Below are 57,671 nucleotides of genomic sequence, written 5' to 3' on the forward strand. Positions count from 1 at the left end.
CCCACGTCAAAGGGCTGACGTATCTGCATCCGTCAATCCCCAAAGAGATGCGCGGTACCTACAAAGCGCTTGGGCATCCGACGATGGTCGCGTACCTGAAGCACTTAGGGATCACCGCCCTGGAGCTGTTGCCCGTGGCGCATTTTGCCAGCGAGCCGCGGCTGCAGCGTCTTGGGTTAAGCAACTACTGGGGCTACAACCCGCTGGCGATGTTCGCCCTCGACCCGCGCTACGCGGTGCATCCGGAGAAGGCGCGGGATGAGTTTCGCGATGCGGTGAAGGCGCTTCACGCGGCGGGTATCGAGGTCATTCTGGACGTGGTGTTGAACCACAGTGCAGAAAGCGATCTTGATGGCCCGACGCTCTCACAGCGCGGAATCGATAACCGTAGCTATTATTGGATCAGGGACGACGGCGATTACGAGAACTGGACCGGGTGCGGTAACACCCTCAACCTCAGTCATCCGGCCGTTACGCATTACGCGTACGCGTGCCTGAAATACTGGGTTGAGACGTTCCACGTGGACGGTTTTCGTTTCGACCTGGCGCCGGTAATGGGGCGCACCCCGGCGTTCAGCCAGCAGGCGCCGCTGTTTGAGGCCATCAAAAACTGTCCGGTGCTTTCAAAGGTGAAGCTGATTGCGGAGCCCTGGGACATCGGCGAGGGCGGTTATCAGGTGGGGAACTTCCCGCCGCTGTTTGCCGAGTGGAACGACCACTTCCGCGATGCCGTCCGCCGCTTCTGGCTGACGCGCGATCTGTCGCTGGGGGAGTTTGCCGGTCGCTTTGCCGGCTCCAGCGATCTCTTTAAGCGTGACGGCAAACGTCCGTCGGCCACCATTAATCTGGTGACGGCGCACGACGGTTTTACGCTGCGCGACTGCGTTTGTTTCAATCAGAAACACAATGAGGCAAACGGCGAAGAGAATCGCGATGGGACTAACAACAACCATAGCTTTAACCATGGTATAGAAGGGTTAGGCGGAAGTCTGGATGTGATCGAGCGGCGACGCGCCAGCGTTCATGCGCTGCTGACGACGCTTTTGTTGTCGCAGGGCACGCCGATGCTGCTGGCGGGCGATGAGCACGGTCACAGCCAGCACGGCAACAACAACGCCTATTGCCAGGACAACACCCTGACCTGGCTCAACTGGGAAGAAGCGAACAGCGGGTTGACCCATTTCACCGCGGCGCTGATCCATCTTCGCCAGCGCATCCCCGCGCTCACCGCCGACTGCTGGTGGGAAGAGGGCGACGGAAACGTTCGCTGGCTGAATAAAGACGCGCAACCGTTAAGCGCGCAAGAGTGGCAACACGGCATACCCTGTCTGCAAATCCTGCTTTCGGATGCGTGGCTGGTGACGCTGAACGCGACGGATGACGTCGCAGAGATTGTTTTACCTGACGGGGAATGGCGAGCCATTCCTCCCTTTGCCGGAGCGGATAATCCGGTTGTTATGGCTGTCTGGCACGGGCCTGCGCACGGAGTGTGCGTATTCCAAAGATGATAAAAAAGGAGTTAGTCATGGTTAGATTAGAGAAGAACGATCCGTTAATGTTGGCGCGCCAGCTACCATTAAAAACAGTTGCCCTGATCCTCGCGGGCGGGCGTGGTACCCGTCTGAAAGATTTGACCATCAAGCGCGCCAAACCGGCCGTTCACTTTGGTGGTAAGTTCCGTATTATCGATTTTGCACTGTCCAACTGCCTGAACTCAGGCATTCGCCGTATTGGCGTCATTACCCAGTATCAGTCGCACACGCTGGTGCAGCACATTCAGCGCGGCTGGTCATTCTTCAGCGAAGAGATGAACGAGTTTGTCGATCTGCTCCCGGCGCAGCAGCGCGTTCACGGGGAGAACTGGTACCGCGGCACGGCGGATGCCGTGACCCAGAACCTCGACATCATTCGCCGCTACAACGCGGAATACATCGTTATCCTCGCCGGGGACCACATCTACAAGCAAGATTACTCCCACATGCTGATCGACCACGTCGAAAAAGGTGCGCGCTGCACCGTGGCGTGTCTGCCGGTGCCTGTTGCAGAAGCAACCGCGTTTGGCGTGATGCATGTAGATGGCGATGACAAGATTATCGACTTTGTCGAAAAACCGGCGAATCCGCCAACCATGCCGGGAGACGACACCAAATCGCTCGCCAGCATGGGGATCTATGTCTTTGATGCCGATTATCTTTATGAGCTGCTGGAAGAAGACGACAAAGACGAAAACTCCAGCCACGACTTCGGTAAAGACATCATCCCGAAAATTACCAAAGCTGGCATGGCGTATGCACATCCTTTCCCATTGTCCTGCGTGCAGTCCGATCCAAATGCGGAACCTTACTGGCGCGACGTCGGCACGCTGGAAGCCTACTGGAAAGCTAACCTCGATTTGGCGTCCGTGACGCCTGAACTGGATATGTACGACCAGAACTGGCCGATTCGCACCCATATGGAATCGCTGCCGCCGGCGAAGTTCGTCCAGGATCGCTCCGGCAGCCACGGTATGACGCTGAACTCGCTGGTCTCTGGCGGGTGCATTATCTCCGGTTCGGTGGTGGTGCAGTCCGTGCTGTTCCCGCGCGTGCGTATAAACTCATTCTGTAATATCGATTCGGCAGTCCTGCTGCCGGATGTCTGGGTAGGGCGCTCATGTCGTCTGCGTCGCTGCGTTATCGACCGTGCCTGCGTCATTCCCGAAGGGATGGTGATTGGGGAAAACGCGGAAGAAGATGCACGTCGTTTCTACCGATCGGAAGAGGGGATCGTGTTAGTAACACGGGAAATGTTGCGGAAGCTGCAAATCAAACAGGAGCGATGATGCAGGTTTTACACGTATGTTCTGAGATGTTCCCGTTGTTAAAAACGGGCGGACTGGCGGATGTTCTTGGTGCATTACCGGCGGCGCAAATTGCCGGAGGGGTGGATACCCGCGTGTTGTTACCCGCTTTTCCGGATATCCGGCGTGGTATTCCCGATGCGAAGGTTGTTACCCGCCGCGAGACCTTCGCGGGACGTATCACCCTGCTGTTTGGACATTACAATGGCGTAGGGATTTACCTGATTGATGCGCCGCATTTATACGACCGACCCGGCAGCCCGTATCACGATACCAACCTGTACGCCTATACCGATAACGTGCTGCGCTTTGCCCTGCTCGGCTGGGTGGGGGCGGAGATGGCCGTCGGGCTGGATCCGTTCTGGCGTCCGAACGTGGTGCACGCGCACGACTGGCATGCGGGGCTGGCTCCTGCGTATCTGGCGGCGAAAGGACACCCGGCGAAATCGGTGTTTACGGTGCACAACCTGGCGTATCAGGGCATGTATTACGCGCATCATATGAATGACATCGATCTGCCATGGTCGTTCTTTAACATGCACGGACTGGAGTTTAACGGACAGATTTCGTTCCTGAAGGCCGGTCTGTACTACGCCGACCACATCACGGCGGTCAGCCCAACCTACGCGCGGGAAATTACCCAGCCGGAGTTCGGTTACGGTATGGAAGGGCTACTGCAACAGCGCCACCGTGAAGGTCGTCTGTCGGGCATTCTGAACGGCGTGGATGAACAGATCTGGAATCCGGAAACGGACCTCCTGCTGGCAGCGCGCTATGGTCGCGACTCCGTGGAGGACAAAGCGGAGAACAAGCGTCAGCTACAGATTGCGATGGGGCTGAAGGTCAACGACAAGGTACCGCTGTTTGCGGTGGTCAGCCGCCTGACCAGCCAGAAAGGGCTGGATCTGGTGCTGGAAGCGCTGCCGGGATTACTGGAGCAGGGTGGGCAGCTTGCGCTGCTCGGCGCGGGCGACCCGGTATTGCAGGAAGGTTTCCTCGCGGCCGCGGCGGAACATCCGGGGCAGGTGGGCGTGCAGATTGGCTATCACGAAGCGTTCTCGCACCGCATCATGGGCGGCGCAGACGTGATTCTGGTGCCGAGCCGTTTCGAGCCCTGCGGCCTGACGCAGCTCTATGGTCTGAAATACGGCACGCTGCCGCTGGTACGCCGCACGGGCGGGCTGGCGGATACGGTGTCTGACAGCTCCCTGGAAAACCTGGCGGATGGTATCGCCAGCGGGTTTGTTTTCGAGGACAGTAATGCCTGGTCGCTGCTTCGGGCGATCCGGCGTGCTTTCGTCTTGTGGTCCCGTCCATCCCTGTGGCGTTACGTACAACGTCAGGCGATGTCCATGGACTTTGGCTGGCACGTTGCGGCGCAGTCCTACCGCGACCTTTATCAACGCTTGATGTAACGAGGCGAAGTTACTGATATGAATGCTCCATTTAGCTACTCTTCCCCCACGCTCAGCGTTGAGGCGTTGAAACACTCCATCGCCTATAAGCTGATGTTTACCATTGGGAAAGATCCCGTTATTGCCAACAAACATGAGTGGCTGAACGCCACGCTGTTTGCGGTGCGTGACCGTATGGTCGAACGCTGGCTGCGCTCCAACCGCGCCCAGCTCTCGCAGGAGACGCGACAGGTGTATTACCTGTCGATGGAGTTTTTGATTGGTCGCACCCTCTCCAATGCGCTGTTATCGCTCGGGATTTATGACGACGTCAAAAACGCGCTGGAAGAGATGGGGCTGGACTTAGAAGAGCTGATTGACGAAGAGAACGACCCGGGGCTGGGTAACGGTGGTCTCGGGCGTCTTGCCGCCTGCTTCCTCGATTCACTGGCGACGCTGGCGCTGCCGGGACGCGGGTACGGTATTCGCTACGACTACGGCATGTTCAAGCAGAACATCGTTGATGGGCGTCAGAAAGAGTCGCCGGACTACTGGCTGGAGTACGGTAACCCGTGGGAGTTCAAGCGCCACAACACGCGCTACAAGGTGCGTTTTGGCGGGCGTATTCAGCAGGAAGGGAAAAAATCCCGCTGGGTGGAAACCGAAGAGATCCTCGCCGTGGCCTATGACCAGATTATCCCCGGCTACGACACCGATGCGACCAACACGCTGCGCCTGTGGAACGCGCAGGCCAGTAGCGAGATCAACCTCGGTAAATTCAATCAGGGTGACTACTTCGCGGCGGTGGAAGATAAAAACCACTCTGAGAACGTGTCCCGCGTCCTGTATCCGGATGACTCGACCTACTCGGGCCGCGAGCTGCGTCTGCGTCAGGAGTATTTCCTCGTCTCGGCAACGATTCAGGATATCCTTAGCCGTCACTATCAGCTGCACAAAACCTATGCGAATCTGGCGGAGAAAACGGCGATTCACCTCAACGATACCCATCCGGTGCTGTCGATCCCTGAGCTGATGCGCCTGCTGATTGACGAGCATAAGTTCAGCTGGGATGACGCGTTTGAAGTAACCTGCCAGGTGTTCTCGTACACCAACCATACGCTGATGAGTGAAGCGCTGGAGACGTGGCCTGTGGATATGCTCGGCAAAATTCTGCCGCGCCACCTGCAAATCATCTTCGAGATCAACGACTACTTCCTCAAGACCTTGCAGGAGCAGTACCCGAACGATACCGGTCTGCTGAGCCGCGCCTCGATCATTGATGAATCCAACGGGCGTCGCGTACGCATGGCCTGGCTGGCGGTGGTGATCAGCCATAAGGTTAACGGGGTTTCAGAGCTGCATTCGAACCTGATGGTGCAGTCGCTGTTTGCAGACTTTGCGAAGATCTTCCCGACGCGTTTCTGCAACGTGACCAACGGCGTCACCCCGCGCCGCTGGCTGGCGCTGGCGAACCAGCCGCTGTCTGACGTGCTGGACGAAAATATCGGCCGCACCTGGCGCACCGATTTGAGCCAGCTGAGCGAGCTTGAGCAACACATTGATTTTCCGACGGTGAACAAAGCCGTACGGGAAGCCAAGCTGCTGAACAAGAAACGGCTGTCAGTCTGGCTGGCGATGCATCTCAACGTGGTGGCGAACCCGAAAGCGCTGTTCGACGTGCAGATCAAACGTATCCACGAGTACAAGCGTCAGCTGATGAACGTCCTGCACGTCATCACTCACTACAACCGCATTAAGGCTGACCCGACGGCGGAGTGGGTGCCGCGCGTGAAAATTTTTGCCGGTAAGGCGGCCTCCGCGTACTACATGGCGAAGCACATCATTCATCTTATCAACGATGTGGCGAAGGTAGTGAACCAGGATCCGGACATTGGTGACAAGCTGAAAGTGGTGTTTATCCCGAACTACAGCGTAAGCCTGGCGCAGCTGATTATTCCGGCGGCGGATCTCTCAGAGCAGATTTCCACGGCGGGGACGGAAGCATCCGGCACCAGCAACATGAAGTTTGCCCTGAACGGCGCGCTGACCATCGGCACGCTGGACGGCGCAAATGTCGAAATGCTGGAGCATGTGGGCGCGGAGAATATCTTTATCTTCGGGAATACGGCGGAAGAGGTGGAGGCGCTTCGCAAGCAGGGCTACTCGCCGCGTGAGTATTATGAAGAGGATGAAGAGTTACGCCAGGTGCTGACGCAAATCGCCACCGGGGTGTTTAACCCTGAGGAGCCTGGGCGCTATCGTGACCTGGTGGACTCGCTGATTAACTTTGGCGATCACTATCAGGTGCTGGCGGATTACCGCAGCTACGTGGATTGTCAGGATAAGGTGGACGAACTGTACCGTCAGCAGGAGAAGTGGACCAGCGCCGCGATGCATAACATCGCCAACATGGGATACTTCTCGTCAGACAGGACCATCAAAGAGTATGCCGAGAATATCTGGCATATTGATCCGGTGAGGTTGTAAAACAAAGCCGGGTGGCGGCTCCGCCTTACCCGGCCTACTCGATCCTGTAGGCCCGGTAAGCGCAGCGCCACCGGGCATTTTTTGTCACCCTCAGGACGCCAGTGACAATTCACGCTTTCCCGCATGTTGTTGCAACCACTGCGCCACGCGAGACTGCTGCTCGGCATTCAGCCACATCCCTTCTTTAGTACGACGCCAGATGGCATCGTCCAGACGGCGCACCCATTCGTGTTCCACCAGGTAGCGCAGTTCCGCTTCGTACAGCTCATGGCCAAAATGCTCGCCCAGATCGGCAATCTCTTTTGCGTCGCCGAGGAACAGTTCGGTATTGCTGCCGTAGGTGCGGGCGTAGTGGCGCGCCATTCCTTCGGTAATGAACGGGAAGCGGCGACGCAGCTTCGCGGCGTAATCGTCGCGGTTATTGCCGATATCGCCGCCAGGCAGCACGGCGCCTTTCGTCCACGCCGGGCCGATGCCTTTGTAATACGGCGCCAGTTTCTCCAGCGCGTGCTCCGCCAGTTTACGGTAGGTGGTAAGCTTACCGCCAAACACCGACAGCAGCGGCGCCTGACCGTCTACGTCATGAATATCAAGCGTATAGTCACGGGTGATGGCCTGCGGTGAGTCAGACTCGTCATCACACAGCGGACGCACGCCGGAGTAGGTCCAGACCACGTCATCGCGCGCCAGCTGTTTTTTAAAGTGTGCGTTGTACACTTTCAGCAGGTAGCTGACTTCGCTCTCTTCAATCTCAACGTTTTTCGGATCGCCCTTGTACTCCACGTCAGTGGTGCCGATGATGGAGAACTCGTCCATCCACGGGATCACAAACACGATGCGCTTGTCTTCGTTTTGCAGGATATAAGCCTGCTTCTGGGTATGCACGCGCGGCACCACAATGTGGCTGCCCTTGATCAGGCGGATGCCGTACGGAGAAGGCAGGTGCATACCGTCATCGAAGAACTGTTTTACCCACGGGCCGGTGGCATTCACCAGGCCGCGCGCTTTCCAGCTAAACTTCTCACCGGTATCTACGTCTTCCGCTTCCACAATCCACAGGCCGTTTTCGCGGCGCGCGGCGGTCGCGCGGGTACGGGTTTTCACCTCGCCGCCTTTCTTCTCGACCATCTGCGCGTTAGCCAGCACCAGACGCGCATCGTCCACCCAGCAGTCAGAATATTCGAAACCGCGCACGATTTCAGGCTTAAGGACCGATTCTGAGCCAAAACGCAAACCGGTCGAACCCGGCAGGCTGGTGCGTTTACCCAGATGATCGTACATGAACAGGCCGATGCGGATCATCCACGCCGGACGCAGGTGCGGGCGGTGAGGCAGGCGGAAGCGCATCGGGATCGCCAGATGCGGAGCCATTTTCAGCAGCACTTCGCGTTCGGCCAGCGCTTCGCTGACCAGGCGGAATTCGTAGTGTTCCAGGTAGCGCAGGCCTCCGTGGATCAGCTTGGAGCTGGCGGACGACGTCGCGCAGGCGAGATCGTTAGCTTCCAGCATCAGCACGGATAAACCGCGTCCTGCGGCATCAACCGCAATACCGGCACCGTTGATGCCCCCGCCTATCACAATCAGATCTTTGGTTTCCATAACACCCTCATGCACTTTCGTTAAAGCTCAAAAATGTTCGATATCGCTCATAATAGCAAAGGAACGCGCTTTTGGTAACATCAAAAAAACAATTTAGAGTGATATGGATAACATAATGGCGTTTACCCGCCGCCAGGACGTACACTACGGGGTAAAATGGTGCGGTCTGATGCCCTCACCCCAGCCCTCTCCCACGGGGAGAGGGTGATCCGTTTCCCTCTCCCTCCGGGAGAGGGTAGGGTGAGGGGAAAACCGCACCACGCCTGAATATAAGATGAGAACACCATGGATCAGTTTGAATGTATTAACGTAGAAGAAGCCCATCAGAAGATGCACCAGAAAACCGCGGTGCTGGTGGATATCCGCGATCCGCAGAGCTTTGCGATGGGCCACACGCCGGGCGCGTTCCATCTCACCAACGACACGCTGGGCGCGTTTATGCGCGATAACGACTTCGACACGCCGGTGATGGTGATGTGCTATCACGGCAACAGCAGTAAAGGCGCGGCGCAGTATCTGCTCCAGCAGGGTTACGACGCGGTATACAGCGTCGACGGCGGCTTTGATGCATGGCATCGTCATTTCCCGGCAGAAGTTGAATACGCGTTTGAGCGCTGATCCCGCTATACTGTCCCCTTTTGTGTGGAAATAAGCGACCGCTGCCCATGTTGATGATCACCTCTTTTAGCAACCCGCGCGTCGCCCAGGCGTTTGTCGACTATATGGCGACGCAGGGCATTATCCTGACTATTCAGCAGCATACACAGACGGATGTCTGGCTGGCAGACGAAAGCCAGGCTGGGCGCGTGAACGCCGAGCTGGCGCGTTTCCTGGAAAACCCGGGCGACCCGCGTTATCTGGCAGCAAGCTGGCAATCCGGCCAGACCGACAGTGGCCTGCACTATCAACGTTTTCCGTTTCTCGCCACCCTCCGCGAGCGCGCAGGACCGTTTACGCTGCTTTTGATGGCAGCCTGCATCATCGTCTTCATTATTATGAGCGTGGTGGGCGACCAGAGCGTGATGATTGCCCTCGCATGGCCGTACGATCCCTCCCTGCAATTTGACGTCTGGCGCTACTTCACGCATGCGCTGATGCACTTCTCGGTGATGCATATCCTCTTTAACCTGCTGTGGTGGTGGTATCTCGGCGGAGCAGTGGAGAAGCGGCTCGGCAGCGGCAAGTTGATTGTGATCACCCTTATCAGCGCCCTGTTAAGCGGCTATGTGCAGCATAAATTCAGCGGTCCGTGGTTTGGCGGGTTATCCGGCGTAGTGTACGCCCTGATGGGTTACGCCTGGCTCAGAGGCGAGCGCGACCCGGAAAGCGGCATCTATTTACAACGTGGATTAATAACCTTTGCGTTAATATGGCTTATTGCCGGATGGTTTGATCTGTTTGGTATGTCTATCGCCAATGGTGCGCACGTTACCGGCCTGGCGGTCGGGCTGGCGATGGCGCTGGCCGATACGCTCCATGCGCGAAAACGAACATAATTCCCAGGGATATTTCATGAAACAAACACAACGTCATGACGCCATTATCGAACTGGTAAAAAAACAGGGATACGTCAGTACTGAAGAGCTGGTGGAGCAGTTTGCCGTCAGCCCGCAAACCATCCGTCGTGACCTCAACGACCTGGCCGATCAGAACCGTATTCTGCGCCATCACGGCGGCGCGGCGCTGCCGTCCAGCTCGGTGAACACCTCATGGCATGATCGTAAGGCGACGCAAACGGCAGAGAAAGAGCGTATCGCCCGTAAAGTGGCGAGCCAGATCCCGAACGGCGCGACGCTGTTTATTGATATCGGCACCACGCCGGAAGCGGTCGCCCATGCGCTGCTGAATCACGAGAACCTCCGCGTGGTGACCAACAACCTGAACGTGGCCAACACGTTGATGCAGAAAGACGATTTCCGCATCATCCTCGCGGGCGGCGAACTGCGCAGCCGCGACGGGGGCATTATCGGCGAAGCGACGCTCGATTTTATCTCTCAGTTCCGCCTCGATTTCGGCATTCTGGGGATCAGCGGCATCGACACCGACGGCTCGCTGCTGGAGTTTGATTACCACGAGGTGCGCACCAAGCGCGCGATTATTGAGAACTCGCGCCACGTGATGCTGGTGGTGGATCACTCGAAATTTGGCCGCAATGCGATGGTCAACATGGGCAGCATTAGCATGGTGAATGCGGTCTACACCGACGAGATGCCGCCGGCGGGCGTGTTGCAGGTGATTAAGGATAACAATTTGCAGCTGGAGTTGTGCTAGCGGTTGTGTCGGGTGGCGCTGCGCTTACCCGACCTACAAATTGTTCTCCCTCTCCCTGTAGGAGAGGGCCGGGGTGAGGGCATCAGGCCGCACAAAACTAAACTCCGTACCCCATCATCTTCAACAACTGCTGCGCATGCTGCACTGCGTCCTGACGGTGCGCCACGCCCAGCTTCTGATACAGATTGCGAATGTGCGTTTTGATGGTGGTTGCCGCCACCGCCAGCTCACCGGCTATCTGCTCGTTGCTGTAGCCTGAATAGATCAGCCCCAGCACCTGCCATTCACGCTGTGTGAGCGGGCTGGTGCGGATAAGCTCCGGTACTTCCGGATGGTTCAGCAGACGTTCAACAAAGTTCTCATCGAAGTGCGCAAACTTGTGGCGATGGTGCTGGTTGATCTCGCGCAGAATGCGCTGGGCGCGATGCTGGTCGAGTTCCGGCAGCGTGTTGAGCTGAATCAGCTGGCGCAACTGCTGGGCCATCACTTCACCCTCAATCACAAAGTGGCTTATAAACCCGGTGCGGTTCGCCAGCTGCAACGCTTCCAGCAGCACGCGCTGGGCATCGTTTTTACGTCCCGCCTGCCAGTAAAGCTGGTTTAACAGCAGCAGGTTGCGGTTTAAATCGCTCATCAGGCGCAGGCTACGGGCGTTTTCGTTTAACTCTTCCAGCACGATTTCGGCAGGCTCGAAGTCACCCAGCAGGATCTGCACGCGGGCAATATTGCGCCACTGGCTTTGCAGGAAGTGGTTATTGGCAAATTCTGGTTTAGGCGTGTGACGCAGCCAGTTGGCGGCGGACTTTTTATCGCCGGTCATCTGCCAGTATATCACCCGGACCTTATCGGCGTTGGAGACCCAGTCGCTATGGTACTGCCCGTTGCCGAGCAGGTTTTCCAGGCGGTTAAGGTGGTTGCGGGCATTATCCAGGTCGCCGCGCGCCAGCGAGCACTGCACCAGCAGGGCCAGGCACTGGAGTTGCTGCTGCGGCTGGAAGCTCGAAAGCACATTCAGGCCCTGGCGGGCGCAGCTTTCTGCTTCATCCAGACGCGACCATGCCCAGAGCAGCTGAGCGCGAATACGCAACAGGAACTCGTGCATCGGCAGCTGTTCCAGATGCTGTTCACGGATCAGCTGGAACGCTTTCTCCTGGTTTTCCCAGGCGGCCTGCAGGAACCCCTGAGCAAATAAAATCTCGCTTTGCTGGATCAGGCTCCAGAGGGCGTAATGCCAGACATCGTGGCGGCGGGCCATCTGTTCGGTTTGCTGCATGAGCGAAAGCGAACGCGTGAGGTCGCCCTTACAGTGCAGCACTTCGCCGTGTACCGAGGTGGCCACAATACGGCTGTAGAAATTCGCCAGCGGCAGCTCATCCAGCGCGACCATCGCCAGCCGTTCGGCTTCTTCCGGGTCGCCGTCGTTAATCGCCACCTGCGCACGCAGGGCGTTAAATTCGCCGTGCAGGGTGGCATCCATCTCGCTTTCCATCTCCTGCTCGGCGCGCGCCAGCAGGGTGTTCACTTCGCTGTAGCGATGCTGGCTCTGCATCAGCCAGGCCTGGAGCAGCACCAGACGCGGATTCTCCAGCAGGCTCTCCCACGGCAGCGCTTTTAACGACTCTTCCAGCAGCGTCAGTTCGCTGTGGTTGAACAGTCCCCACGCGTGGTTGAGCAGAATATCGCGCAGCATACCGGCATCTCCGGCGGCCAGCGCATGGTGGATAGCCTCGCTCGGGAAACCTTGCGCCATCCAGCTTTCGGCGGCGGCGCGGTGAATTTCTGGCAGCTCTGCGGCCATCTCCCACTGGCAACGCTGGCGCAGGAAGCTGCCAAACAGCGGATGGTAGCTAAACCATTCGCCGGGATCGTCCATTCGCGTCAGGAACAAACCCTGACGTTCAATCTCTTCGAGCTGAAGCTGCCCGTTTTCAATACCGGTGACGCGCACAATCAGCGCATCGTTCATCGAACGTAGCAGGGAGCTTTTCAGCAGGAAATGGCGGGTAGTGAGGTCTACGCTGTTGAGTACCTCATCCACCAGATAATCCGACAGGTGGCTGGCGTTGATGCCCGCCAGGCGGCGCGCGGACTGGTGCGTTGGGCTATTGTTTTGCCGCGCGGAAAGGGCAATCAGCTGAAGCGCCGTGGCCCAGCCTGCAACGTCATCACACAGGCGGCTGCTTTCAGACGCCTCAATCGGAGAAGTCAGACGGCAGTCAAAGAACTGTTTCGCTTCCTGATGGGTAAAGGCCAGCTGCTGACTGCCAATTTCCAGTAGCTGATCGCGCACCCGCAGGTTGGCAATGCCCAGCTGCGGAAGGTTGCGCGACAGGACGACCAGCGTCAGGTTTTCCGGCTGATGGCGCAGGAAGAACCGCATGGACTCGTGAATAACCGGGTTGGTGATCAGATGATAATCATCAATCACCACATACAGCGGGCGATGCCATTCGGCCAGTTCGATAAACAGCTGGGAGAACAGAGAGGACAGGCTGGCGTACTGGCGCTTTTGCACCATCACCTCGCTGGTGACGCAGTGTCCGTTGGTTGCCTGCTGAATTGCGGCAATTAAATAGCTGGCAAAACGCTCCTGCTGGTTATCACCTTCATCCAGAGAGTACCAGCCAAGATCGCTTTTACCTGCCGCCCATTGCGAAATGAGCGTTGTTTTTCCATAACCCGCAGGACTCGTAACCAGCGCCAGTCGGAAATTATGCGCACCGGAAAGTTTAGCCAGCAGGCGCTCGCGGACCACAGTATGGTCAAGACGAACCGGGCGACTTAATTTGGACGGAATCAACATAGTTTTCACTTCACTGTGGGGAACGAGAGAATTTATTTTTTTTGCGCTTCGTAATTAATATCTATAAGTTCGGCCAATAGAGGAACTATTGCAAGTTATGTCTGGGTTTGGAGGCTCTGAATTTGCACTCTGTCACAAAACATTCTCATCATTGGTGGAACTTTTCATAAATGGCTGGATGCCGCGCTGTTACTGGCTTGTCTGCATGGCGCGCGGTTGCGCTGAAACTGGTTTCAGAAAGAGATAATGACGGTGAAGTTAATTAACTTTAGGGAAAGTTGCTCTGGCTTAATAGTGTTGCTGGAAAGCCGCTGTACGTGAGAAATATTATTCTACGTAAGTAATCATTTCAGCGATGATTAATTTCCTCCGAAACTGCATTTCATTTCTTTGACGCTCTTCCGGGATCGCTTTTTCAGCGAAGCGCACACTTACACAGTGGCCTCGATCACACTTTTATGCTCATCCCCGCTACTCCTCCCTGCCTAATCCCCGACAGGAGGAGGAAGAGGCGCAATGAGCCAGGCACACTAGCGCCAAATGTGTTTTCTCTCTACAGGATGCCGATTCCCTATGTCACAGCCTACTTTCAACAAAGCTCAATTCCAGGCTGCCCTGACGCGTCAGTGGCAGCGTTTTGGCCTTCATGCTGCAAACGAGATGACGCCTCACCAGTGGTGGCAGGCGGTGAGCGGGGCGCTCGCAGAGCAGCTGGACGCTCAGCCCGCGACGAAGCCTGTGAAAGGCCAGCGTCACGTCAACTACATTTCGATGGAGTTCCTGATTGGCCGTCTGACGGGTAACAATCTGCTGAACCTTGGCTGGTATCAGGACGTCGGCGATGTGCTGAAAGAACACGACATCAACCTGACCGATCTGCTGGAAGAAGAGATTGATCCGGCGCTGGGTAACGGCGGTCTGGGACGTCTGGCAGCCTGCTTCCTGGATTCCATGGCAACCGTGGGCCAGTCGGCCATTGGCTATGGTCTGAACTACCAGTACGGTCTGTTCCGCCAGTCGTTCGCTGACGGCCACCAGATGGAAGCGCCGGACGACTGGCATCGTAATACTTATCCGTGGTTCCGCCACAACGCACAGCTGGATGTGCAGGTCGGGATTGGCGGGAAAATCACGAAGCAGGGGCTCTGGGAACCAGCGTTCACCATTACCGGTGAAGCCTGGGATCTGCCGGTGCTCGGCTACCGTAACGGCGTGGCGCAGCCGCTGCGTCTGTGGCAGGCGAAGCACGCGCATCCATTTAACCTGACTAAATTCAATGACGGTGATTTCCTGCGCGCCGAGCAGCAGGGTATCGACGCCGAGAAGCTGACCAAAGTGCTCTACCCGAACGACAACCATCTGGCGGGTAAAAAGCTGCGCCTGATGCAGCAATACTTCCAGTGCGCCTGCTCCGTGGCGGACATTCTGCGCCGCCACCACCTGGCGGGCCGCAAGCTGGCGCAGCTGCCGGACTTCGAAGTTATTCAGCTCAACGACACGCACCCAACCATTGCCATCCCGGAACTTCTGCGCGTGCTGATCGACGAGCATCAGCTGAGCTGGGACGACGCCTGGGCCATCACCAGCCGCACCTTCGCCTACACCAACCACACCCTGATGCCGGAAGCGCTGGAGTGCTGGGATGAGAAGCTGGTGAAAACGCTGCTGCCGCGCCATATGCAGCTCATCAATAAAATTAACGACCAGTTTAACGTGCTGGTGGAGAAAACCTGGCCGGGCGACAAAGCCGTCTGGGCGAAGCTGGCCGTGGTACACAACAAACAGGTGCGCATGGCGAACATGTGCGTGGTAAGCGGCTTTGCGGTGAACGGCGTGGCCGCGCTGCACTCTGATCTGGTGGTGAAAGATCTCTTCCCGGAATACCACCAGCTGTGGCCGACCAAATTCCACAACGTGACCAACGGCATTACGCCGCGTCGCTGGATCAAACAGTGCAACCCGCTGCTGGCCGGCCTGCTGGACAAGACCCTGAAGAAAGAGTGGGCCAACGATCTGGACCAGCTCATCAACCTGGAAAAATACGCTGACGACGCGAAGTTCCGCGAGCAGTACCGCGCCATTAAGCTGGAGAACAAGGTACGTCTGGCCGAGTTCGTGAAAATGCGTACCGGAATTGAAATTAACCCAAATGCGATTTTCGATATCCAGATCAAACGCCTGCACGAGTACAAACGTCAGCACCTGAACCTGCTGCACATTCTGGCGCTGTACAAAGAGATCCGCGAGAACCCTCAGGCCGACCGCGTCCCGCGCGTGTTCCTGTTCGGTGCGAAAGCGGCGCCGGGCTACTACCTGGCGAAAAACATTATCCTTGCCATTAATAAAGTGGCGGCGGCGGTCAACAACGATCCGAAAGTGGGCGACAAGCTGAAGGTGGTGTTCCTGCCGGACTACTGCGTCTCTGCGGCTGAAATGCTGATCCCGGCGGCGGATATTTCCGAGCAGATCTCTACCGCCGGTAAAGAAGCGTCCGGCACCGGCAACATGAAGCTGGCCCTGAACGGCGCGCTGACCGTCGGCACGCTGGACGGTGCGAACGTCGAAATTGCCGAGAAGGTCGGCGAAGAGAACATCTTTATCTTCGGCCATACTGTTGAAGAAGTGAAAGCCATCAAAGCCAAAGGGTATGACCCGGTGAAATGGCGTAAAAAAGACAAAGTGCTGGATGCGGTGTTGAAAGAGCTGGAAAGCGGGAAGTACAGCGACGGCGACAAGCACGCGTTTGACCAGATGCTGCACAGCATGGACAAACAGGGCGGCGACCCGTACCTGGTAATGGCGGACTTTACCGCTTACGTTGAAGCGCAGAAGCAGGTCGACGTGCTGTATCGCGACCAGGATGCCTGGACTCGCGCATGTATCCTGAACACCGCGCGCTGCGGTATGTTCAGCTCTGACCGCTCAATCCGTGATTATCAGGCTCGTATCTGGCAGGCAAAACGCTAAGGAAGCGCGATGGAGAGTAAACGTCTGGACAGTGCCGCGCAGGCGGCGGGAATTAGCCTCAGTTACATCAATGCGCACGGCAAACCGCAGTCTATTGGTGCGGACACCAAAAGACGTTTGCTGGATGCCATGCACAAAACCGACGCGAAAGCGTCGGGAGCGCCGGTGCCGAACGTGAAGGTCTTTACCGCGGGCAAAAAGATGCCGCTGGCGGTGGAAGGACGCGGCGAGTTCAGCTGGCTGCTCACCACCGAAGAGGGGCATCAGCATAAAGGCCATGCCACCGGCGGCAAAACCCTCACCCTTCCGGCGAAGCTGCCGGAGGGCTATCACAGCCTGACGCTCACCCAGAATGACAGCCGCTTCCACTGTCGGGTGATCGTCGCGCCGAAGCGCTGCTATGAGCCGCAGGCGCTACTCGAAGGCAAAAAGCTGTGGGGCGCCTGTGTGCAGCTTTACACCTTGCGTTCAGACAGCAACTGGGGCATTGGCGATTTTGGCGACCTGAAAAAGATGCTGGCATCTGTTGGTGAGCGCGGCGGGGCATTTATCGGTCTCAACCCGATCCACGCCCTCTATCCGGCGAATCCGGAAAGCGCCAGCCCGTACAGCCCGTCTTCCCGCCGCTGGCTGAACGTGATCTACATCGACGTTAACGCGTTAGACGATTTCAAAAACAGCAAAGAGGCGCAGGCGTGGTGGAAGCTGGACACCACCCAACAGATGCTGAAACAGGCCCGCGATGCGGACTGGGTCGATTATGCCTCCGTGACCGCGCTGAAAATGGCGGCGCTGCGTCTGGCCTGGAAGGGCTTTGCGAAGCGTGACGACGAGCAGATGGCAGCCTTCCGCCAGTTTGTGATGCAGGAAGGCGAGAGCCTTTACTGGCAGGCGGCGTTTGATGCGCTGCATGCGTATCAGGTCCAGGAGGATGAGATGCGCTGGGGCTGGCCGGTGTGGCCGGAAGCGTATCAGTCCGTGGATACCCCGGAAGTGAAGGCGTTTTGTGAGACGCATGCCGACGAGGTGGATTTCTATCTCTGGTTGCAGTGGCTGGCGTACAGCCAGTTTGCTGCCTGCTGGCAGGTGAGTCAGGGCTATAACATGCCGATCGGTCTGTATCGCGATCTGGCCGTCGGCGTGGCGGAAGGCGGGGCGGAGACCTGGTGTGACCGTGAACTTTACTGTCTGAAAGCCTCCGTCGGTGCGCCGCCGGATATTCTGGGCCCGCTTGGTCAGAACTGGGGCTTGCCGCCGATGGATCCGCACGTGATGGCGGCGCGTGCCTACGAGCCGTTTATCGATCTGCTGCGCGCTAACATGCAGAACTGCGGCGCGTTGCGTATCGACCATGTGATGTCTGTGCTGCGTCTGTGGTGGATCCCGTACGGTGAAACGGCCGATCACGGGGCGTACGTGCAGTATCCGGTGGACGATCTGCTCTCAATCCTCGCGCTGGAGAGTAAACGTCATCAGTGCATGGTGATTGGCGAAGATCTCGGTACCGTGCCGGTTGAGATTGTCAGCAAGCTCCGCGACAGCGGGGTTTACTCCTACAAAGTGCTCTATTTTGAAAACGACCATGAGAAAACCTTCCGCGCGCCGAAAGCGTACCCTGAACAGTCAATGGCAGTCGCGACGACGCATGATCTTCCTACGCTCAGAGGCTACTGGGAAAGCGGCGACCTGACGCTCGGCAAAACGCTGGGTCTCTACCCGGATGAAGAGGTTCTGCGTGGGTTGTATCAGGATCGCGAGCTGGCGAAACAGGGGCTGCTGGATGCGCTGCATAAGCATGGCTGTCTGCCGAAGCGCGCCGGGCATAAGGCGGCGCTGATGTCGATGACGCCAACGCTTAACCGTGGCTTACAGCGCTATATTGCCGACAGCAACAGCGCGTTGCTCGGTCTGCAACCGGAAGACTGGATTGATATGGCGGAGCCGGTAAACATACCCGGTACCAGCTATCAGTACAAAAACTGGCGTCGCAAGCTGTCCACTACGCTTGAAGCGATGTTCGCCGATGACGGGGTGAACAGGCTGATTAAGGATTTGGATAAACGGCGAAAAGCAGCCGCGAAGAAATAATAAAAAACCCGCCAGTGGCGGGTTTTTTATTATCAGGTCGTGCTCATGTAGGTCGGGTAAGGCGTAGCCGCCTCCCGACTCATGGCATTAAATCACCATATTCAACAGCAGCACCCCGACCAGACCGCACACCGAAATAATGGTTTCCAGCGCGGACCAGGACTTGATGGTTTCACCGATGGTCAGGTTGAAGTACTCCTTGAACAGCCAGAAGCCCGGATCGTTCACGTGGGAGAAAATCACGCTGCCCGAACCGACCGCGATAACCATCAGCTCAGGGCTTACGCCCGTGGTCGCAATCAGCGGCGCAACGATACCACCCGCGGTAATCGCCGCAACGGTTGCAGAGCCCAGCGCGATACGCAGCACCGCGGCAATAGACCATGCCATCAGGAGCGGCGATACGTTGGTTTCATGCATCATGGCAGCAATGTATTTATCCACGCCGCTGTCGACCAGCACCTGCTTAAACGCGCCGCCACCGCCGATGATCAGCAGCATCATAGCAATGATTTTGATGGAAGAGGTCAGCGTGTCGTTGATCTGATCCATGGAACGACCACGGTTAAGACCGAAGGTGAACATGGCGATCAGGACCGCAATCAGCGTTGCCATCACCGGGTCGCCCAGGAACTCCGCAACGGACAGGAACGCGTGACCTTTCGGCAGAACCATCTCTGCTACGGCACGCATTGCCATCAGGATCACCGGCACCAGAGAGGTCCAGACGCTGACGCCAAAGCCAGGCATCTCTGCATCTGTGAAGGTTTTGGCGCTGTACAGGCCTTCCGGGATGGGCTTATCAATGCCTTTCAGGAAGCGCGCATAAACAGGACCGGCCAGGATAACCGTTGGGATCGCCAGAATCGTACCGAACAGCAGGGTTTTACCCATGTCGGCGTGGAAGATGGTGGCGATAGCCGTTGGACCCGGATGCGGCGGCAGGAAGCCGTGGGTGACGGACAGCGCCGCAGCCATCGGTACGCCTACGAACAGCAGCGGGATGTTGGCGGCAGCGGCGATGGTGAACACCAGCGGCAGCATCAGGACGAAGCCCACTTCATAGAACAGTGCGAAACCGACGGTAAAACCGGTTAACACCACCGCCCACTGGATGTGCTGCTTGCCAAATTTATCGATAAGGGTAGTGGCAATACGCTGCGCGCCACCGCAGTCCGCGAGCATTTTACCGAGCATGGCGCCGAAGCCCATGATCAGCGCCAGGCTGCCGAGCGTACCGCCGACACCGGCTTTAATAGAGCTGATAACTTTAACCAGCGGCATTCCCTGCATCAGACCGACTGCAAGTGCCACCAGAACCAGAGCGATAAATCCGTTCATTTTGAAGCGGATCATCAAGAGCAGTAATAACACAACACCGATAGCGACGATGACTAATGGCATGATTGACCTGGCCTTTGAATTGTTATGGGTAACGTCATTGTTTCAACGACAAATTCCGGTTGTCCCAACTGGGAACAGAGTATTAACGGCACTCATACTGATGCCTGCGAAAACGATAAGTTTAGTCGGCTGTTATAAGGGTGTTGAGTGCCCATGGGAATGATACGGGTAACATGACGTGATTGAGAATCACCCAGGGAGGCAAAATTTGAATTATGAGACGCAGGTCAACATATAGAGGGGGAGGCAAGAAAAAGCAGGCCCGGTAAGCGCAGCGCCACCGGGCAATACAGACGGGCACTGAATTAGTAGTAAGAGTGCTCGCCGCGCTGGTGTTCGGTCAGATCGCGCACGCCTTTCAGTTCCGGGAATTCGTTCAGCAGCTGCTTCTCGATCCCTTCTTTCAGGGTTACATCGACCATGGAGCAGCCGTTACAGCCGCCGCCGAATTGCAGGATCGCCAGACCATCTTCGGTGATTTCCATCAGGGAAACACGTCCACCGTGCCCGGCCAGCTGCGGGTTGATCTGCGATTGCAGCAGATATTCCACACGCTCCATCAGCGGGGCATCGTCAGAGACTTTACGCATCTTCGCGTTTGGCGCCTTCAGCGTCAGCTGAGAACCCAGCTGGTCGGTGACGAAATCAATCTCCGCATCTTCAAGATACGGCGCGCTCAGCTCATCAACGTATGCGGTGAGCTGTTCAAATTTAAGGGCAGTGTCAGTTGCTTCCACAGCATCCGGAGGACAATAAGAGACACCACATTCTGCATTCGGAGTGCCTGGATTGATCACAAACACGCGGATCTGCGTCCCTTCTTCCTGATTTGCCAGCAGTTTGGCAAAGTGCGCTTGTGCAGAATCGGAAATACGGATCATAGCTTTGGCCTAATAGTTGACTAAATTACCTGGGTATAATCATACGCCCATTGAAGAAGGGCTACAAGGTACGGCACAGACACCATACCTGAACTGACGCGGCGCCGCTTTGCAAAAGCAGTCGGGAAAGTTCAGCCACGGTACTGCCCGTGGTGACGACATCATCCACAATCGCGATATGGAGACCGTTGACCGGCAATTCAAGGCGAAAGGCGTTTTTCAGGTTTCTTTTGCGCGACCGGGCGTTGAGCCGGTGCTGAACGGCAGTGGCATGAATACGTTTCAGCGCAGAGGCGGGGTACCGGCAACCCAGCCAGCGGGCGAGCGGACGGCACAGCAGGTCGCTCTGATTGTATCCCCGCCGCCAGTGCCGACGCTGAAAGAGTGGCACGTTCACGAGCGTGTCGACCGACGGTAGCCCACGCGTTCTTCGCGCCTGCAATACCGCCAGTAATAACAGGCGTGCCAGTGGCTGCGCCAGCGCGAACTGGCTGGAAAACTTAAACTGATGAACCAGACGACTCAGCGGCAAAACGTAATCATCCACCGCCACCAGCGCGCTCCACGGCGGCGCTTTTTTCAGGCATCGACCACAGGGGAGCGTCTGGCTTACGGCAGGCAAGCCGCATTGCGGACAGCCCTTCAGGTAACCCAGCGCTCCCGTGCAAACGGAACAGACGCCCCACGCGCTCAGCGCAAGTGGCATTCGGCATAGCCAGCACAAGCCCGGCACTGTTAGCATACGCAACCTCCATGTGAAAAAAGAGAACGTTAACTGATGAAGACGCTGTGGTGGCAGACCGTTGGAACGGGAAATTGTCATCTTGTGCTGCTGCACGGATGGGGACTGAACGCCGAAGTGTGGCGTTGCATAAGTGAGGAACTGGCCTCGCAATTTTCGGTACACCTGGTGGATCTGCCGGGGTATGGCCGTAGCCACGGCTACGGCGCGATGACGCTCGAGGACATGGCGGAGCAGGTTCTGGAAGCGGCGCCGCAAAAAGCCGTCTGGCTCGGCTGGAGCCTGGGCGGGCTGGTGGCAAGCCAGATTGCGCTGCGCCATCCTGAGCGGGTGCAGGCGCTGATCACCGTTGCCTCATCACCCTGTTTCAGCGCCCGCGAGGCGTGGCCGGGCATCAAACCCGAGGTGCTGGCCGGGTTCCAGCACCAGTTGAGCGAAGATTTCCAGCGGACGGTGGAGCGTTTCCTTGCGTTGCAGACGATGGGAACAGAAACCGCCCGTCAGGACGCGCGAATGCTGAAGCAGACGGTGCTTTCCCTGCCGATGCCGGAGGTTGAGGTGCTGAACGGTGGACTGGAGATCCTGAAAACGGCCGATCTGCGTGAGCCGCTGGCGTCACTGACGGTGCCGCATCTGCGTATTTATGGCTATCTGGATGGGCTGGTCCCGCGCAAGGTGGTTCCGCTGCTGGATGCGCTGTGGCTGGAGAGTGAATCAATGGTGGTTGCCAAAGCGGCACATGCGCCGTTCATCTCTCATCCTGCTGAGTTTTGTTCGGTGCTGACCGGTTTTATCAGCGAAGCGTCCACCACTCCCTGAGGCAGGCTTTACCTTCCGGACAACTTTTACAACTGCCGGACAGACAACTGTCCGGCTCTTCCTGAATGCGCACGGCTTTCCCCATCGCCTCCAGCCTTTCCAGCATGGCATCGATCATCGGCTGCGGCGTATGCAGGCTGAGGCTGAGCTGCTTCGCCTCCATTCGTCCCTGTAACGCCAGTAGGTCACGGACCTGAATCAACGATGCCATCTTTTTTCCCCTCAGTGACAGTCGCCCGCAGGGCTACTACAGCAGGTCGTTGGGGTTTTGCGCGTTGCCAGCAGGTTAACGTCAACGCGGCTACGCGCCCGGCGCAGCAGGCCAATCACCATCACGTTAAACAGGATCACCGCGAGGATACAGACCAGGCTGTAGCGCGGATGCTGGCTGTAATTGACGGCCTGATAAAACACGGTCGCCAGCGAGTAGGCAATGTTCAGCCCCCACAGAATGGAGAAGCCCATCCATCCGCGGCTGGACTCACGGGCAATGGCGCCCATGACCGAGATGCACGGAATATAGAGCAGGACGAAGATCAGGTAGCTGTAGGCCGCCGACGCGCTGCCAAATTTCTGGCCCATCACGCTCATTGCTCCGGTCGCCATTACGCCGTCGCCTTTGCTGGCTTCAATCGGGTTCGCCAGCACGCTCAGGCTGAAGGTGTCTTTCAGGCTCTGCCAGGTCTCTTCTACTGCACCCAGAAGTTCGTCACCGAGGCTGAACTCAGCCGGGTTGAACTCCTCTTCCTGGATGTTTTCCGCGGTGTAGAGCGTGTTCAGGGTGCCGACAACCACCTCTTTTGCCATCGCGCCAGTGAACAGGCCCACGGTTGCCTGCCAGTTGTCTTCCTGTACGCCAATCGGTTTGAAGACCGGCGTAATGATCCGGCTGACGGAGGCAAGGGCAGAGTCATTAATGTTGTCCGCTGCCTGGCCGCTCAGGGTGAAGCTGTTCAGGGCGCTCAGGAAAATGCTGACCACTACAATCACCTTACCGGCGCGCAGAACAAAGCCCTTCAGGCGCTGCCAGGTTTGAATAATCAGGCTTTTCAGATGCGGAACGTGATAAACCGGCAGTTCCATCACGAACGGCGACGCTTCGCCACGCATGATGGTGTGCTTCAGCATCAGGCCGGTGAGAATAGCCATCACGATACCCAGCACATACAGGGAGAAGACGGCCAGCGCCCCTTCCTGACCAAAGAACGCCGCGGCAAAGACCGCGAAGATCGCCAGACGTGCGCCGCAGGACATGAACGGCGCCATCATGATGGTCATCAGGCGTTCGCGCGGTGCGTCCAGCGTACGCGCGCCCATGACTGACGGCACGTTACAGCCAAAACCGACAATCAGCGGCACGAAGGATTTCCCCGGCAGCCCCAGCGCCTGCATCAGGCGGTCCATCACGAAGGCGGCGCGTGCCATGTAACCGGAATCCTCAAGGAAGGAGAGGAACAGGTACATCATGCCGATCTGCGGTACCAGCGGCAGGACGGTGTTGATCCCGCCGCCGATCCCCTGCGCAAGGAAGATGGTCAACCATTCCGGGAAGTGGAGGGTGTAGCCCAGCCACTGAATACCGTGCACGAAGATAGCGACAGAGCCGCCATCAAAGATGGGTTGTAATGCACCGCCGATGTTTATAGCGAGCAGGAACATTACGTACATCACCAGTAAAAAGATTGGCAAACCGAGGAAGCGGTTGAGCACAATCTTATCCACGGCGGCGGTGAAGCGGCTGGGTTCAGCGGTTAATGCATTGCTGACCACGTCACAGATAGCGGCGATGGCCTGATAGCGCGCATCCGCAATATGCAGGGCCGGGTCGTCGAGCTCGTCGCTCAGGCGAGCCTGTGCAACGCTCAGTTTATCCGCCGCATCGCCTGCGTAGGCGCGGCTGTAGATATCGCCTTCCAGCATTTGCAGGCCAAGCCACAGGCGCTGTCTGGCGGGCATGGTGTTGTCCATCTCCTGCGCCAGCTGCCCGGCCTCGCGCAGCAGCGGCTGGGCGTAGTGCACCAGTTCGACGTCGGCATTGCCCGTGTGGCGGTCAATTGCCAGCTTCAGGGCGTCAATGCCGCGCGCGCGGGTAGAAACCAGCGGAACCACCGGGCAGCCCAGACGGGCGGAGAGGGCGTCGACGTCGATGCGCAGCTTTTGCTTCTCGGCGATGTCGAGCATGTTAAGCGCTACGATGCAGGGGATCCCCAGCTCCAGCAGCTGTAGCGTGAGGTACAGATTTCGTTCGAGATTGGAGGCATCCACCACATTGATGAGCAGATCCGCGTCGCCGCTCAGAATATAGTGGCAGGCAATTTGCTCATCGAGAGAGGTCTGAGATGAAATTGTGGTGAGTGAATAGGTCCCCGGTAAATCAACCAGCGTGACCTGATTATCTGTCGTGGTGAACTGGCCTTCTTTGCGTTCAACCGTTACGCCTGCCCAATTTCCCACACGCTGGCGTGCGCCGGTTAACTGATTAAATAAGGTTGTCTTGCCGGAATTAGGATTGCCAATTAAGCCAATAGTTAATTTTTTCATTGTTTTAGACTCACTGAAACCGCTGGCTTGTTAACGGGATAAAGATTCAACTTCAATTAATGCGAGGTCTTTTTTACGCAGAACCAGATTAACGCGTCGGGTTTCGATATGAACAGGATCGCCCAACGGCGCCACGCGCACCACCTGGAATGATGAGCCGGGTAGCATGCCCAGTGACAGTAGCTTCTGCCGATAGGCCGGGCTTATCTCACGGGTAAAACCGATAATTTTCCACGCACTTTCTGGAGTGAATTGCATAGCGCCTGATTCCACGAGAGGTTAAATAATCAACACTGCGATGATAATGAGAATAGTTTTTATCAGCAATAATAAAAATGTGACGGGATGTTGTTAATCGTATTAATTTGCGGTCTGCTTGACCTTGCTCAATATTTGCGGGAATACCCGGGAAGGAATAAAAAGCGTATTTGTTAATGGAGTGATAAATAGCGGTTTAAATATGGATATGCAATCGGTTTCATATTTTACGATATAATTTTTCCCCTCACCCCGGCCCTCTCCCCAAAAGGGCGAGGGTGTTCAAGTTCCCTCTCCCCTTTGGGGAGAGGGTTAGGGTGAGGGGCATTTACAGGATTAGCGTTTCTTACCCATCGCCGCTGCCAGAGCATCCATCATCGCGCTGTTGCCTGCTGGCTGTGCGTCACGTCCGCGTGGCTTCGCGGCTTTCGCTGCCGGACGCTGCTGTTCACGGCCACCGCCATTACCGCCACGGCGCGCGTTAGTGTCGCCCGGCTGCTCGTCCAGACGCATGGTCAGGGCGATACGCTTACGCTGAAGATCCACTTCCAGCACTTTCACCTTCACGATGTCGCCCGCTTTGACCACGGTGTGCGGATCTTCAACGAACTTGTCGGCGAGGGAAGAGATATGCACCAGACCGTCCTGATGCACGCCGATATCCACAAACGCGCCAAAGTTGGTGACGTTGGTTACCGCCCCTTCCAGCACCATGCCCGGCAGCAGGTCGTTCATGGTTTCCACGCCGTCAGCAAAGGTCGCGGTTTTAAACTCAGGACGCGGATCGCGGCCCGGTTTTTCCAGCTCTTTGATGATGTCAGTGACCGTCGGCACGCCGAACTGTTCGTCGGTAAAATCCACCGCTTTCAGGTTACGCAGCGCGCTGCTGTCGCCCATCAGGTCTTTCAGCGCCTGCTGGGTGGCGGCCAGGATACGCTCGACAACCGGATAGGCTTCCGGGTGAACGGTAGAGGCATCCAGCGGGTTATCGCCGTGGTTGATGCGCAGGAAGCCCGCGCACTGCTCAAAAGCTTTTGGCCCCAGACGGCTCACCTTCAGCAGCTGCTGGCGGTTCTGGAACTGACCGTTCTCATCACGCCAGGCGACGATATTCTGCGCCATCATACGGGTCAGGCCTGCTACGCGGGTCAGCAGCGGAACGGAAGCGGTGTTCAGGTCCACGCCGACGGCGTTAACGCAGTCTTCCACCACCGCATCCAGCTTGCGCGCCAGTTGCGTCTGGCTCACGTCGTGCTGATACTGGCCCACGCCGATGGATTTCGGGTCAATTTTCACCAGCTCCGCCAGCGGATCCTGCAAACGACGGGCGATAGAGACCGCACCGCGCAGGGAAACGTCCAGTTCCGGGAACTCCTGCGCTGCCAGCTCAGAGGCGGAATAGACAGATGCCCCCGCTTCGCTGACGATCACTTTCTGCGCCGTCACTTTCGGGAACTGCTTCTGCACGTCGAGATAGAAACGTTCGGTTTCGCGGGACGCCGTACCGTTACCGATGGCAACCAGCTCAACGTTGTACTTTTCGCACAGCGCGGCGACCACGACAGCCGCTTTCGCTGCCTGACCGGTGTGCGGGTAAATGGTGTCGGTGGCAACCAGCTTGCCGGTGCCGTCAACCACGGCCACCTTCACGCCGGTGCGCAGACCCGGATCGAGACCCATGGTGGCGCGCAGGCCAGCCGGCGCAGCCATCAGCAGGTCGTGCAGGTTACGGGCGAAGACGTTGATCGCTTCGTCTTCGGCGCGCTCGCGCACGGTGCCCATCAGCTCGGTTTCGAGGTGCATGAGCACCTTGATGCGCCAGGTCCAGCTCACCACGCCTTTTCGCCAGCTGTCCGCCGGGGCGTTGTTCAGGCGCAGGCCCAGATGGTCGATTATGATCTGCTCACAGTGACTCTCTTTAGGCGGCTCGTCAAACTGCGGATCGGCATTCAGGGAGAGCTGCAGCACGCCTTCGTTACGACCGCGGAACATCGCCAGCGCGCGGTGAGACGGCGCGGTAGAAATGGGTTCGTGGTGATCGAAGTAGTCGCGGAATTTCGCGCCTTCGTCCTCTTTGCCGGACACCACGGTGGAGACGATATGGGCGTTCTTCCACAGGTAATCACGCACTTTGGCCAGCAGTGCCGCGTCTTCGGCGAAGCGCTCCATCAGAATGTAGCGAGCGCCGTCCAGCGCGGCTTTGGTGTCCGCTACGCCTTTTTCGGCGTCGATAAATCTGGCGGCTTCGGTTTCCGGATCGTGAGACGGCTCGTTCCACAGCAGGTCGGCCAGCGGCTCAAGGCCGGCTTCGATCGCAATTTGCCCGCGCGTGCGGCGCTTCGGTTTGTACGGCAGATAGAGATCTTCAAGTTCGGTTTTGCTCAGGGTACCGTTAATGGCTTTTTCCAGGTCACTGGTCAGCTTGCCCTGCTCGCCGATAGATTTGAGGATCGCCTGACGTCGGTCTTCCAGCTCGCGCAGATAGCCCAGACGGGTCTCAAGGTTACGCAGCTGCGTGTCATCCAGACCGCCGGTGACTTCCTTACGATAACGTGCAATAAACGGCACGGTGTTCCCTTCATCAAGCAGACGAACGGCAGCTTCTACCTGTTCGGCTCTGGCCTGAATATCACCCGCAATAATGCGGCAGAGCGACTCTTTCATCATGGTCAGTTCATCTTGTGGATCGAAAATCAGGGGGATAGTTATACGGGCTGACACCAAAAAATGCCAGCCGGGGAGGGCGCTCTCGGACTATTTAACATACTCGATTTCGTTGACGTACCAGCTTGCTTCACCCGCGGGCGTCTGGACAACGGCTAAATCGCCCACCTCTTTTTTCAGCAGGGCGCGGGCCATGGGTGAATCGATAGAAATGTAATCCTTACGACCGAAAATTTCATCATAGCCAACGATACGAAAATGCAGGGTGTCGCCGTTGTCGTTTTCAATTTCGACCCACGCGCCGAAAAACACTTTACCTTCCTGCTGCGGGGAGTAATCGACAATTTTGAGATTCTCGAGGCATTTCGTCAGGTAGCGTACCCGGCGATCGATTTCGCGCAGTCGCTTTTTATTGTACTGATAGTCCGCATTCTCGCTGCGGTCGCCCAGACTTGCGGCCCAGGTGACTTTTTTGGTCACTTCCGGACGCTCTTCGCGCCACAGGTAATCCATCTCTTTTTTGAGTTTCTCGTACCCTTCGCGGGTGATCAGAGGCGTTTTCATGGTGCTGCCTTTAATGCCGGTTAACTGTCTTTGCGCACAATACGTAGCGCACAGTGTAACAGACAAGATTAATAATGATTTATGTGATGAAATGAACAGATAAGCTGCTGTTAAATATGCTTTGTAACAATTTCGTCTAGAATTTATACCAGAATTTGCTGGTCGAACCCGTGCACTTTTTTAGAATACGCTGTTCCAGGCTTATCCGAACCTTTGGGAGTACACACAATGCAAGAGAACTACAAAATTCTGGTCGTAGATGACGACATGCGCCTGCGTGCGCTGCTGGAACGTTATCTGACCGAGCAGGGCTTCCAGGTTCGTAGCGTCGCGAACGCGGAACAGATGGATCGTCTGCTGACGCGTGAATCCTTCCACCTGATGGTGTTGGACCTGATGCTGCCTGGCGAAGATGGGCTCTCTATTTGCCGTCGTCTGCGTAGCCAGAGCAACCCGATGCCAATCATCATGGTGACGGCGAAGGGTGAAGAAGTTGACCGTATCGTCGGCCTTGAGATTGGCGCTGATGACTACATTCCTAAGCCGTTCAACCCGCGTGAACTGCTGGCGCGTATTCGCGCCGTGCTGCGTCGTCAGGCGAACGAGCTGCCGGGCGCGCCGTCTCAGGAAGAGGCCGTCATTGCATTCGGTAAGTTCAAGCTGAACCTCGGCACCCGTGAAATGTTCCGTGAAGATGAGCCAATGCCGCTCACCAGCGGCGAGTTTGCGGTACTGAAAGCGCTGGTCAGCCACCCGCGTGAACCGCTTTCACGTGACAAGCTGATGAACCTGGCGCGCGGCCGTGAATACTCCGCAATGGAACGTTCTATCGACGTGCAGATCTCTCGTCTGCGCCGCATGGTGGAAGAAGATCCGGCGCATCCTCGTTATATTCAGACCGTGTGGGGTCTGGGCTACGTGTTTGTCCCGGACGGCTCTAAAGCATGAGGCGAATGCGCTTCTCGCCGCGAAGTTCGTTTGCCCGCACGCTGTTATTGATCGTCACCCTGCTGTTTGTCAGCCTGGTGACGACCTACCTGGTGGTGCTGAACTTTGCGATCCTGCCGAGCCTTCAGCAGTTTAATAAGGTGCTGGCATACGAAGTGCGTATGCTGATGACCGACAAACTGCAACTGGAGGACGGCACGCAGTTGGTTGTTCCCCCGGCATTCCGTCGGGAAATCTACCGTGAGTTGGGCATTTCTCTCTATTCGAACGAAGCGGCGGAAGATGCCGGCCTGCGCTGGGCGCAGCACTATGAATTCCTTAGCCATCAGATGGCGCAGCAGCTTGGCGGCCCGACGGAAGTGCGCGTTGAGGTCAATAAAAGCTCGCCGGTTGTCTGGCTGAAAACCTGGCTGTCACCCAACATCTGGGTGCGTGTTCCGCTCACCGAGATTCATCAGGGCGACTTCTCACCGCTGTTCCGATACACCCTGGCGATCATGCTGCTGGCTATCGGCGGCGCATGGCTGTTTATTCGTATCCAGAACCGACCGCTGGTCGACCTGGAGCATGCGGCATTGCAGGTTGGTAAAGGTATTATCCCACCGCCGCTGCGCGAGTATGGCGCATCGGAAGTGCGCTCGGTAACGCGTGCTTTTAACCACATGGCGGCAGGCGTTAAACAGCTGGCTGACGACCGTACGCTGCTGATGGCGGGGGTTAGCCATGACCTTCGCACCCCGCTGACACGTATCCGGCTGGCAACAGAGATGATGGGCGAGCAGGATGGTTATCTTGCAGAGTCCATCAACAAGGATATCGAAGAGTGTAACGCCATCATCGAGCAGTTTATCGACTACCTGCGCACCGGGCAGGAGATGCCGATGGAGATGGCGGATCTGAACGCGGTTCTGGGCGAAGTTGTTGCCGCCGAAAGCGGTTATGAACGTGAAATTGCGACCGACCTTCAGGCGGACGAGATTCAGGTACGTATGCACCCGCTCTCCATCAAACGCGCGGTGGCGAATATGGTGGTCAACGCGGCGCGCTACGGCAACGGTTGGATCAAAGTCAGCAGCGGTACGGAACTCAACCGCGCCTGGTTCCAGGTGGAAGACGATGGCCCGGGCATCAAGCCTGAGCAGCGTAAGCACCTGTTCCAGCCGTTTGTGCGCGGCGACAGCGCGCGCAGCACCAGCGGAACCGGCTTAGGCCTGGCGATTGTGCAGCGTATTGTTGATAACCATAACGGACTGCTGGAAATTGGCACCAGCGAACGGGGTGGTTTGAGCATTCGCGCATGGTTACCGGTGCCGGTTTTACGGGGGCAGGTGAAAGAGAGTTAAAAAAGGGTGGGGCCTGATGCCCTCACCCCGGCCCTCTCCCACGGGGAGAGGGAGAAAACATTAAAAAAGGCAACTTTCGTTGCCTTTTTGCTTTTACCTTGGTCCCGCACTCACCAGCGCAGCACCCGCCGGGGTGTCGGTATACTTCTCAAAGTTTTCGATAAACAGTTTCGCCAGCGATTCTGCCTTCTCACGCCACTGTTCCGGTGAACCATAGGTGTTACGCGGATCGAGGATACGCGTATCCACGCCAGGCAGCTCTGTTGGGATCGCCAGATTGAACATCGGCAGCGTAAAGGTCTCGGCGTTATCCAATGAACCATCCAGAATCGCGTCGATGATGGCGCGTGTATCTTTGATGGAGATACGTTTGCCCGTCCCGTTCCAGCCGGTGTTCACCAGGTACGCCTGTGCGCCGGATGCCTGCATGCGTTTCACCAGCACTTCCGCGTACTGCGTTGGGTGCAGCGACAGGAACGCCGCGCCGAAGCAGGCAGAGAAGGTTGGGGTTGGCTCGGTCACACCGCGCTCGGTACCCGCCAGCTTAGCGGTAAAGCCGGAGAGGAAATGGTACTGCGTCTGGCTGGCGGTCAGGCGGGAAACTGGCGGCAACACGCCGAACGCGTCTGCGGTCAGGAAAATCACCTTCGTGGCGTGGCCCGCCTTCGACACCGGCTTCACGATGTTGTCGATGTGGTAAATCGGGTAAGAGACGCGGGTGTTTTCGGTTTTGGACGCATCGTCGAAGTCGACAGAGCCATCGGCACGCACGGTGACGTTTTCCAGCAGCGCATCGCGGCGAATCGCGTGGTAGATATCCGGCTCTGCCTCTTCAGACAGGCGAATGGTTTTCGCGTAGCAGCCGCCTTCAAAGTTAAACACACCGTCGTCGTCCCAGCCGTGCTCGTCGTCGCCAATCAGACGACGTTTTGGATCGGTGGACAGAGTCGTTTTACCGGTGCCGGAAAGGCCGAAGAACACCGCCACGTCACCTTTTTCACCGACGTTCGCCGAGCAGTGCATGGAGGCGATACCGCGCAGCGGCAGCAGGTAGTTCATGACCGAGAACATCCCTTTCTTCATTTCGCCGCCGTACCAGGTACCGCCGATCAGCTGGATACGCTCGGTCAGGTTGAAGGCGATGAAGTTTTCGGAGTTCAGACCCTGTTCTTTCCACTGCGGGTTGGTGCATTTCGCGCCGTTCATCACGATAAAGTCAGGGGTGAAGTTTTGCAGTTCTTCATCGGTCGGACGAATGAACATGTTCTTCACGAAATGCGCCTGCCAGGCCACTTCAGTGATAAACCGAACGGAGAGACGGGTGTCGGCGTTAGCGCCGCAGAAAGCATCGACGATGAACAGACGCTTGCCGGAAAGCTGATGGGTGACGAGCCCTTTCAGATGCTGCCAGGTTTCAGGAGAGAGCGGTTTGTTATCGTTCTTCCCTTTGCCTTTATCGGCCCACCACAGCGTATCGCGGGTGGTATCATCTCGGACGATGTATTTATCTTTCGGCGAACGGCCGGTAAAAATACCGGTATCGACGGCGATAGCACCAAGATTCGTCAACACACCTCGCTCGTACCCTTCCAGTGCCGGATTGAGCTCTTCCTGATACAGCGTATCGTAATCGGGGTTGTAGACCACTTCCTGGACGTCGTGAATACCATAAGCCTTGAGATCTTGCGGGGTTAAACCATTAACACGCATATCACTGCTCCTTAGCCAATATGTACTGCCTGAAATTGTAGGGTTTTTCTGGGGATGTTAACCGCGACGGGGCTCATAGATTTACGTATCTGGTCAAAACCCTTACTAACGGAAAACGCTGCGACTCCAGTCACAGGGCGGGCAGATTATCGCAGGAATCGCTTTTTGGTTGGGGAAAATGTTCTTAAAAGGTTAATCTCTGGTGAATTTATCCAGAAGAATGTGAATGTAATCGCATACATGAAAGAAAATTACGTAAGAGTTACATTGGGAAAACGATTCAGGTCTCTTGGGTCAGCTATTTTCAGAGTTTGAGGTGGGGGCCAGACTTTTGCCTTGATGAGACAATAGATTTTTCATGAACAAGGGATGAGAAATGGAAAACCGTGAGACGTTATCTCCTTCAACGCGCGTAGCCGTCGTGCTGGCGGGGGCTCTACAGGGCGTAATTTGCTATGTAATTACGTGGTATATCGAGTACGCAAAATTGCCATCGGATACGCTGTGGCTGATGTGTGTAGTACCTGCCACCGTGGTAATGACAACCACGTTGTCTCTTGCCATGACGTCATTCAGAAAGCCATTTTTGTGGCTGTCACTCGGGATGATCGGCGCGGCAGTCGCGGGTATGGGCGGCTGGCTTAAGTGGAGCGTTGCAGGACTCGAAAGCTGGAATCTCAGAGATGAGATGCTCGTTTTCGGCTTTCATCTGCTGCTGATGACGCTGTTCGTGTTGCCATGGCTTCAGCGGCGTCTGGATCCCGTCCCGACTACCTCGTTCTACAGCGACTTTTATCAACGAAACTGGCATAACGCGCTGACACTGCTCATTATTTTTGTTTCGAATGGTCTCTTCTGGCTGGTGCTTTTCCTCTGGGCCGAGCTTTTCGAACTTATCGGCATCGGCTTTTTTGATCGGCTTTTCTTTCATTCTGACGGGTTTATTTCAGTGGCGATTGGCGTGGTTTCAGCCAGTGCGGCCGTGCTCACGCGCATGCAGGTAAGGTTAATCCTTGCCCTGCAAAATCTGCTGACCCTCATCGCCACCGGTCTGCTTCCCCTGATGGCGGCGCTGGCGCTGCTCTTTATTGGCGCGTTGCCTTTTGTCGGCTTTGAATCCATTTCAGCCAGAATATCCGCCGCGGGCTTGCTGACCACCTTAGCGCTGCTGCTGTTATTCCTGGTGACGATAGTGTGGCATCCACAGCGTCAAACGCTGCCTTACTATGCCCCGTTGCGAGGGATGATTCGCCTTGCTGTGGCTATCGTACCCGCGTATCCGGTTCTGGCGGGGTGGGCGCTGTGGCTACGCATTTCGCAATACGGCTGGTCACCCGAGCGTCTGTACGGGGTATTGATAACCATCGTGGCGCTGGTCTGGGCGGTCGGTTTTTGCGCCAGCGTTCTGATTCAGCGCCGTGAGCCGCAGAAGATCCATGCGTACGTCATCCCGACGACCGGGCTGCTTTCCCTCATCTTCCTGGCGTTGATCCATACCCCCGTGCTGGATCCGTGGCGAATAAGCGTTGCAAGCCATATGGCCCGCTATCAGGACGGCAGAATAACTGCGGATCAAGTCAGCCTGTATATGCTCAGTAACGCTGGACGAAAGGGGCGGGAGGCGATGCTCACGCTGCAAAACGATCCGCAGTTTATCTCTAACCCAAAACGCCAGCGTGAAATAAATGGTCTTCTCTCCAGGAACGCTGGCGGAGCAGGTAAGATGACCGCCGCGATGCTGGAAAAACAGGTCCAGCTCGCACCGGGAATGGCTCGTCCTGATAAGACATTGTGGCAAGCCATGCTCAGCAATCAGTATCGCTTTGAGAGCTGCGATAGCGCCCAGAGTAACTGTTTACTCATGCCGCTGGATCTTAACGGCGACGGCAAGCCTGAGGCCGTGCTATTTCAATTTACCGATCGCACGATCGTGGCTTACACACAAACCAACACGGGCTGGAGGATCGCCGGGGACGCGTGGAAAATGCCGGAGGCATTGACCAGAGAAGAACTTGACCGCGCATTAAGGCAGAGGAAAGTGAAATCTGTCGTGAAGCCCTGGGCGGATATTGAGATTTTTGGGGAGCGTGTCGATATGAGCTACGACAGTTACAATAATGCGCGGCGGCGTTAGTGCTCTTGCTTGCCGGGTGGCGCTACGCTTACCCGGCCTACAATTAGCAATCATATCAAAAAATTGCACAATTCATTGTAGGCCCGTGCGAGCATAGCGCCGCCGGGCAACAGGCTCAGAGCTTAGTGAACCTGCGGATCCGCCGGAGAGGCGTTATTGCGGATCTCCGCGATATCCATCGAATTGAACACGTAGTGCGTACCACAGTAGTCACAGTGCATATCGATTTCACCGTCTTCCGCCATGATGCTGTCGATCTCTTCATCCGGCAGCGTTTTCAGGGCGCCAGCACAACGCTCGCGGGAGCAGGTGCACTTAAATTCCACCGCCTGCGGATCGTAAACCGTCACTTCTTCTTCGTGGTAGAGACGCCACAGCACGTCGGTCGCCGACAGGGTGAACAGCTCTTCCGCTTTGATGGTTTCCGTCAGCGTTGCCAGATGCTCGAAATCATTGGTCTGCGCATCCTGCGCGGGCAGAACCTGAAGCAGCATACCACCGGCAGCAGGCTGACCATCCACTTCACCGGTGCGGATGAACAGACGGGTTGGCAGCTGTTCGGAACGCATGAAGTAATCTTCCAGGCAGGCGGCAAGCGTATCGCCTTCCAGACCGACAACGCCCTGATAGCGCTCACCTTCTTCAGGCGAGATCGTGATAACCAGGTAGCCGTTACCGACCAGCGTTTTCAGATCCGCATTTTCAGGGATATCGCCCTGAACGCGCGCCACGCCGCGCATCTGCTGCTGGTTATTGCCGTTGATCACCGCCAGTGACATTGGGCCATCGCCCTGCAACTGGACGGTAATATCGCCAGCGAACTTCAGCGTGGCGGTCAGCAGGCTGGTGGCAACCAGCAGTTCGCCCAACAGGGTTTTTACCGGCAGCGGGTAGTTGTGGTTTTCCAGAATCTGTTTCCAGGTTTCGGATACGGTGACCAGCTCGCCGCGCACGGCGAATTGTTCAAACAGATAGCGGTGTAATTGGTCGTGTTGGGCCATTTTCATCTCTCATGCAGGTGAGGGTTACTCGCTCTCACCGTGTTTAAATTTCATCAGATCGCGGCGCTCTTTTTTATCCGGTCGCCGGTCCGGGTGAGGCATCGTCAGCGCGTTCATTTTGCGCGCCAGCGCGGTTTTCTCGCGCTTCTCTATGCTTTCGGCCGTCTCTTCATACAGCAAAACGGCTTCGGTTGCGGGCCGCCGCTGTTCGGTAATGGCTTTCACCACCACCGTTTTCTCATCGTTGCCCTGGCGAAGCGTTAACGTGGCATTCAGTTCAACCAGCTTGCTCGGTTTGCTGCGCTGACCGTTGTAATGCACCTTTCCGCCGTCAACCATTTCTCGGGCAAGGGCGCGCGTTTTGTAAAAACGGGCGGCCCACAGCCATTTATCCAGTCTTACCCCATCAGAGGGTTTTTCTTTCATGGCGTCTCCTTCACGGTGAGTGAGGGGATCATCCGGCGATAGTCGTTCAGCCCCGGATGTCGCAGATAGCTTTTTTCAGCCAGGCCGGAATCAGGATTGGTCACGCCCAGACAATAGCGAATGCCAAATGCGGCCGCAGAATCCAGAATCGGCTCGCTGTCGTCAATGAACAGCGTGCGTTCCGGCTGTAAACCGGTCTCTTCCACCACGGCATGCCACAACCGCTGATCCTCTTTCGGATAACCAAATGTGTGGGTGGAAAGCAATAAATCAAGGTGCGAAGCAAGACCGGTATGTTCCAGCTTCACGGCCAGGTTATGGGGATGCGCATTTGTCAGCAAAATACGGCGCTTACCGCAGGCTTTCAGCGCGTCCAGGAACGGGACCGTATCTTCGCGCAGTACGGCGCGTGCGCCCTGGGCGGTGGTCATGGCGCAAATATCCAGACCGAGTCGCTCGCTCCAGTAGTCAAGACAGTACCAGTTTAGCGTATGCTGCACCGCGCTATATTGCGAACGAATGAATTCCTGCGCTTCCGCCGGGGAGATCCCCTGCTGTTCACCGTACGTTTCCGGAACCAGCTTTTGCCAGAAATAGTTATCAAAGGCGAGATCAAGCAGCGTGCCGTCCATATCAAGCAGGACGGTATCGACCGCCTGCCAGTCGATATTAAGATGCATAAGGGGGAACTCCAGCCAGAAGAAACGTGCGCGACAGGGTAGCACAACTTGTCGCGCAGGGACGTTATCCGATCAGGCTCTCAGAAGAGGAGATCAGTTTCGGGTTTAGGCAATTTTCGTAGTAGGCCTGGATTTCTGCCAGTCGCGTGCGGGAGCGCTGATAGCGGCGTACGGCCTGATAACCGTTCCAGACAATACACGCCAGCATCGCAATCAGCAGCAGGGATGTCCCTACATAGCGCCACAGGCCAGCGCTATCCGGCATACGGTGCAGGCCAATATGACGCGTGCCGTTGGCGTCGGTAAAGAGGGTAGTGACGATCCCTTCCGCGCTGAATGGCGTCTGCATCAGCATCTGCGCCAGACGCTGGAATTCGCTCCACTGCTCCTGGGCTGGATAGTCATACAGCGAAACCTGCGGATAGGGTTGATCCACCAGGTCGCTGCCTTCATCGCTGGCAATCACAAAACCGCCAGGCGCCGGGCTGTTAAGCGCCTGGGCGGCACGGGTGGTTTCACGCATCACGAAGGGGGCGGTAGAGGTCGCCACCAGGTTATCCAGCGACTCGGCGCTGACCGGACGCAGAAGCACATTCACACCATCGAGGCGTCCCGCTTCGGCGCGTTTCACCAGCGCGTCCCAGTCTTTGCTGTTGCCGAGGTTGACCAGCGCGTTCTTCAGCCGGATACAGTCATCCTGAGCTGAGCAGAGATCTTCTGTTTTCAGGACGATTTCGCCAAAGTCATCCAGCAGCACCATGCCGGACTTCTGAATGGCCGAACGCAGGGCAGGGCTGACGCGAGAATCATCATCCGGTTTTGGATGGAGCTGGCGATTAATCGTCTGGGTGAGCGCGGCAGCCTTATTGACCACATCCGATTCCGGAAGCGGCAGCGGAGAGGCGTCATTCCAGATGATCTGAGAGCAGTCGAACGGCGCGAACGGCGAGTTCTGGCGCGTGTTCCAGGCGCCCGGTGAGTGGATATTACACATCCCGGTGCCTTTCAGCCGCAACGTATCCCCCACGCGTACACCCGCTTCTTCGAGCTGCTGTACGCTGGTGGCTTCCACGGTTTGCGCCCCTTTGATCCATGACAGGGTAAATTTAATCGGCATATCCAGCGGCACGAAAAGCAGCAGCATGAGGAAGATTAACGCGGCGCCACCGGCAATCACCGCGCTGCGAAGCCAGTGCTGAAGCGGGAAGTTTTTTACTTCGTCGTGCAGGGATAAGTAACGTCCCTGGCGTACAACGTGGCGGTCGAGATAGATATCAATATCCGTTTTGTGGCCCAGGTCCTGCGCAATCCACGGCTGCCAGTGGCGCGGATAGATAAGATCGATGATCCCGAGCGAGATATTGTTGATATGTTCCTGATCGTTTTCGCCGAACAGTCCCCAGCGTTTTGGGGTTCCGCGCAGGCAGTGAATTTCGCGTAATGACGTTTTTGCCGGCGGGGCAAATATGCCCCACAGCCCGGCGGCCAGAAGCAGTACTGCGCCGCCCGCGAGCCACGGAACAAACACGTCCGGCGTCAGCAGGCAGATGAAAAAGAGCAGGAACGAGACGACAATCAGCACCGCTTCGCGAATGCCATCCGGGCGGCTCAGGACGTACTCTTCATGCGTTTCCTGGCGGATGTTGAGCAGTTCAATCTGCTCTGTCTCTTCACCACGAATAGAGGCCTGCGTTCCGCTTGCGCGTTCCAGCGCAAAGCGTGGCGCTTCCTGAACATATTCGCTCAGAGTATGACCATTAAGGGAGATAACCAGCGGCAGCGTATCGGTATGGATGAGCTCGACGCTGTTTTCGTCGTTGATATACTGCTCCCAGAAGGGAGGCAGGTGCACTTCAACAGAGTCGAGATAGTAACGCCATTTGTTGGGATCGTCGGTTGTGATGCCGTAGCGGGTAATAGAGCGCGTTACGCACAGAACGGTGTCGCTTTGGGCGTTAAGGTTGAGCGATACGGGGGCGGCGCTGGCGCCGGTAGGGCCAGGCGAAAGCCGGGATCGGTTCAGCGTGTCGAGATACTGCTCAACGGTGCTACGTTCCTCTGGCGAAAGCTTGCGCGTGTTTGCCCCGGCAAACGCGTTCAAAAAGGGCAGCCGATAACGGCGATGTACGCGGCGCCTGAATACCCACACCGCAATCGACGCGCAGGCCAGCACAGCAGCGAGAAAAATCAAAATGGTGCTCATGCTTTCCCCATCTTACTTATCTTCTTACAGGTGTTGTCAGTCGCACCTTTTGTACAATGAATGAGATTCTGTGGTCGGCTATCGGCAAGTATGGAGTCTAACTTGAGCATGTTGACGCGCATCCCAGTGACCGGTAATGATAACAAAGCCTGTTCCGGCGCGATATCAGCAAATTCCTGGAAACTTTTCAACCTCTTGACATTTGTTTTGAAATGAGAATTGCCTACAGTTACGTTGCATAAATGTAAATAAAGAGCAATTGACATTGCCGAAACCGTGCGGCGTATCGCACAATAAAGCCAGTTCACCCAGCAAAGACCCGTCAAGATGACCAAACCCTTACAAAAGCCCACCATTCTGAATGTTGAAACCGTCGCAAAATCGCGTCTGTTTAATGTTGAAAGCGTGGATCTGGAGTTCAGCAACGGTGTGCGTCGTGTTTATGAGCGTATGCGCCCCTCCTCGCGTGAAGCGGTGATGATAGTGCCTATCGTCGACGAGCACCTGATCCTCATTCGTGAATACGCTGTGGGCACAGAATCCTACGAGCTGGGCTTCTCCAAAGGACTGATCGATCCGGGCGAAACGGTGTTTGAAGCGGCAAACCGGGAGCTGAAAGAAGAGGTCGGCTTTGGCGCGAAAGAGCTGACGTTCCTGAAAAAGCTGAGCATGGCGCCGTCCTATTTCTCCAGCAAAATGAACATTGTTGTCGCGGAAGATCTCTATCCTGAATCGCTGGAAGGAGACGAGCCGGAACCGCTGCCGCAGGTTCGCTGGCCGCTGGCCCACCTGATGGATTTGCTGGAAGATCCTGACTTTAACGAGGCACGCAACGTGAGCGCACTGTTCCTGGTGCGGGAGTGGCTGAAGGGGCAGGGGCGTTTGTAGCGCCACCCGTAAAAACGGCAACCGATGGTTGCCGTTTTGCATTACGCTGTAGGCCGGGTCAGGCGTCGCCACCGCCCGGCTTTTTTGTTGGCGTCAGAACAGTTCGTGCGTTTCGCCGTTATCAATGATTTCGGTACCCACCTCATGCACCGCCTGCGTGGTTGGCTGCGTACCCTCGATGAAATACTCGGCACGGCTGTTGCCGCCATTCGCGAGCTGTCCGGTGCTGCGGTCAATATTGATCGTGACAATGCCCGGCGGAGGCGTTAGCGGCTGCTCCGGCACGCCCTCGAGAGCGGCCTTCATGTAAGCATCCCAGGCCGGTTGCGCACTCTTAGCCCCACCCTCGTAACCGGAAATCTGATCTTTAATCGCGCCAGAAGCGGTTGTGCGCCCCAGAGTGCGGCGGTGATCGTCAAAACCAATCCAGACCGAGGTGACAACGCCCGGGCCATAACCTGAGAACCAGGCATCTTTTGAGCTGTTTGTTGTGCCTGTTTTGCCGCCGATGTCGCGGCGCTGCAAATCGCGGCCCGCTCGCCAGCCGGTGCCTTGCCAGCCCGGTTCGCCAAAGATGTTGGTGTTCAGCGCGCTCTTAATCAGGAACGACAGCGGCGTGCTGATCACGTGCGGAGCATACTCCTGCGCGCCACTCTGGGCGACCAGCGCCTGATTGGCCTGTTCCAGCTGAGGCTGCGGCACCGCCAGATTCTGACGTTCCTGAGAGATGGCAACATCTTCCATGTCCTTGTTTTCAAGGACATTGGATTTTGGCGTGTCGCCGTAAATCACCGGAATATCGCATTCAGGGCAGGCAATTTTCGGCTTCGCTTCAAACAGTACGCCGCCCTGATCGTTCTCGATTTTGCTGATGAAATACGGATCGACCAGGAAGCCGCCGTTTGCCATAACCGAGTAGCCACGCGCGACCTGGAGCGGTGTGAAGGACGCGGAGCCGAGCGCCAAAGATTCGGTATGAACGATGTTTTGCGCCGGGAAGCCGAAGCGTTGCAGATACTCTGCCGCATAATCAACGCCCATCGCACGCATCGCGCGAACCATGACCACGTTCTTCGACTGGCCAAGGCCCTGACGTAGACGGATAGGGCCAGCGTATTGCGCCGGAGAGTTCTTCGGCTGCCAGTCAGAGCCCGCACCGGCATCCCATCGGGAAATTGGCACGTCGTTGAGAATGCTGGCGAGCGTTAGCCCCTTGTCCATCGCCGCGGTATACAGGAACGGTTTGATGTTCGAACCGACCTGACGCAGCGCCTGGGTTGCACGGTTAAATTTGCTCTGGTTGAAATCGAACCCGCCAACCAGCGCCATCACGGCACCGTTCTGCGGATTGATGGAGACCAGGGCAGAGTTGACGTCCGGCACCTGTGCCAGCCACCAGGCATCGCCTACCTGACGCACCCAGATTTGTTGTCCGGTTTGTACCACATCCGTCACTTTACGTGGAGTAGGCCCCTGAAGGGTGTCAGAACGGTACGGACGCGCCCAGCGGATACCCTCCATACGCAGCGAAACGGATGTACCATCGGCCATCATCGCCACCGCTTCCTGCGGATCGGCCTGGGTGACCACCGCCGGACGCAGCGGGCCATAGGTCGGCAACGCTTTCAGGGAATCAGTAATTTTTTTGCTGTCCCATGCGCCTTCGCCCACTCTCCACAGCACGTTGGACGGGCCGCGATAGCCGTGACGCATATCGTAATCCATCACGTTATTACGCACCGCCTGCTGGGCAGCCTGCTGCACCTTGCGGGTCACGGTGGTATAAACGCGATAGCCGTCTTCATATGCTTTGTCGCCGTAGCGGCGCACCATCTCCTGGCGAACCATTTCCGTCAGATACGGCGATGAGAAAGCAATTTCCGGTGCATGGTAATTGGCATCAATCACATCGCTGCGTGCCCGATCGTACTCATCCTGGCTGATGTAGCCTTCGCTCAACATACGCGATAGCACAACGTTACGGCGCGCGGTGGCGCGGTCCAGCGAATAGAGCGGGTTAAACGTTGATGGCGCTTTTGGCAGGCCGGCAATGGTCGCCATTTCGCTCAGCGTGAGCTGATCGATCGACTTACCGAAATAGACCTGAGCCGCAGCCCCTACGCCATAGGCGCGGTAGCCCAGATAGATCTTGTTGAGGTAAAGCTCAAGGATCTCGTCTTTGCTCAGCAGTTGCTCAATGCGGATCGCGAGGAACACTTCTTTGATCTTACGTATCAGCGTCTTTTCCGGGCTGAGGAAGAAGTTACGCGCCAGCTGCTGGGTAATGGTACTTGCCCCCTGAGAGGCATGACCGGAGAACAGCGCCACGCTTGCCGCACGGAAAATACCGACCGGATCGACACCGTGGTGCTCGTAAAAACGGCTGTCCTCGGTGGCGATAAAAGCCTTCACCATCACGGGTGGAATTTGATTTAAGGTCAGTGGGATACGACGTTTCTCGCCGTATTGCGCCATCAGTTCACCATCGGCGCTAAAGACCTGCATAGGGATCTGAAGCCGCACATCACGAAGTGTGGCGACATCAGGGAGTTGCGGCTCGACATATTTGTACAAACCAATAATCGAGCCTGCTCCCAGCAGAATGCAACAGACTGCAAGGATCAATAAATACTTTACGAACTTCACCGGAGATTTCCCATTTGGTTTAGCCTGGGCAGTTTCTAAACAATCGCGCGGTAGTATAAAGGCAAGCCTGATTCATTGATATAGCCGTCACTCCGACGGGCGATAAGGAGATCGTGAAGTATGGCTTTTAAAACGTGGCAAACAGGCGTTCATATTCAACAGGATAAGGTGATTGCCGTGGCGCTGACCAGAGAGCGGGCCGGCTGGCGTTTACGGCGCTGGTGGGCGGTGCCGCTGTCGGACGGGGTTATCGGTGAAGGCAAAATACTTAAGCCAGAACAACTGGTTAACGCATTACGTGGCTGGCGGAAAACATTGCCGCACTCGCATCGGGTATTTCTCTCATTTCCGGCAACGCGCGTTCTGCAACGCGCGTTGCCCCGTCCATCCGTTACCTTGCGTGACAGCGAACAGCTCACCTGGGTAGGCGCCGCATTAGCGCGTGAGCTGGAGATGCCTCCCGATACGCTCTGCTTTGACTACGCGCAGGATACGTTCAGCAACACTTTTCAGGTTACCGCCGCGCAAAACAGAGAGGTCGATACCCTGTTGTCGCTGGCGAAAGCGCTGCGTTTGCGCCTGGCCGCAATCGTCCCGGATGCCGGCGCACTGGCTAATCTTCTCTCTGCTGTTGCCCCCGTCCGGTGCGTAGCCTGGAGGGATAAACACCAGTGGCTGTGGGCGATGCGTCACCAGTGGGGGCGGCGCTACACCACAGAAGCGGCGACGGTGAATGAGCTGGCGGCGTTGCTTGCACTTTCTTCTTCTGATATCGCCGTGTTTGATGCTGCCCGCGATCCGTGGGAAGCGGTGACGCTGTGTCAGCCGCCGTTGCCAGAATGTGGTGCTGATTACACCGTCGCCCTGGCGCTGGCCATGAGCGAGGCGCCGTAATGAGCATGCCCAATCTTTTACCCTGGCGTCGGCAGCAACGTAATCAGCGCCTGCGTTTTTGGGGGCTGCTGTTTACCGCCTCATTGTTGGTGATGCTGGCGGGAGGCGTCAGCCTTCGGGCGACGCAGACTCTCGCGTCACAGGCGTTGCAGAGCGATCTGGCGGGAACGCGTGCGGTGCAGAAGGTATTGAAAGCCCGTCAGCCGCAGTCTGCGGGGCTGGAACCCCTTTCGCAGCCGCCTGAGACGGTGGCATGGCAACCCGCGCTTGAATCCCTTGCCAGTGCAATGCCCCGGCAGGCGTGGCTGACGGCGCTGCGTTATCAGCCACCCTCGCTGATCCTGACGGGCTATACCACCTCACTCCCGACGCTCTCCGCCATGACCGATGCGCTGAAAAGGGTGACGGGGTTTAACCCCGGACCGGCAGGCGAATTGCAACAGGATAGCCAGGGGCGATGGATGTTCTCTTTTCAACTGCATAGCCGGAGGTAGCCAGTGGGCATCTGGTATCAACGCTGGACAGATGCACGTCCTTCCCGGCGCGTCCTTTGCTGGTTGATCGCGTCGGGGATCGTTGCGTTTGCGATTTGGGGAGCGCTGCTCAGACCCGCTGCTCTGTGCTACGCCGATATTCAGGTGCAGGCCAGCAGTGCGAAGCGAATCAACGCCTCGCTGTGGCCGAAGGCCGGGCGGCGACCTGTGGTTACGCAAGTGAAGCCGGTGCAGCCCTTTTCTCCGCTGGCATTTCAGCGTGAGGACGCAAGGCTGGTGTACTGGAAACCGCAGCAGAGTGGGGGAGAGCTGGCGCTGGATGCCTTGTGGGGCGCAGTTCCGGCGCTCTTTTCCCGGCTGGCGCTTGAGAACGTGCGGGTGAGCGCGTTTTCCATCACCCCACAGGGAAAACAGCTACGCCTTAGCCTGCAACTGGAGATAGGTCATGCGCAGTAAAACCCGTTTGCTGATCCTGCTTTCTCCGCTTTTCCTGACCGGGATGCGGGATCCCTTCTCCGTGCCGGAAGAGCGTTGCGCAGCAGGGCAACTCAGCCAGTGGCGGTATCAGGGAGTCGTCAGCGGCAGCAGGGATATCGGCCTTATGCAGGACGGTCAGAACCGCTGGCACCGGGTAAAAACGCAGATGCGGTTACCGCCAGGCTGGCGGGTGAGTGCGATAGATACACAACAACTGACCGTTGATGTCGGCGAGATGTGCGAGCCGAAGCGATGGACATGGCAGCGAGAAGGAACGAAAAAAAGTGAAGATATGGATAGGGCTGTTACTGGCGGCACTCAGCCAGCCCCTGTGGGCCGCGACGCCAAAACCGGTCACCCTGCTGGTGGATGATGTCCCGGTGGTGCAGGTATTACAGGCGATGGTAGCGCAGGAGGATCGCAATCTGGTGGTGTCGCCGGATGTCAGCGGTTCGCTTTCGCTGAATCTAACGCGGGTGCCCTGGAGGCAGGCGCTTCAGACGGTAGTGAACAGTGCCGGGCTGGTATTGCGGGAAGAGGGCGGCATTTTTTATGTGCATACGGCGGCCTGGCAGCGGGAGCAACAGACGCGTAAAGCGCAGGAGCGGGCCCAGCGTCTGCTCGACGCTCCGCTGCTCTCTCACAGCATTCCGTTTGCTTATGCGGATGCGGCCGAATTGCAAAAAGCGGCGGAAAAGCTCTTAAGCCCGAAAGGCAGTCTCGCCGTCGACAAGCGCACCAACCGTCTCCTGGTCAGGGATAACAAGTCGGTGGTGGATATGCTCCAGCGCTGGGCAGCGCAGATGGATCTGCCCGTCGAGCAGGTAGAACTGGCGGCGCAGATTGTGACCATCAGTGAAAAAAGCCTGCGTGAACTGGGGGTGAAATGGAACCTCGCTGACGCAACGGAGGCCGGTAAGGTGGGTCAGGTCACGACGTTGGGCGCTGACCTGTCGGTGGCCAGTGCAACCACACACGTTGGGTTTAATATCGGGCGCATCAACGGCAGGATGCTGGATCTTGAGTTGTCGGCGCTTGAGCAAAAGCAGCAGGTGGATATCATCGCCAGCCCGCGGCTACTGGCGTCGCACATGCAGCCGGCCAGCATCAAGCAGGGCAGCGAAATCCCGTATCAGGTTTCCAGCGGCGAAAGCGGGGCGACCTCCGTTGAGTTTAAAGAGGCGGTATTAGGCATGGAGGTCACGCCGGTGGTGCTCCCGGGCGGCCGCGTTCGTCTGAAGCTGCATATCAGTGAAAATATGCCTGGCCAGGTGCTGCAACAGGCGGACGGCGAAACGCTGGCGATTGATAAGCAGGAGATCGAAACGCAGGTAGAGGTAAAAAGTGGGGAAACGCTCGCGCTGGGCGGGATCTTTTCGCAAAAGAATAAAACCGGACGCGACAGCGTGCCCGTGCTGGGCAACATTCCGTGGCTGGGTCAGTTGTTCCGCCATGACGGAAAAGATAACGAACGGCGCGAGTTAGTGGTGTTTATCACGCCACGTCTGGTCAGTATTCATTAATGGGTAACGATCCCCGCAATGATTTTGCATTCAGTTTGTTGCAGATGTTTGACGTGGGGCATGAATTAGCATACAAGGAGTACCGATTTGAGTTGGACTTACGTCTTATTTCCTTATGCGCCGGGAACGGTGATTTAATCAGTTGCCAAACAAGCCGGAGTATTGAGATAATTTTTCGTCTGACTCTCGCTCTATTGCAAATGAGGTTTCAGTTCATGTCCTGCTACGCCGGGTGTCTGCGCAGCGGGGATTACCATTAACGAATAGTCTTAGTAGTACCGAAAAAATGGCAGAGAAACGCAATATCTTTCTGGTTGGGCCTATGGGTGCCGGCAAAAGCACTATTGGGCGTCAGTTAGCTCAACAACTCAATATGGAATTTTACGATTCTGATCAAGAGATTGAGAAACGAACCGGAGCGGATGTGGGCTGGGTCTTCGACGTAGAAGGCGAAGAAGGTTTCCGTGACCGAGAAGAAAAAGTGATCAACGAACTCACGGAAAAACAGGGCATTGTGCTGGCAACAGGCGGCGGCTCTGTAAAATCTCGCGAAACCCGCAACCGTCTCTCCGCCCGTGGCGTAGTGGTCTATCTTGAGACGACCATCGAAAAACAGCTGGCACGCACGCAGCGTGATAAAAAGCGCCCGTTGTTGCAGGTTGAAACACCGCCACGTGAAGTTCTGGAAGCTTTGGCCGATGAACGCAATCCTCTGTACGAAGAGATTGCTGATGTGACCATTCGTACTGACGATCAAAGCGCTAAAGTGGTTGCAAACCAGATTATTCATATGCTGGAAAGCAACTGATTCTGGCTTTATATACACTCGCCTGCGGGTAAAAGCATTTAAGGTGGATGTCGCGTCATGGAGAGGATTACAGTTACTCTCGGGGAACGTAGTTACCCTATCACCATCGCGGCTGGTTTGTTTAACGATCCAGCTTCCTTCTTACCACTGAAAGCGGGTGATCAGGCGATGCTGGTCACCAACGAGACGCTGGCTCCGCTTTATCTCGACCGTGTACGCCACCTGCTTGAGCAGGCGGGCGTGAAGGTCGACAGTGTGATTCTGCCCGATGGCGAGCAGTACAAAAGCCTGACGGTACTGGATACCGTCTTTACCGCACTTCTGCAAAAACCGCACGGTCGTGATACAACACTGCTTGCCCTGGGCGGCGGCGTTGTGGGCGATCTGACCGGTTTTGCAGCCGCCAGCTACCAGCGCGGTGTGCGCTTTATTCAAATTCCAACCACGTTGCTCTCACAGGTCGATTCTTCTGTGGGCGGTAAAACGGCGGTTAACCATCCGCTCGGCAAAAACATGATTGGCGCGTTCTACCAGCCTGCATCGGTGGTGGTGGATCTCGACTGTCTGCAAACCTTGCCAGCGCGCGAACTGGCGTCCGGCCTTGCAGAAGTGATCAAATACGGCATTATTCTTGACGGTGAGTTCTTCACCTGGCTGGAAGAGAATATGGATGCGCTGCTGCGCCTCGATGGGCAGGCAATGGCCTACTGTATTCGCCGGTGCTGTGAGCTGAAAGCAGAAGTCGTTGCCGCAGATGAGCGTGAAACCGGCTTACGTGCTTTACTGAATCTGGGGCATACGTTTGGTCATGCGATCGAAGCCGAAATGGGCTACGGTAACTGGCTTCACGGTGAAGCTGTCGCTGCCGGAATGGTCATGGCGGCCCGTGCCTCTGAACGTCTGGGGCAGTTCAGACCGGAAGAGACAGCACGTATCATCACGTTGCTTAAACGTGCTGGCTTGCCGGTGAGTGGTCCGCAGGAAATGTCTGCGCAAGCGTACCTTCCCCACATGATGCGCGATAAAAAAGTATTGGCAGGTGAGATGCGTCTGGTACTCCCGCTTGCAATAGGGAAAAGTGAAGTGCGCGGCGGAGTGCCGCACGAAGTCGTACTTGGCGCTATTGCTGATTGTCAGCAGGCGTAACAACTAGAAAGGTCAGGCTGCTGTAACAGGTGGTCGTTTTAGCTTCAGGTAAATGCAGAGTCGTTGGCAGAAGCCTTTGAGTGGGGTGTTAAATGGATGAATTCAAACCAGAAGACGAGCTGAAACCCGATCCCAGCGATCGTCGTACTGGTCGTTCTCGTCAATCTTCAGAACGTGATAACGAGCCGCAGATCAACTTTGACGATGTCGATCTGGATGCAGACGATCGTCGCCCTTCGCGTAGCCGTAACGCGCGAAATGAGCGTGAAGACGAGGAGTATGAATCCGAAGAAGAGTTAATGGATGAACAGCCTGTTGAACGTCGTCCGCGCAAACGTAAAAAAGCGGTAGCGGCAAAACCGGCCTCCCGTCAGTACATCATGATGGGCCTTGGCGTTCTGGTTCTGGTATTGCTGATTGTCGGCATTGGTTCCGCGCTAAAAGCACCTTCTACCCATTCTACCGAGCAGACAGCGTCTGCCGAGAAGAGCATCGACCTGTCTGGTAACGATGCGAGCAACCAGGCGAATGGCGCTCAGCCAGCGCCGGGCACCACTTCCGCAGAGCAGACCGCAGGTAACACCAGCGCCGGTCAGGATATCTCTCTGCCGCCCGTCTCTGCGACCCCAACTCAGGGCCAGGCGCCTGTTACGCCGGAGGGCCAGCAGCGTGTTGAAGTTCAGGGCGATCTGAATAACGCGCTGACGCAGCCGCAGAATCAGGAGCAGGTTAACGCTGCCGTGGTGAACTCCACGCTGCCTACTGAACCTGCCACCGTTGCGCCAGTTCATGGCAGCAATGCCCAGCAGCAAACGGCGGCAACGGAAACCAAACCGCGCCATACCCAGACTGCGCCGCGTCAGGAGCGTAAGCAGGCTGTGATTGAGCCGAAGCGTGAGACGAAACCGCAGACCGTGGCAAAAGCGCCAGAAACGAAAGCGCCAGCGCAGACAAAACCTGCGGTGAGCCAACCGGTTAAAGCGCCAACGCCTGCGGCAACCGCTGCACCTAAAGCAACGGCGACCACAACCGCGCCTGCTGCAACTGCGGCACCGGCTGCTACGCCAACCGCTAGCGCATCCAGCACCGCGGCAGGTAAAACGACGGGTAACGTGGGTTCTCTGAAATCCGCATCATCCAGCAACTACACGTTGCAGCTGAGCAGTTCGTCTAACTACGACAACCTCAACGCCTGGGCGAAGAAATCGAATCTGAAAAACTATGTGGTTTATCAGACGACCCGTAACGGACAGCCTTGGTACGTTCTGGTAAGCGGAGTTTATGCCTCAAAAGATGAAGCAAAACGAGCCGTCTCCACGCTGCCTGCCGATGTGCAGGCGAAAAACCCGTGGGCGAAGCCAATTCATCAGGTGCAGGCCGATCTGAAGTAATGTTTAAAGCGCAGGATGCTGTCGGAGCTTTCTCCACAGCCGGAGAAGGTGTAATCAGTTAGTCAGCATGAAAAAAAATCGCGCTTTTCTTAAATGGGCAGGGGGGAAATACCCCCTGCTCGACGATATTAAAAAGCACCTGCCGAAAGGCGAGTGTCTTATCGAGCCCTTCGTGGGTGCTGGATCGGTATTCCTGAATACCGATTTTTCTCGTTATATCCTGGCGGATATCAACAGCGACCTTATCAGCCTCTATAACATCGTCAAACTGCGTACCGATGAGTATGTGGAAGAGGCGCGGAAGCTGTTTACGCCAGAGAACAACAACCCGGACATTTACTATCAGTTCCGCGCTGAGTTTAATCAGAGCCAGGACCCGTTCCGTCGCGCGCTGTTGTTTCTTTATCTCAACCGCCATGGCTACAACGGTCTGTGCCGGTATAATCTGCGTGGCGAGTTTAACGTGCCGTTTGGCCGCTATAAGCGTCCCTATTTCCCGCAGGACGAGCTGTATCACTTTGCTGAAAAAGCGCAGAATGCCGAGTTCTACTGTCTCTCCTATGAAGAGTGCATGGAGCTGGCGGGCGTAAACTCGGTGGTCTACTGCGACCCGCCTTACGCGCCGCTGTCTGCCACGGCAAATTTCACCGCCTACCACACCAACAGCTTCAGCCCGGCCGAGCAGGCGCGTCTGGCTGAGATGGCGGAAAAGCTGGTCAGCAAAAGAATTCCGGTGTTAATTTCGAATCACGACACGCCTGATACGCGCGAATGGTACAAAGCCGCGAAGCATTTTCAGGTAAAAGTGCGGCGTAGCATTAGTAGCAATGGCGGCACACGTAAAAAGGTGGACGAACTTCTGGCGCTTTATCGACCCTGAGCCTTTGCCCGCCGGTAAACACATTTCAAGGAGATGCGGATGAAACAGTTTTTGATTGCCCCCTCAATTCTGTCGGCCGATTTTGCCCGCCTGGGTGAAGACACTGCCAAAGCTCTCGCGGCTGGCGCAGATGTCGTCCATTTCGACGTTATGGATAACCACTACGTTCCCAACCTGACCATCGGTCCGATGGTGCTTAAAGCGCTGCGTAACTACGGGATCACCGCGCCCATTGACGTGCATCTGATGGTGAAACCGGTTGATCGCATCGTGCCTGATTTCGCCGCGGCGGGTGCCAGCATCATCACTTTCCACCCGGAAGCCTCCGAACACGTTGACCGCACGCTACAGCTGATCAAAGAGAACGGCTGTAAGGCGGGGCTGGTCTTTAACCCGGCGACCCCGCTGAGCTATCTCGACTACGTGATGGACAAGCTGGACGTGATCCTGCTGATGTCCGTCAACCCGGGCTTTGGCGGCCAGTTGTTTATTCCTCAGACGCTCGACAAGTTGCGTGAAGTGCGCCGCCGCATTGATGAGTCTGGCTATGATATTCGTCTGGAAGTGGACGGCGGCGTGAAGGTCAATAACATCGGTGAGATTGCGGCGGCAGGGGCGGATATGTTCGTCGCAGGCTCCGCCATCTTCGATCAACCGGATTACAAAAAAGTCATTGATGAAATGCGCCGTGAACTGGCGAAGGTAAGTCATGGATAAATTGCAGGCTATTCGGGGTGTAGCATTTGACCTCGACGGCACGCTGGTCGACAGCGCGCCTGGATTAACCCGCGCCGTCGATCAGGCGCTGTATGCCCTTGAACTCCCCGTTGCCGGCGAAGAGCGCGTCGTGACGTGGATTGGTAACGGTGCAGACGTGCTGATGGAGCGCGCGCTGACCTGGGCTCGTCAGGAACGTGCCTCTCAGCGTTCTGCGCAAGGGAAACCGAGTGTTGACCACGCGGATATTCCCCAGGATGAGCAGCAGCGTATTCTGCGCAAACTGTTCGACCGTTTCTACGAAGAGACCGTCGAAGAGGGCAGCTTCCTGTTCCCGGATGTCGCTGAAACGCTGAGCGCGCTACATGCGAAAGGCATCCCGCTGGGGCTGGTGACCAACAAGCCAACACCGTTCGTTGCGCCTCTGCTGGAAGCGCTGGATATCGCGAAATACTTCTCCGTAATTGTGGGCGGCGATGACGTGCAGAATAAAAAGCCGCATCCGGAACCGCTATTGCTGGTGGCAGGAAAATTATCCTTAGCGCCTGCGGAGCTGCTCTTTGTCGGGGATTCCCGCAATGATATTCTGGCTGCCAGAGCGGCAGGTTGCCCGTCTGTTGGGTTGACCTACGGCTACAACTACGGTGAAGCCATTACGCTGAGTGAGCCGGACGTTGTGTTCGACCACTTCAAAGATTTGTTGCCCGCACTCGGGCTCTCGCACAGTGAACATCAGGAATTGAATAATGACTAAGCCCATCGTTTTTAGTGGCGCACAGCCTTCAGGTGAACTGACCATTGGTAACTACATGGGTGCGTTACGTCAGTGGGTGAGCATGCAGGATGACTACCACTGCATTTACTGCATCGTGGATTTGCATGCTATCACCGCGCGTCAGGATCCCGAGAAGCTGCGCAAGGCGACGCTCGATACGCTGGCGCTGTACCTGGCGTGCGGTATCGATCCAGAGAAGAGCACCATTTTCGTTCAGTCTCACGTGCCAGAGCACGCGCAGCTGGGCTGGGCGCTGAACTGCTACACCTATTTCGGCGAGCTGAGCCGCATGACCCAGTTCAAGGATAAATCTGCGCGCTACTCTGAAAACATCAACGCCGGTCTGTTTGATTATCCGGTGCTGATGGCGGCAGATATTCTGCTGTACCAGACCAACCAGGTACCAGTGGGTGAAGACCAGAAGCAGCACCTGGAGCTGAGCCGCGATATCGCCCAGCGCTTCAATGCGCTTTACGGCGACGTGTTCAAAGTGCCTGAGCCGTTTATTCCGAAATCCGGCGCGCGCGTGATGTCGCTGCTGGAGCCGACCAAAAAGATGTCCAAGTCTGACGATAACCGCAACAACGTTATCGGCCTGCTGGAAGATCCGAAATCGGTGGTGAAAAAGCTCAAGCGTGCGGTGACCGACTCCGACGAGCCGCCAGTGGTGCGCTACGACGTGCAGAACAAAGCGGGCGTATCCAACCTGCTGGACATTCTCTCCGGTGTGACCGGACAGAGCATCCCTGAGCTGGAAAAACACTTTGAAGGCAAAATGTACGGCCACCTGAAAGGCGAAGTGGCAGACGCCGTTTCCGGCATGCTGACCGAGTTGCAGGAGCGCTATCACCGTTACCGTAACGACGAAGCTTTCCTGCAAAAAGTGATGAAAGAGGGCGCGGAAAAAGCCAGCGCGCGCGCCTCCGAAACCCTGAAAGCGGTGTACGAGGCGATTGGGTTTGTGGCGAAACCTTAAGCCGCTTTGCCGGGTGGCGCTTACGCTTACCCGGCCTACGGGACCGTGTAGGTCGGGTAAGGCGGAGCCGCCACCCGACAAAACTGACGAAACAAAAAAACCGGGAAATCCCCGGTTTTTTTACGCCTGAAAAACGCTTACTGCTGTGCCGCCGGGCCGCAACCGCCGATGATCTTCGAAATGGAGATTGCCGGATGCAGCAGGTAATCGTAGCTGCAATTATTTTTAGTATTTTGAACGTGACCGGTGCAGGCCGTCAGAGTTGTTAACAGGCCGACCAGAACGGCAGCTTTTGCCAGTTTGAACATACGCATTCCTTGTCAATAAAATCAAAAAATTGGATGTAACACGAGGGAATAAATGGAAAAGTTCCATTACGCGGGCGGTATGTTATCGACTGAGGTAAGAAGGGAGTAGTCCGCTTCAAGACTACTCCCGGGAGAGAGATTGTGCGTTAGTGGCTGGAGAACCAGTTCAGTTTTTCACGCAGTGCTACCACGCGGCCCACCACGATCAGCGCCGGGCTTTCAACCTGCTGCGCCAGCTCGCCCAGCTGCGTCAGTACGCCATCGACCACGCGCTGCGTAATGGCGGTACCGTTTTCTACCAGCGCGACCGGCATATCTGCTTCCATGCCGTGCTCCAGCAGTTTCGCCTGAATCGTGGCTGCCTGATTTAGCCCCATATAGAAGACCAACGTCTGCTTTTCAGCGGCCAGATTATGCCAGTCCAGTTCGCTGCCGGTTTTCAGGTGGCCCGTCACCAGGCGCACGCTCTGGGCATAGTCGCGATGGGTTAACGGAATGCCGGAATAGGCAGAACAGCCGGATGCCGCCGTAATGCCCGGCACCACGGAGAACGGAATGCCCGCGTTGCAGAGAGTTTCCAGCTCCTCGCCGCCGCGACCAAAGATAAACGGATCGCCCCCTTTCAAACGCACCACGCGCTTACCTTTTTGCGCTTCCCGGAGCAGGATCTGGTTGATCTCCTCCTGCGGTACGCAGTGATAACCTGCCCGTTTGCCGACGAATACGCGGTCAGCATCGCGGCGCACCAGATTCATGATGTCATCAGAGACCAGACGGTCATATACCACGATGTCCGCCTGCTGGATCTGCTGGAGACCCTTCAGCGTCAGCAAGCCCGCATCGCCGGGACCCGCGCCCACCAGTACCACTTCACCGCGATGATCCAGCGGTTCAGAGAGGAGTTGCTCGGTCGTCTCTTCAACCGCTTTGGTGTCCTGATTGGCCAACGACTGCGCCAGCCTGTCGTTGACAAAGAACTTCTCCCAGAAGCGACGGCGTTCGCCCACGGTTGCGAAGGTTTGCTTCACGCGGGAACGCAGCTGCCCGGCGTAATGGGCAATCTGACCAAGGTGTTGAGGCAGCACGGCTTCCAGTTTTTCCCGCAGCAGACGGGCAAGAACGGGCGAGCGGCCACCGGACGACACCGCAATCATCAGCGGCGAGCGGTCGATAATGGATGGCATGATAAAGCTCGCCTCTTTCGGCGCATCCACCACGTTACAGAAGATGCGGCGCGCTTCGCAGGCGTCGCTGACGCGCTGGTTAACGTCATCGTTATCCGTTGCGGCGATGGTCAGCCAGCAAGTATCCAGCAGGGATTCATCAAATTCGCCCTGCACCTGCGTGAGCATCCCTTCCTGCGCCCAGACGTCAAACTGTGGGGCGAAGGTGAGGGCGTTAACGGTCAGTCGGGCGCCCGCCTCTAACAGCAGGCGCGCCTTGCGTTCAGCCACATCGCCGCCGCCCACGAGCAGGCAGTCGCGGTTGCGTAATTGACAAAAAATCGGCAGGTGATCCACGACGTTACCTCACAGCATTCATGGCGGGGGAAGAATTGACGTCAGGATAACAGCAGGAATCGTACAGAACATACGGTTTTTCCTGCCGTTACCCATAAGGGGTCATAAGCCTTTCCTATTGAAAAGGCGAGGGGTTACGCTTTCAGCTGCACCTCGCCGTCCTTCACGCGGACGTCGTAGTGTTTGACCGAGAAGCTTTCATCTTCCATGCAGCGCCCGTCGGTTAAGCGGAAGCGCTGCTTTTTCAGCGGGCTGGCAACCCACAGTTCGCCCTGGTGCTCCGCAATCAGACCGCGGGAGAGCACGCTGGCCTCGAAGAACGGGTCGATATTGCTGATGGCAAAAACCTGTTCATCGTGGCGAGGGCGGAAAATCGCTACCTGCTCGTTGCCCAGCAGGGCACAGACGCCGGTTGCTGGCAGAATGTCGTTAATGTTGCAGATGTTTACCCACTGGCTCATGCGTTTTCCTCCACCAGCATCACCGGAATACGTTCATACGGGGTCGCTGGACGATGCTGTTCGCGCTCCGGCACCACCTGCACGTTCGGGTCGCGCTGGGTGCTGTTGATAAAGTGTTTGAAGCGCGTCTGCGCCGCTGGCGTGTTCACGGTTTCGGTCCACTCGCAGATAACCGCCTCGCGCAGGCGAGTCATCTCGGATTCCAGCTGTTCATTCAGGCCCAGCTTGTCGTCGATAATGACTGACTTCAGATAGTCGATGCCGCCTTCGAGATTATCCAGCCAGGACGCGGTACGGGTCAGCTTATCGGCGGTACGAATGTAGAACATCATGAAGCGGTCGAGGTATTTGATCAGCGTATCGCGATCGAGATCGGCAGCCAGCAGATCGGCGTGGCGAGGTTTCATCCCGCCGTTACCGCACACGTACAGGTTCCAGCCTTTCTCGGTGGCGATAATACCCACGTCTTTACCCTGTGCTTCCGCACATTCACGGGTACACCCTGAGACGCCGAACTTCATTTTGTGCGGCGTACGGATACCTTTGTAGCGGTTTTCCAGCTCGACGCCGAAGCCCACGCTGTCGCCCACGCCGTAGCGGCACCAGGTGCTGCCCACGCAGGTTTTCGCCATGCGCAGCGCCTTGGCGTACGCGTGACCGGTTTCGAAGCCCGCCTCAATCAGCTGACGCCAGATTTCCGGCAGATCATCTTTCTGCGCACCGAACAGGCCGATACGCTGGGAACCGGTGATTTTAGTGTACAGGTTAAACTCACGGGCGATACGGCCCACGGCGACCAGCCCTTCAGGGGTAATTTCCCCCCCGGCAGAACGCGGGATCACCGAGTAAGTCCCGTCTTTCTGAATATTGGCCAGGAAGTTATCGTTGGTGTCCTGAAGCGGAGTGTGTTCTGGTTTGAGCACATATTCGTTCCAGCAGGACGCCAGCAGGGAACCGACGGTAGGCTTACATACTTCACAGCCGTAGCCCTGGCCGTGTTTCTCCAGCAGTTCGTCGAAGGACTTAATGCCTTCCACGCGGATCAGGTGGTACAGCTCCTGGCGAGAGTAAGCGAAGTGCTCGCACAGGTTGTTGTTCACTTCAATGCCCTGTTTTGCCAGCTCGGCGTTCAGCACCTGGGTGACCAGCGGGATACAGCCGCCGCAGCCGGTCCCGGCTTTGGTTTCCGCCTTCAGCGCCGCAACGGTGTGGCAGCCTTTGTTAATGGCGGAGATCAGCATGCCTTTGGTCACGTCGAAGCAGGAGCAGATTTGCGCGCTGTCCGGCAGTTTATCCACGCCAATGGACGGCTTACCGCTGGAGGCGTGCGCCGGGAGGATCAGCGCGTCCGGGTTTTCCGGCAGCTCAATGGCGTTCAGCACCAGCTGGAGCAGGTTGCCGAAGTCGCTGGTGTCGCCCACCAGCACCGCCCCGAGCAGGGTTTTGTTATCCTGGCTGACGATAAGACGTTTGTAGACTTCTTTGCTTTCGTCCAGATAAACATAGCTGCGGGAGTTCGGGGTGCGACCATGCGCATCGCCAATACCGCCCACGTCCACGCCCAGCAGCTTCAGCTTCGCGCTCATGTCTGCGCCGGTGAAGGCATTTTCGCTGCCGAGGATATGGTCAACGGCGACCTGCGCCATTTTGTACCCAGGTGCAACCAGACCGTATACGCGGTTATTCCAGCTGGCGCATTCGCCGATGGCGTAGATGTCCGGATCGGAGGTCTGGCAGGTATCGTTGATCATGATCCCGCCGCGCTGCGCAACGGCCAGACCGCACTGAGTAGCCAGCTTGTCGCGCGGGCGAATGCCGGTGGAGAAGACGATGAAATCCACTTCCAGCTCGCTGCCGTCGGCAAAGCGCATGGTTTTACGCGCTTCAGTGCCTTCCTGCACGATCTCTTTGGTGTTCTTGCTGGTGTGAACCTTCACGCCCATGCTTTCGATTTTACGGCGTAACTGGTCGCCACCCATATGGTCCAGCTGTTCCGCCATCAGCATCGGGGCAAATTCGATGACGTGGGTTTCAACGCCGAGGTTTTTCAGTGCGCCTGCCGCTTCCAGACCCAGCAGACCACCGCCGACAACCGCGCCACGTTTGCTTCGACGTGCGCAGGATTCAATGGCGTTGAGGTCTTCAATGGTACGGTAAACGAAGCAATCCTGGGTTTCCGAACCTTTAATCGGCGGGATCCACGGATACGAGCCTGTCGCCATGATCAGCTTATCGTAAAAAACCGTACGTCCGGCGCTGGAGTGGATCACTTTCTCCTGACGGTTGATGGTGATAGCGCGTTCGCCCACCAGCACTTTTACGCCATGCTTCTCGTAGAAACCTTCACGCACCAGAGAGAGTTCTTCGGCGGTATGGTGAGAGAAGTAGGAAGACAAGTGCACACGGTCGTACGCCTTGCGGGGTTCTTCACAGAACACGGTAATATCGAACTGGTTAGCATCGGCTTTATCGAGAAGATCCTCAATAAAGCGGTGGCCGACCATGCCGTTACCGATGATAGCGAGTCTGACTTTGCTCATTTTTGCCTCGATTTCTTTTCTATTACTGCCTACCTTAACGATTCAGCAGGGGCACTTATTGATGCAAATCAAATACGCCTTCACCTACCCCTTAGGGGGTATATCTATGATTTGTCAGGATTTTTATAAGTGACGGATATTGTTTGATTTTTGTGCTTGCTTGTTTTTCACAAAATTTTGGTGGGGTTTTTTACCCATCGGCGGGCAGGGCGGGTGAGCAGGGGAAAACCCCTTTGCAGTACGCAAAGGGGTTACGGCGATTAGTGGGTAGCTGTTGCCGGGTTGTGTTGACGGTGACGGGTCACAAAGCCCAGCACGAAGCACATGATGAACACCACGGCGTACAGACCGTTAGCGGTATGCAGCGCCGCCAGCGGGCCGCTGTGCGCCACAATTGGGCCCGTGACCACGAAGGTCAGCATGGTGCCGATGGTGCCGCAGGTCAGCACGAAGTTCACCAG

The 57,671-nt window shown here is 56.7% G+C and carries 47 protein-coding genes (2 of these 47 only partly in view); 26 read left to right on the plus strand and 21 right to left on the minus strand.

All coding sequences use genetic code 11. The features are described 5' to 3' along the window. The 4 genes in view from glgX to glgP are tightly spaced (at most 18 nt apart) and all read left to right on the plus strand, a layout consistent with a single transcriptional unit that may run on beyond the window. Window positions 1-1,508, plus strand: partial view of a glycogen debranching protein GlgX gene (gene glgX, locus AC4OVS_RS01660; protein ID WP_063201365.1) — the 3' portion only. The gene continues 466 nt to the left of window position 1, outside the view; 1,508 of the gene's 1,974 nt are visible here — the last part of the coding sequence; its start codon lies beyond the left edge, outside the window; its stop codon occupies window positions 1,506-1,508. 17 nt (window positions 1,509-1,525) lie between these two features. Then, on the plus strand, window positions 1,526-2,821 hold the full coding sequence (gene glgC / locus AC4OVS_RS01665) for a glucose-1-phosphate adenylyltransferase (protein WP_003861582.1): 1,296 nt from the start codon (window positions 1,526-1,528) through the stop codon (window positions 2,819-2,821). Continuing rightward, on the plus strand, window positions 2,821-4,254 hold the full coding sequence (glgA, locus tag AC4OVS_RS01670; protein ID WP_022649646.1) for a glycogen synthase GlgA: 1,434 nt from the start codon (window positions 2,821-2,823) through the stop codon (window positions 4,252-4,254). Before glgC ends, glgA begins: the two co-directional genes overlap by 1 nt. 18 nt (window positions 4,255-4,272) lie before the next feature. Next, a complete protein-coding gene (gene glgP, locus AC4OVS_RS01675) occupies window positions 4,273-6,720 on the plus strand; it encodes a glycogen phosphorylase (protein ID WP_023307123.1) in 2,448 nt (815 codons plus the stop codon). Between the two features lie 90 nt (window positions 6,721-6,810). On the opposite strand, the gene glpD is transcribed toward glgP, so the two are convergent. Beyond that, window positions 6,811-8,319: a glycerol-3-phosphate dehydrogenase gene (gene glpD, locus AC4OVS_RS01680; RefSeq protein ID WP_023298790.1), complete on the minus strand. Its 1,509-nt coding sequence runs from the start codon at window positions 8,317-8,319 to the stop codon at window positions 6,811-6,813. A 285-nt stretch (window positions 8,320-8,604) separates the two neighbouring features. Here glpD and glpE point away from each other — a divergent pair, with 285 nt between their 5' ends. Genes glpE through AC4OVS_RS01695 form a run of 3 tightly spaced genes read left to right on the plus strand, consistent with a single transcriptional unit; the run spans window position 8,605 to window position 10,590 of the window. Next, a complete protein-coding gene (glpE, locus tag AC4OVS_RS01685; RefSeq protein WP_022649643.1) occupies window positions 8,605-8,937 on the plus strand; it encodes a thiosulfate sulfurtransferase GlpE in 333 nt (110 codons plus the stop codon). Between the two features lie 47 nt (window positions 8,938-8,984). Next, entirely contained in the window at window positions 8,985-9,815 is an 831-nt protein-coding gene (gene glpG, locus AC4OVS_RS01690; protein WP_022649642.1) for a rhomboid family intramembrane serine protease GlpG, read from the plus strand. Window positions 9,816-9,831: 16 nt separating this feature from the next. Next, on the plus strand, window positions 9,832-10,590 hold the full coding sequence (locus tag AC4OVS_RS01695; protein WP_022649641.1) for a DeoR/GlpR family transcriptional regulator: 759 nt from the start codon (window positions 9,832-9,834) through the stop codon (window positions 10,588-10,590). 97 nt (window positions 10,591-10,687) lie between these two features. On the opposite strand, the gene malT is transcribed toward AC4OVS_RS01695, so the two are convergent. Next, window positions 10,688-13,393: an HTH-type transcriptional regulator MalT gene (gene malT / locus AC4OVS_RS01700; protein WP_022649640.1), complete on the minus strand. Its 2,706-nt coding sequence runs from the start codon at window positions 13,391-13,393 to the stop codon at window positions 10,688-10,690. Between the two features lie 573 nt (window positions 13,394-13,966). Between malT and malP the strand changes: the two genes are divergently transcribed. Both malP and malQ read left to right on the plus strand, forming a co-directional pair. Then, window positions 13,967-16,360 carry a maltodextrin phosphorylase gene (gene malP / locus AC4OVS_RS01705; RefSeq protein ID WP_491922142.1) on the plus strand — a complete coding sequence of 798 codons (2,394 nt, stop codon included), beginning with the start codon at window positions 13,967-13,969 and terminating at the stop codon, window positions 16,358-16,360. Between the two features lie 9 nt (window positions 16,361-16,369). After that, window positions 16,370-18,448, plus strand: coding sequence for a 4-alpha-glucanotransferase (gene malQ / locus AC4OVS_RS01710; RefSeq protein WP_046620650.1), 2,079 nt, complete (start codon window positions 16,370-16,372; stop codon window positions 18,446-18,448). Window positions 18,449-18,535: 87 nt separating this feature from the next. Here the strand turns inward: malQ and gntT are convergent, their stop codons facing one another. The 3 genes from gntT to gntX all read right to left on the minus strand — a co-directional run bounded on the left by gntT (window position 18,536) and on the right by gntX (window position 21,475). Further along, a complete protein-coding gene (gene gntT / locus AC4OVS_RS01715) occupies window positions 18,536-19,852 on the minus strand; it encodes a gluconate transporter (RefSeq protein ID WP_023298788.1) in 1,317 nt (438 codons plus the stop codon). Between the two features lie 305 nt (window positions 19,853-20,157). Beyond that, entirely contained in the window at window positions 20,158-20,733 is a 576-nt protein-coding gene (gene nfuA / locus AC4OVS_RS01720) for a Fe-S biogenesis protein NfuA (protein ID WP_003861601.1), read from the minus strand. Window positions 20,734-20,794: 61 nt separating this feature from the next. After that, window positions 20,795-21,475 carry a DNA utilization protein GntX gene (gene gntX / locus AC4OVS_RS01725; RefSeq protein ID WP_023298787.1) on the minus strand — a complete coding sequence of 227 codons (681 nt, stop codon included), beginning with the start codon at window positions 21,473-21,475 and terminating at the stop codon, window positions 20,795-20,797. A 36-nt stretch (window positions 21,476-21,511) separates the two neighbouring features. Here gntX and bioH point away from each other — a divergent pair, with 36 nt between their 5' ends. Beyond that, the gene (gene bioH, locus AC4OVS_RS01730; protein ID WP_491922143.1) at window positions 21,512-22,294 is read left to right on the plus strand and encodes a pimeloyl-ACP methyl ester esterase BioH; all 783 of its coding nucleotides are present in this window, start codon (window positions 21,512-21,514) and stop codon (window positions 22,292-22,294) included. Here the strand turns inward: bioH and feoC are convergent. The 5 genes from feoC to greB form a co-directional block, all read right to left on the minus strand. After that, window positions 22,269-22,505: a [Fe-S]-dependent transcriptional repressor FeoC gene (gene feoC / locus AC4OVS_RS01735; RefSeq protein WP_015571443.1), complete on the minus strand. Its 237-nt coding sequence runs from the start codon at window positions 22,503-22,505 to the stop codon at window positions 22,269-22,271. The two genes, bioH and feoC, sit on opposite strands and share 26 nt — an antisense overlap. A gap of 11 nt (window positions 22,506-22,516) precedes the next feature. Next, window positions 22,517-24,835, minus strand: coding sequence for a Fe(2+) transporter permease subunit FeoB (feoB, locus tag AC4OVS_RS01740; protein WP_491922144.1), 2,319 nt, complete (start codon window positions 24,833-24,835; stop codon window positions 22,517-22,519). Window positions 24,836-24,865: 30 nt separating this feature from the next. After that, window positions 24,866-25,093 carry a ferrous iron transporter A gene (feoA, locus tag AC4OVS_RS01745; protein ID WP_022649633.1) on the minus strand — a complete coding sequence of 76 codons (228 nt, stop codon included), beginning with the start codon at window positions 25,091-25,093 and terminating at the stop codon, window positions 24,866-24,868. Between the two features lie 336 nt (window positions 25,094-25,429). After that, window positions 25,430-27,760, minus strand: a complete 2,331-nt coding sequence (locus AC4OVS_RS01750) for a Tex family protein (protein ID WP_022649632.1) — start codon at window positions 27,758-27,760, stop codon at window positions 25,430-25,432. An 87-nt stretch (window positions 27,761-27,847) separates the two neighbouring features. Then, window positions 27,848-28,321: a transcription elongation factor GreB gene (gene greB / locus AC4OVS_RS01755; protein WP_491922145.1), complete on the minus strand. Its 474-nt coding sequence runs from the start codon at window positions 28,319-28,321 to the stop codon at window positions 27,848-27,850. 228 nt (window positions 28,322-28,549) lie between these two features. On the opposite strand from greB, the gene ompR reads away from it, so the two are divergent. After that, window positions 28,550-29,269, plus strand: a complete 720-nt coding sequence (gene ompR / locus AC4OVS_RS01760) for an osmolarity response regulator transcription factor OmpR (RefSeq protein WP_001157751.1) — start codon at window positions 28,550-28,552, stop codon at window positions 29,267-29,269. Next, window positions 29,266-30,612 carry a two-component system sensor histidine kinase EnvZ gene (gene envZ / locus AC4OVS_RS01765; protein ID WP_491922146.1) on the plus strand — a complete coding sequence of 449 codons (1,347 nt, stop codon included), beginning with the start codon at window positions 29,266-29,268 and terminating at the stop codon, window positions 30,610-30,612. Before ompR ends, envZ begins: the two co-directional genes overlap by 4 nt. A gap of 93 nt (window positions 30,613-30,705) precedes the next feature. On the opposite strand, the gene pckA is transcribed toward envZ, so the two are convergent. Beyond that, a complete protein-coding gene (pckA, locus tag AC4OVS_RS01770) occupies window positions 30,706-32,322 on the minus strand; it encodes a phosphoenolpyruvate carboxykinase (ATP) (protein ID WP_046620356.1) in 1,617 nt (538 codons plus the stop codon). Between the two features lie 376 nt (window positions 32,323-32,698). On the opposite strand from pckA, the gene AC4OVS_RS01775 reads away from it, so the two are divergent. Next, window positions 32,699-34,456, plus strand: a complete 1,758-nt coding sequence (locus AC4OVS_RS01775; RefSeq protein WP_058645891.1) for a DUF4153 domain-containing protein — start codon at window positions 32,699-32,701, stop codon at window positions 34,454-34,456. A 122-nt stretch (window positions 34,457-34,578) separates the two neighbouring features. On the opposite strand, the gene hslO is transcribed toward AC4OVS_RS01775, so the two are convergent. The 4 genes from hslO to AC4OVS_RS01795 all read right to left on the minus strand — a co-directional run bounded on the left by hslO (window position 34,579) and on the right by AC4OVS_RS01795 (window position 38,766). Next, the gene (hslO, locus tag AC4OVS_RS01780) at window positions 34,579-35,463 is read right to left on the minus strand and encodes an Hsp33 family molecular chaperone HslO (RefSeq protein WP_006812239.1); all 885 of its coding nucleotides are present in this window, start codon (window positions 35,461-35,463) and stop codon (window positions 34,579-34,581) included. A gap of 18 nt (window positions 35,464-35,481) precedes the next feature. Next, on the minus strand, window positions 35,482-35,883 hold the full coding sequence (gene hslR / locus AC4OVS_RS01785; RefSeq protein WP_003861618.1) for a ribosome-associated heat shock protein Hsp15: 402 nt from the start codon (window positions 35,881-35,883) through the stop codon (window positions 35,482-35,484). Then, window positions 35,880-36,563, minus strand: coding sequence for a GMP/IMP nucleotidase (gene yrfG, locus AC4OVS_RS01790; RefSeq protein ID WP_003861619.1), 684 nt, complete (start codon window positions 36,561-36,563; stop codon window positions 35,880-35,882). Before yrfG ends, hslR begins: the two co-directional genes overlap by 4 nt. Before the next feature lie 64 nt (window positions 36,564-36,627). Beyond that, window positions 36,628-38,766 (minus strand): intracellular growth attenuator family protein, encoded by a 2,139-nt coding sequence (locus AC4OVS_RS01795; RefSeq protein ID WP_169440809.1) that lies wholly within the window; start codon window positions 38,764-38,766, stop codon window positions 36,628-36,630. A gap of 327 nt (window positions 38,767-39,093) precedes the next feature. Between AC4OVS_RS01795 and nudE the strand changes: the two genes are divergently transcribed. Continuing rightward, window positions 39,094-39,654 carry an ADP compounds hydrolase NudE gene (gene nudE / locus AC4OVS_RS01800; protein WP_003861622.1) on the plus strand — a complete coding sequence of 187 codons (561 nt, stop codon included), beginning with the start codon at window positions 39,094-39,096 and terminating at the stop codon, window positions 39,652-39,654. 93 nt (window positions 39,655-39,747) lie between these two features. Here nudE and mrcA read toward each other — a convergent pair whose 3' ends face one another. After that, window positions 39,748-42,300, minus strand: a complete 2,553-nt coding sequence (gene mrcA / locus AC4OVS_RS01805; RefSeq protein ID WP_048966608.1) for a peptidoglycan glycosyltransferase/peptidoglycan DD-transpeptidase MrcA — start codon at window positions 42,298-42,300, stop codon at window positions 39,748-39,750. 120 nt (window positions 42,301-42,420) lie between these two features. Here mrcA and AC4OVS_RS01810 point away from each other — a divergent pair, with 120 nt between their 5' ends. The 12 genes from AC4OVS_RS01810 (at window position 42,421) to trpS (ending at window position 52,381) form a co-directional block, all read left to right on the plus strand. Continuing rightward, window positions 42,421-43,194, plus strand: a complete 774-nt coding sequence (locus AC4OVS_RS01810) for a DNA utilization protein HofM (RefSeq protein ID WP_491922147.1) — start codon at window positions 42,421-42,423, stop codon at window positions 43,192-43,194. Continuing rightward, window positions 43,194-43,688, plus strand: coding sequence for a PilN domain-containing protein (locus AC4OVS_RS01815; protein WP_023307110.1), 495 nt, complete (start codon window positions 43,194-43,196; stop codon window positions 43,686-43,688). The genes AC4OVS_RS01810 and AC4OVS_RS01815 overlap by 1 nt, the downstream gene beginning before the upstream one ends. Before the next feature lie 3 nt (window positions 43,689-43,691). Beyond that, complete coding sequence (locus AC4OVS_RS01820) at window positions 43,692-44,144, plus strand: HofO family protein (RefSeq protein WP_022649624.1); 453 nt, start codon at window positions 43,692-43,694, stop codon at window positions 44,142-44,144. Then, the gene (locus tag AC4OVS_RS01825; RefSeq protein WP_032621951.1) at window positions 44,134-44,538 is read left to right on the plus strand and encodes a HofP DNA utilization family protein; all 405 of its coding nucleotides are present in this window, start codon (window positions 44,134-44,136) and stop codon (window positions 44,536-44,538) included. The genes AC4OVS_RS01820 and AC4OVS_RS01825 overlap by 11 nt, the downstream gene beginning before the upstream one ends. Beyond that, the gene (gene hofQ, locus AC4OVS_RS01830) at window positions 44,450-45,688 is read left to right on the plus strand and encodes a DNA uptake porin HofQ (RefSeq protein WP_058677383.1); all 1,239 of its coding nucleotides are present in this window, start codon (window positions 44,450-44,452) and stop codon (window positions 45,686-45,688) included. Before AC4OVS_RS01825 ends, hofQ begins: the two co-directional genes overlap by 89 nt. Before the next feature lie 286 nt (window positions 45,689-45,974). Next, window positions 45,975-46,496, plus strand: a complete 522-nt coding sequence (gene aroK, locus AC4OVS_RS01835; protein ID WP_003861630.1) for a shikimate kinase AroK — start codon at window positions 45,975-45,977, stop codon at window positions 46,494-46,496. A 57-nt stretch (window positions 46,497-46,553) separates the two neighbouring features. After that, window positions 46,554-47,642 (plus strand): 3-dehydroquinate synthase, encoded by a 1,089-nt coding sequence (gene aroB, locus AC4OVS_RS01840; RefSeq protein WP_022649622.1) that lies wholly within the window; start codon window positions 46,554-46,556, stop codon window positions 47,640-47,642. 92 nt (window positions 47,643-47,734) lie between these two features. Further along, the gene (gene damX / locus AC4OVS_RS01845) at window positions 47,735-49,033 is read left to right on the plus strand and encodes a cell division protein DamX (RefSeq protein ID WP_022649621.1); all 1,299 of its coding nucleotides are present in this window, start codon (window positions 47,735-47,737) and stop codon (window positions 49,031-49,033) included. 67 nt (window positions 49,034-49,100) lie between these two features. Further along, a complete protein-coding gene (gene dam, locus AC4OVS_RS01850) occupies window positions 49,101-49,913 on the plus strand; it encodes an adenine-specific DNA-methyltransferase (RefSeq protein ID WP_022649620.1) in 813 nt (270 codons plus the stop codon). A 39-nt stretch (window positions 49,914-49,952) separates the two neighbouring features. Further along, entirely contained in the window at window positions 49,953-50,630 is a 678-nt protein-coding gene (gene rpe, locus AC4OVS_RS01855) for a ribulose-phosphate 3-epimerase (RefSeq protein WP_491922148.1), read from the plus strand. Continuing rightward, window positions 50,623-51,384, plus strand: coding sequence for a phosphoglycolate phosphatase (gene gph, locus AC4OVS_RS01860; RefSeq protein WP_017384158.1), 762 nt, complete (start codon window positions 50,623-50,625; stop codon window positions 51,382-51,384). Before rpe ends, gph begins: the two co-directional genes overlap by 8 nt. After that, window positions 51,377-52,381 carry a tryptophan--tRNA ligase gene (gene trpS, locus AC4OVS_RS01865; RefSeq protein WP_023298773.1) on the plus strand — a complete coding sequence of 335 codons (1,005 nt, stop codon included), beginning with the start codon at window positions 51,377-51,379 and terminating at the stop codon, window positions 52,379-52,381. Before gph ends, trpS begins: the two co-directional genes overlap by 8 nt. A 137-nt stretch (window positions 52,382-52,518) precedes the next feature. On the opposite strand, the gene AC4OVS_RS01870 is transcribed toward trpS, so the two are convergent. From AC4OVS_RS01870 to tsgA, 5 genes are all read right to left on the minus strand, one after another. Further along, on the minus strand, window positions 52,519-52,689 hold the full coding sequence (locus AC4OVS_RS01870) for a YhfL family protein (RefSeq protein WP_003861638.1): 171 nt from the start codon (window positions 52,687-52,689) through the stop codon (window positions 52,519-52,521). Between the two features lie 146 nt (window positions 52,690-52,835). Beyond that, entirely contained in the window at window positions 52,836-54,209 is a 1,374-nt protein-coding gene (gene cysG / locus AC4OVS_RS01875; RefSeq protein WP_023298772.1) for a siroheme synthase CysG, read from the minus strand. Between the two features lie 134 nt (window positions 54,210-54,343). Next, a complete protein-coding gene (gene nirD, locus AC4OVS_RS01880) occupies window positions 54,344-54,670 on the minus strand; it encodes a nitrite reductase small subunit NirD (RefSeq protein ID WP_022649617.1) in 327 nt (108 codons plus the stop codon). Beyond that, a complete protein-coding gene (gene nirB / locus AC4OVS_RS01885) occupies window positions 54,667-57,210 on the minus strand; it encodes a nitrite reductase large subunit NirB (protein WP_022649616.1) in 2,544 nt (847 codons plus the stop codon). Before nirB ends, nirD begins: the two co-directional genes overlap by 4 nt. A gap of 260 nt (window positions 57,211-57,470) precedes the next feature. Further along, window positions 57,471-57,671 carry the 3' end of an MFS transporter TsgA gene (gene tsgA / locus AC4OVS_RS01890; protein WP_022649615.1) on the minus strand. It continues 984 nt past the right edge of the window, so 201 of the gene's 1,185 nt are visible here — the last part of the coding sequence; the start codon falls outside the window, past its right edge; it ends in the stop codon at window positions 57,471-57,473.

This window comes from Enterobacter sp. 4974935, from assembly GCF_058661735.1.

Bases quoted from the DNA above. Each gene is read 5' to 3' on its own strand.
- glgC (WP_003861582.1), top strand. From the start codon at position 1,526: ATGGTTAGATTAGAGAAGAACGATCCGTTAATGTTGGCGCGCCAGCTA.
- glgA (WP_022649646.1), top strand. From the start codon at position 2,821: ATGCAGGTTTTACACGTATGTTCTGAGATGTTCCCGTTGTTAAAAACG.
- glgP (WP_023307123.1), top strand. From the start codon at position 4,273: ATGAATGCTCCATTTAGCTACTCTTCCCCCACGCTCAGCGTTGAGGCG.
- glpD (WP_023298790.1), bottom strand. From the start codon at position 8,319: ATGGAAACCAAAGATCTGATTGTGATAGGCGGGGGCATCAACGGTGCC.
- glpE (WP_022649643.1), top strand. From the start codon at position 8,605: ATGGATCAGTTTGAATGTATTAACGTAGAAGAAGCCCATCAGAAGATG.
- glpG (WP_022649642.1), top strand. From the start codon at position 8,985: ATGTTGATGATCACCTCTTTTAGCAACCCGCGCGTCGCCCAGGCGTTT.
- AC4OVS_RS01695 (WP_022649641.1), top strand. From the start codon at position 9,832: ATGAAACAAACACAACGTCATGACGCCATTATCGAACTGGTAAAAAAA.
- malT (WP_022649640.1), bottom strand. From the start codon at position 13,393: ATGTTGATTCCGTCCAAATTAAGTCGCCCGGTTCGTCTTGACCATACT.
- malP (WP_491922142.1), top strand. From the start codon at position 13,967: ATGTCACAGCCTACTTTCAACAAAGCTCAATTCCAGGCTGCCCTGACG.
- malQ (WP_046620650.1), top strand. From the start codon at position 16,370: ATGGAGAGTAAACGTCTGGACAGTGCCGCGCAGGCGGCGGGAATTAGC.
- gntT (WP_023298788.1), bottom strand. From the start codon at position 19,852: ATGCCATTAGTCATCGTCGCTATCGGTGTTGTGTTATTACTGCTCTTG.
- nfuA (WP_003861601.1), bottom strand. From the start codon at position 20,733: ATGATCCGTATTTCCGATTCTGCACAAGCGCACTTTGCCAAACTGCTG.
- gntX (WP_023298787.1), bottom strand. From the start codon at position 21,475: ATGCTAACAGTGCCGGGCTTGTGCTGGCTATGCCGAATGCCACTTGCG.
- bioH (WP_491922143.1), top strand. From the start codon at position 21,512: ATGAAGACGCTGTGGTGGCAGACCGTTGGAACGGGAAATTGTCATCTT.
- feoC (WP_015571443.1), bottom strand. From the start codon at position 22,505: ATGGCATCGTTGATTCAGGTCCGTGACCTACTGGCGTTACAGGGACGA.
- feoB (WP_491922144.1), bottom strand. From the start codon at position 24,835: ATGAAAAAATTAACTATTGGCTTAATTGGCAATCCTAATTCCGGCAAG.
- feoA (WP_022649633.1), bottom strand. From the start codon at position 25,093: ATGCAATTCACTCCAGAAAGTGCGTGGAAAATTATCGGTTTTACCCGT.
- AC4OVS_RS01750 (WP_022649632.1), bottom strand. From the start codon at position 27,760: ATGATGAAAGAGTCGCTCTGCCGCATTATTGCGGGTGATATTCAGGCC.
- greB (WP_491922145.1), bottom strand. From the start codon at position 28,321: ATGAAAACGCCTCTGATCACCCGCGAAGGGTACGAGAAACTCAAAAAA.
- ompR (WP_001157751.1), top strand. From the start codon at position 28,550: ATGCAAGAGAACTACAAAATTCTGGTCGTAGATGACGACATGCGCCTG.
- envZ (WP_491922146.1), top strand. From the start codon at position 29,266: ATGAGGCGAATGCGCTTCTCGCCGCGAAGTTCGTTTGCCCGCACGCTG.
- pckA (WP_046620356.1), bottom strand. From the start codon at position 32,322: ATGCGTGTTAATGGTTTAACCCCGCAAGATCTCAAGGCTTATGGTATT.
- AC4OVS_RS01775 (WP_058645891.1), top strand. From the start codon at position 32,699: ATGGAAAACCGTGAGACGTTATCTCCTTCAACGCGCGTAGCCGTCGTG.
- hslO (WP_006812239.1), bottom strand. From the start codon at position 35,463: ATGAAAATGGCCCAACACGACCAATTACACCGCTATCTGTTTGAACAA.
- hslR (WP_003861618.1), bottom strand. From the start codon at position 35,883: ATGAAAGAAAAACCCTCTGATGGGGTAAGACTGGATAAATGGCTGTGG.
- yrfG (WP_003861619.1), bottom strand. From the start codon at position 36,563: ATGCATCTTAATATCGACTGGCAGGCGGTCGATACCGTCCTGCTTGAT.
- AC4OVS_RS01795 (WP_169440809.1), bottom strand. From the start codon at position 38,766: ATGAGCACCATTTTGATTTTTCTCGCTGCTGTGCTGGCCTGCGCGTCG.
- nudE (WP_003861622.1), top strand. From the start codon at position 39,094: ATGACCAAACCCTTACAAAAGCCCACCATTCTGAATGTTGAAACCGTC.
- AC4OVS_RS01810 (WP_491922147.1), top strand. From the start codon at position 42,421: ATGGCTTTTAAAACGTGGCAAACAGGCGTTCATATTCAACAGGATAAG.
- AC4OVS_RS01815 (WP_023307110.1), top strand. From the start codon at position 43,194: ATGAGCATGCCCAATCTTTTACCCTGGCGTCGGCAGCAACGTAATCAG.
- AC4OVS_RS01825 (WP_032621951.1), top strand. From the start codon at position 44,134: ATGCGCAGTAAAACCCGTTTGCTGATCCTGCTTTCTCCGCTTTTCCTG.
- aroK (WP_003861630.1), top strand. From the start codon at position 45,975: ATGGCAGAGAAACGCAATATCTTTCTGGTTGGGCCTATGGGTGCCGGC.
- aroB (WP_022649622.1), top strand. From the start codon at position 46,554: ATGGAGAGGATTACAGTTACTCTCGGGGAACGTAGTTACCCTATCACC.
- damX (WP_022649621.1), top strand. From the start codon at position 47,735: ATGGATGAATTCAAACCAGAAGACGAGCTGAAACCCGATCCCAGCGAT.
- dam (WP_022649620.1), top strand. From the start codon at position 49,101: ATGAAAAAAAATCGCGCTTTTCTTAAATGGGCAGGGGGGAAATACCCC.
- rpe (WP_491922148.1), top strand. From the start codon at position 49,953: ATGAAACAGTTTTTGATTGCCCCCTCAATTCTGTCGGCCGATTTTGCC.
- gph (WP_017384158.1), top strand. From the start codon at position 50,623: ATGGATAAATTGCAGGCTATTCGGGGTGTAGCATTTGACCTCGACGGC.
- trpS (WP_023298773.1), top strand. From the start codon at position 51,377: ATGACTAAGCCCATCGTTTTTAGTGGCGCACAGCCTTCAGGTGAACTG.
- AC4OVS_RS01870 (WP_003861638.1), bottom strand. From the start codon at position 52,689: ATGTTCAAACTGGCAAAAGCTGCCGTTCTGGTCGGCCTGTTAACAACT.
- nirD (WP_022649617.1), bottom strand. From the start codon at position 54,670: ATGAGCCAGTGGGTAAACATCTGCAACATTAACGACATTCTGCCAGCA.
- nirB (WP_022649616.1), bottom strand. From the start codon at position 57,210: ATGAGCAAAGTCAGACTCGCTATCATCGGTAACGGCATGGTCGGCCAC.